59 protein-coding genes, 1 tRNA gene, 1 pseudogene and 1 riboswitch (2 of these 62 cut by a window edge) are annotated in these 54,998 nt (G+C 50.8%); of the genes and pseudogenes, 30 read left to right on the forward strand and 31 right to left on the reverse strand.

The features are described 5' to 3' along the window. The 6 genes from ilvC to ACNA05_RS04355 all read right to left on the reverse strand — a co-directional run. Positions 1-19, reverse strand: partial view of a ketol-acid reductoisomerase gene (ilvC, locus tag ACNA05_RS04330; RefSeq protein ID WP_415810763.1) — the beginning only. The gene continues 1,001 nt to the left of window position 1, outside the view; 19 of the gene's 1,020 nt are visible here — the first part of the coding sequence; the start codon lies at positions 17-19; its stop codon lies beyond the left edge, outside the window. Positions 20-45: 26 nt separating this feature from the next. Further along, complete coding sequence (gene ilvD / locus ACNA05_RS04335; RefSeq protein WP_415810173.1) at positions 46-1,728, reverse strand: dihydroxy-acid dehydratase; 1,683 nt, start codon at positions 1,726-1,728, stop codon at positions 46-48. A gap of 83 nt (positions 1,729-1,811) precedes the next feature. Then, positions 1,812-1,955: a hypothetical protein gene (locus ACNA05_RS04340; protein WP_415810174.1), complete on the reverse strand. Its 144-nt coding sequence runs from the start codon at positions 1,953-1,955 to the stop codon at positions 1,812-1,814. Between the two features lie 124 nt (positions 1,956-2,079). Then, positions 2,080-3,225: a cystathionine gamma-synthase gene (gene metB / locus ACNA05_RS04345; RefSeq protein WP_415810175.1), complete on the reverse strand. Its 1,146-nt coding sequence runs from the start codon at positions 3,223-3,225 to the stop codon at positions 2,080-2,082. 23 nt (positions 3,226-3,248) lie between these two features. Next, entirely contained in the window at positions 3,249-4,220 is a 972-nt protein-coding gene (gene metX / locus ACNA05_RS04350) for a homoserine O-succinyltransferase MetX (protein ID WP_415810176.1), read from the reverse strand. A 73-nt stretch (positions 4,221-4,293) separates the two neighbouring features. Continuing rightward, a riboswitch (SAM riboswitch) is annotated at positions 4,294-4,384 on the reverse strand. A 53-nt stretch (positions 4,385-4,437) separates the two neighbouring features. Continuing rightward, a complete protein-coding gene (locus tag ACNA05_RS04355) occupies positions 4,438-4,824 on the reverse strand; it encodes a DUF983 domain-containing protein (RefSeq protein ID WP_415810177.1) in 387 nt (128 codons plus the stop codon). A gap of 163 nt (positions 4,825-4,987) precedes the next feature. On the opposite strand from ACNA05_RS04355, the gene ACNA05_RS04360 reads away from it, so the two are divergent. The 4 genes from ACNA05_RS04360 to msrA all read left to right on the forward strand — a co-directional run bounded on the left by ACNA05_RS04360 (position 4,988) and on the right by msrA (position 8,416). Next, the gene (locus ACNA05_RS04360; protein WP_415810178.1) at positions 4,988-5,968 is read left to right on the forward strand and encodes a LysR family transcriptional regulator; all 981 of its coding nucleotides are present in this window, start codon (positions 4,988-4,990) and stop codon (positions 5,966-5,968) included. Between the two features lie 59 nt (positions 5,969-6,027). Beyond that, a complete protein-coding gene (gene ubiE / locus ACNA05_RS04365; protein WP_415810179.1) occupies positions 6,028-6,792 on the forward strand; it encodes a bifunctional demethylmenaquinone methyltransferase/2-methoxy-6-polyprenyl-1,4-benzoquinol methylase UbiE in 765 nt (254 codons plus the stop codon). Between the two features lie 84 nt (positions 6,793-6,876). Then, positions 6,877-7,581 (forward strand): YbaY family lipoprotein, encoded by a 705-nt coding sequence (locus ACNA05_RS04370; protein WP_415810180.1) that lies wholly within the window; start codon positions 6,877-6,879, stop codon positions 7,579-7,581. Positions 7,582-7,696: 115 nt separating this feature from the next. Beyond that, on the forward strand, positions 7,697-8,416 hold the full coding sequence (msrA, locus tag ACNA05_RS04375; RefSeq protein ID WP_415810181.1) for a peptide-methionine (S)-S-oxide reductase MsrA: 720 nt from the start codon (positions 7,697-7,699) through the stop codon (positions 8,414-8,416). Here msrA and ACNA05_RS04380 read toward each other — a convergent pair. Then, positions 8,413-9,903, reverse strand: a complete 1,491-nt coding sequence (locus ACNA05_RS04380) for an ArnT family glycosyltransferase (protein ID WP_415810182.1) — start codon at positions 9,901-9,903, stop codon at positions 8,413-8,415. The genes msrA and ACNA05_RS04380 overlap by 4 nt on opposite strands. A 133-nt stretch (positions 9,904-10,036) precedes the next feature. On the opposite strand from ACNA05_RS04380, the gene murI reads away from it, so the two are divergent. Further along, entirely contained in the window at positions 10,037-10,861 is an 825-nt protein-coding gene (murI, locus tag ACNA05_RS04385) for a glutamate racemase (RefSeq protein ID WP_415810183.1), read from the forward strand. Here murI and ACNA05_RS04390 read toward each other — a convergent pair. Then, positions 10,847-11,452 (reverse strand): YqaA family protein, encoded by a 606-nt coding sequence (locus ACNA05_RS04390; protein ID WP_415810184.1) that lies wholly within the window; start codon positions 11,450-11,452, stop codon positions 10,847-10,849. The two genes, murI and ACNA05_RS04390, sit on opposite strands and share 15 nt — an antisense overlap. A gap of 124 nt (positions 11,453-11,576) precedes the next feature. On the opposite strand from ACNA05_RS04390, the gene ACNA05_RS04395 reads away from it, so the two are divergent. From ACNA05_RS04395 to ACNA05_RS04405, 3 genes are all read left to right on the forward strand, one after another. Then, positions 11,577-11,660: transfer RNA gene (locus tag ACNA05_RS04395), tRNA-Leu, on the forward strand. 216 nt (positions 11,661-11,876) lie between these two features. Next, complete coding sequence (locus ACNA05_RS04400; protein WP_415810185.1) at positions 11,877-14,918, forward strand: L-glutamate gamma-semialdehyde dehydrogenase; 3,042 nt, start codon at positions 11,877-11,879, stop codon at positions 14,916-14,918. 98 nt (positions 14,919-15,016) lie between these two features. Next, positions 15,017-15,253, forward strand: a complete 237-nt coding sequence (locus ACNA05_RS04405) for a DUF5710 domain-containing protein (protein ID WP_415810186.1) — start codon at positions 15,017-15,019, stop codon at positions 15,251-15,253. Positions 15,254-15,381: 128 nt separating this feature from the next. On the opposite strand, the gene ACNA05_RS04410 is transcribed toward ACNA05_RS04405, so the two are convergent. Both ACNA05_RS04410 and ACNA05_RS04415 read right to left on the reverse strand, forming a co-directional pair. Further along, on the reverse strand, positions 15,382-15,873 hold the full coding sequence (locus ACNA05_RS04410) for a CreA family protein (protein ID WP_415810187.1): 492 nt from the start codon (positions 15,871-15,873) through the stop codon (positions 15,382-15,384). A gap of 225 nt (positions 15,874-16,098) precedes the next feature. After that, complete coding sequence (locus ACNA05_RS04415; protein WP_415810188.1) at positions 16,099-16,245, reverse strand: hypothetical protein; 147 nt, start codon at positions 16,243-16,245, stop codon at positions 16,099-16,101. A 97-nt stretch (positions 16,246-16,342) separates the two neighbouring features. On the opposite strand from ACNA05_RS04415, the gene ACNA05_RS04420 reads away from it, so the two are divergent. Further along, positions 16,343-16,825 carry a hypothetical protein gene (locus ACNA05_RS04420; RefSeq protein WP_415810189.1) on the forward strand — a complete coding sequence of 161 codons (483 nt, stop codon included), beginning with the start codon at positions 16,343-16,345 and terminating at the stop codon, positions 16,823-16,825. A 98-nt stretch (positions 16,826-16,923) separates the two neighbouring features. Here ACNA05_RS04420 and dapD read toward each other — a convergent pair whose 3' ends face one another. The 3 genes from dapD to ACNA05_RS04435 form a co-directional block, all read right to left on the reverse strand. Beyond that, the gene (gene dapD / locus ACNA05_RS04425; protein WP_415810190.1) at positions 16,924-17,754 is read right to left on the reverse strand and encodes a 2,3,4,5-tetrahydropyridine-2,6-dicarboxylate N-succinyltransferase; all 831 of its coding nucleotides are present in this window, start codon (positions 17,752-17,754) and stop codon (positions 16,924-16,926) included. A 95-nt stretch (positions 17,755-17,849) separates the two neighbouring features. Next, a complete protein-coding gene (locus ACNA05_RS04430) occupies positions 17,850-18,299 on the reverse strand; it encodes a YaiI/YqxD family protein (protein WP_415810191.1) in 450 nt (149 codons plus the stop codon). Between the two features lie 560 nt (positions 18,300-18,859). After that, positions 18,860-19,573 (reverse strand): NAD-dependent deacylase, encoded by a 714-nt coding sequence (locus tag ACNA05_RS04435; RefSeq protein WP_415810192.1) that lies wholly within the window; start codon positions 19,571-19,573, stop codon positions 18,860-18,862. A 9-nt stretch (positions 19,574-19,582) separates the two neighbouring features. Here ACNA05_RS04435 and ACNA05_RS04440 point away from each other — a divergent pair. The 3 genes and pseudogenes from ACNA05_RS04440 to ACNA05_RS04450 all read left to right on the forward strand — a co-directional run bounded on the left by ACNA05_RS04440 (position 19,583) and on the right by ACNA05_RS04450 (position 22,086). Then, positions 19,583-20,048 (forward strand): annotated as a pseudogene (locus tag ACNA05_RS04440) (low molecular weight protein-tyrosine-phosphatase). Between the two features lie 60 nt (positions 20,049-20,108). Continuing rightward, the gene (locus ACNA05_RS04445; RefSeq protein ID WP_415810193.1) at positions 20,109-21,089 is read left to right on the forward strand and encodes a complex I NDUFA9 subunit family protein; all 981 of its coding nucleotides are present in this window, start codon (positions 20,109-20,111) and stop codon (positions 21,087-21,089) included. A 46-nt stretch (positions 21,090-21,135) separates the two neighbouring features. Beyond that, entirely contained in the window at positions 21,136-22,086 is a 951-nt protein-coding gene (locus ACNA05_RS04450; RefSeq protein WP_415810194.1) for a class I SAM-dependent methyltransferase, read from the forward strand. A gap of 15 nt (positions 22,087-22,101) precedes the next feature. Here ACNA05_RS04450 and ACNA05_RS04455 read toward each other — a convergent pair whose 3' ends face one another. The 7 genes from ACNA05_RS04455 to ACNA05_RS04485 form a co-directional block, all read right to left on the reverse strand. Beyond that, positions 22,102-23,880, reverse strand: a complete 1,779-nt coding sequence (locus tag ACNA05_RS04455; RefSeq protein WP_415810195.1) for an ABC transporter ATP-binding protein — start codon at positions 23,878-23,880, stop codon at positions 22,102-22,104. Positions 23,881-23,895: 15 nt separating this feature from the next. Continuing rightward, the gene (locus tag ACNA05_RS04460; RefSeq protein WP_415810196.1) at positions 23,896-24,999 is read right to left on the reverse strand and encodes an inositol monophosphatase family protein; all 1,104 of its coding nucleotides are present in this window, start codon (positions 24,997-24,999) and stop codon (positions 23,896-23,898) included. Further along, positions 24,986-26,371 carry a TldD/PmbA family protein gene (locus ACNA05_RS04465; RefSeq protein WP_415810198.1) on the reverse strand — a complete coding sequence of 462 codons (1,386 nt, stop codon included), beginning with the start codon at positions 26,369-26,371 and terminating at the stop codon, positions 24,986-24,988. Before ACNA05_RS04465 ends, ACNA05_RS04460 begins: the two co-directional genes overlap by 14 nt. Before the next feature lie 76 nt (positions 26,372-26,447). Next, complete coding sequence (locus ACNA05_RS04470) at positions 26,448-26,852, reverse strand: MAPEG family protein (RefSeq protein ID WP_415810199.1); 405 nt, start codon at positions 26,850-26,852, stop codon at positions 26,448-26,450. 9 nt (positions 26,853-26,861) lie between these two features. Continuing rightward, positions 26,862-27,545 (reverse strand): DsbA family oxidoreductase, encoded by a 684-nt coding sequence (locus ACNA05_RS04475; RefSeq protein WP_415810200.1) that lies wholly within the window; start codon positions 27,543-27,545, stop codon positions 26,862-26,864. Between the two features lie 102 nt (positions 27,546-27,647). After that, positions 27,648-28,211 carry a hypothetical protein gene (locus ACNA05_RS04480; protein WP_415810201.1) on the reverse strand — a complete coding sequence of 188 codons (564 nt, stop codon included), beginning with the start codon at positions 28,209-28,211 and terminating at the stop codon, positions 27,648-27,650. Positions 28,212-28,370: 159 nt separating this feature from the next. Beyond that, positions 28,371-28,811 carry a MarR family winged helix-turn-helix transcriptional regulator gene (locus ACNA05_RS04485; RefSeq protein WP_415810202.1) on the reverse strand — a complete coding sequence of 147 codons (441 nt, stop codon included), beginning with the start codon at positions 28,809-28,811 and terminating at the stop codon, positions 28,371-28,373. A 90-nt stretch (positions 28,812-28,901) separates the two neighbouring features. Between ACNA05_RS04485 and ACNA05_RS04490 the strand changes: the two genes are divergently transcribed. After that, positions 28,902-29,624: a ZIP family metal transporter gene (locus ACNA05_RS04490; RefSeq protein ID WP_415810203.1), complete on the forward strand. Its 723-nt coding sequence runs from the start codon at positions 28,902-28,904 to the stop codon at positions 29,622-29,624. A gap of 340 nt (positions 29,625-29,964) precedes the next feature. On the opposite strand, the gene ACNA05_RS04495 is transcribed toward ACNA05_RS04490, so the two are convergent. The 3 genes from ACNA05_RS04495 to ubiA all read right to left on the reverse strand — a co-directional run bounded on the left by ACNA05_RS04495 (position 29,965) and on the right by ubiA (position 32,275). Then, on the reverse strand, positions 29,965-30,543 hold the full coding sequence (locus ACNA05_RS04495) for a hypothetical protein (protein ID WP_415810204.1): 579 nt from the start codon (positions 30,541-30,543) through the stop codon (positions 29,965-29,967). Between the two features lie 70 nt (positions 30,544-30,613). After that, positions 30,614-31,054 carry a peptide-methionine (R)-S-oxide reductase MsrB gene (msrB, locus tag ACNA05_RS04500; protein ID WP_415810765.1) on the reverse strand — a complete coding sequence of 147 codons (441 nt, stop codon included), beginning with the start codon at positions 31,052-31,054 and terminating at the stop codon, positions 30,614-30,616. Between the two features lie 231 nt (positions 31,055-31,285). Next, positions 31,286-32,275 (reverse strand): 4-hydroxybenzoate octaprenyltransferase, encoded by a 990-nt coding sequence (gene ubiA / locus ACNA05_RS04505; protein ID WP_415810205.1) that lies wholly within the window; start codon positions 32,273-32,275, stop codon positions 31,286-31,288. A gap of 40 nt (positions 32,276-32,315) precedes the next feature. On the opposite strand from ubiA, the gene ACNA05_RS04510 reads away from it, so the two are divergent. Next, positions 32,316-33,059 (forward strand): 16S rRNA (uracil(1498)-N(3))-methyltransferase, encoded by a 744-nt coding sequence (locus tag ACNA05_RS04510; RefSeq protein ID WP_415810206.1) that lies wholly within the window; start codon positions 32,316-32,318, stop codon positions 33,057-33,059. Between the two features lie 111 nt (positions 33,060-33,170). After that, the gene (locus tag ACNA05_RS04515; protein WP_415810207.1) at positions 33,171-34,136 is read left to right on the forward strand and encodes a DUF2793 domain-containing protein; all 966 of its coding nucleotides are present in this window, start codon (positions 33,171-33,173) and stop codon (positions 34,134-34,136) included. An 8-nt stretch (positions 34,137-34,144) separates the two neighbouring features. Here the strand turns inward: ACNA05_RS04515 and ACNA05_RS04520 are convergent, their stop codons facing one another. After that, positions 34,145-35,266: a DegT/DnrJ/EryC1/StrS family aminotransferase gene (locus tag ACNA05_RS04520; protein WP_415810208.1), complete on the reverse strand. Its 1,122-nt coding sequence runs from the start codon at positions 35,264-35,266 to the stop codon at positions 34,145-34,147. A 205-nt stretch (positions 35,267-35,471) separates the two neighbouring features. On the opposite strand from ACNA05_RS04520, the gene ACNA05_RS04525 reads away from it, so the two are divergent. After that, positions 35,472-36,839: a glutamate--cysteine ligase gene (locus ACNA05_RS04525; RefSeq protein WP_415810209.1), complete on the forward strand. Its 1,368-nt coding sequence runs from the start codon at positions 35,472-35,474 to the stop codon at positions 36,837-36,839. 30 nt (positions 36,840-36,869) lie between these two features. On the opposite strand, the gene ACNA05_RS04530 is transcribed toward ACNA05_RS04525, so the two are convergent. Continuing rightward, positions 36,870-38,900, reverse strand: a complete 2,031-nt coding sequence (locus ACNA05_RS04530; protein WP_415810210.1) for a TonB-dependent receptor plug domain-containing protein — start codon at positions 38,898-38,900, stop codon at positions 36,870-36,872. A 311-nt stretch (positions 38,901-39,211) separates the two neighbouring features. Between ACNA05_RS04530 and ACNA05_RS04535 the strand changes: the two genes are divergently transcribed. Further along, positions 39,212-40,780: a peptide MFS transporter gene (locus tag ACNA05_RS04535; protein ID WP_415810766.1), complete on the forward strand. Its 1,569-nt coding sequence runs from the start codon at positions 39,212-39,214 to the stop codon at positions 40,778-40,780. A gap of 82 nt (positions 40,781-40,862) precedes the next feature. Here ACNA05_RS04535 and ACNA05_RS04540 read toward each other — a convergent pair whose 3' ends face one another. Further along, on the reverse strand, positions 40,863-41,531 hold the full coding sequence (locus ACNA05_RS04540; protein WP_415810211.1) for a DUF937 domain-containing protein: 669 nt from the start codon (positions 41,529-41,531) through the stop codon (positions 40,863-40,865). A 113-nt stretch (positions 41,532-41,644) separates the two neighbouring features. Here ACNA05_RS04540 and ACNA05_RS04545 point away from each other — a divergent pair, with 113 nt between their 5' ends. Continuing rightward, positions 41,645-42,595 carry a DUF2785 domain-containing protein gene (locus ACNA05_RS04545; protein WP_415810212.1) on the forward strand — a complete coding sequence of 317 codons (951 nt, stop codon included), beginning with the start codon at positions 41,645-41,647 and terminating at the stop codon, positions 42,593-42,595. Here the strand turns inward: ACNA05_RS04545 and ACNA05_RS04550 are convergent, their stop codons facing one another. Together ACNA05_RS04550 and tldD are read right to left on the reverse strand one after the other, a co-directional pair. Further along, a complete protein-coding gene (locus tag ACNA05_RS04550; RefSeq protein WP_415810213.1) occupies positions 42,596-42,769 on the reverse strand; it encodes a hypothetical protein in 174 nt (57 codons plus the stop codon). Between the two features lie 60 nt (positions 42,770-42,829). Continuing rightward, positions 42,830-44,245, reverse strand: coding sequence for a metalloprotease TldD (gene tldD, locus ACNA05_RS04555; RefSeq protein WP_415810214.1), 1,416 nt, complete (start codon positions 44,243-44,245; stop codon positions 42,830-42,832). A 173-nt stretch (positions 44,246-44,418) separates the two neighbouring features. Here tldD and coxB point away from each other — a divergent pair, with 173 nt between their 5' ends. The 9 genes from coxB to ACNA05_RS04600 all read left to right on the forward strand — a co-directional run bounded on the left by coxB (position 44,419) and on the right by ACNA05_RS04600 (position 51,688). After that, on the forward strand, positions 44,419-45,282 hold the full coding sequence (coxB, locus tag ACNA05_RS04560) for a cytochrome c oxidase subunit II (protein ID WP_415810215.1): 864 nt from the start codon (positions 44,419-44,421) through the stop codon (positions 45,280-45,282). A 41-nt stretch (positions 45,283-45,323) separates the two neighbouring features. After that, positions 45,324-46,970, forward strand: a complete 1,647-nt coding sequence (gene ctaD, locus ACNA05_RS04565; RefSeq protein WP_415810216.1) for a cytochrome c oxidase subunit I — start codon at positions 45,324-45,326, stop codon at positions 46,968-46,970. Between the two features lie 140 nt (positions 46,971-47,110). Further along, positions 47,111-48,106: a heme o synthase gene (gene cyoE / locus ACNA05_RS04570; RefSeq protein ID WP_415810217.1), complete on the forward strand. Its 996-nt coding sequence runs from the start codon at positions 47,111-47,113 to the stop codon at positions 48,104-48,106. Then, the gene (locus ACNA05_RS04575; protein ID WP_415810218.1) at positions 48,103-48,255 is read left to right on the forward strand and encodes a hypothetical protein; all 153 of its coding nucleotides are present in this window, start codon (positions 48,103-48,105) and stop codon (positions 48,253-48,255) included. Before cyoE ends, ACNA05_RS04575 begins: the two co-directional genes overlap by 4 nt. 11 nt (positions 48,256-48,266) lie before the next feature. Beyond that, positions 48,267-48,842, forward strand: coding sequence for a cytochrome c oxidase assembly protein (locus tag ACNA05_RS04580; RefSeq protein WP_415810219.1), 576 nt, complete (start codon positions 48,267-48,269; stop codon positions 48,840-48,842). A gap of 129 nt (positions 48,843-48,971) precedes the next feature. After that, positions 48,972-49,928 carry a cytochrome c oxidase subunit 3 gene (locus ACNA05_RS04585; RefSeq protein ID WP_415810220.1) on the forward strand — a complete coding sequence of 319 codons (957 nt, stop codon included), beginning with the start codon at positions 48,972-48,974 and terminating at the stop codon, positions 49,926-49,928. 25 nt (positions 49,929-49,953) lie between these two features. Further along, positions 49,954-50,358, forward strand: coding sequence for a DUF983 domain-containing protein (locus ACNA05_RS04590; protein ID WP_415810221.1), 405 nt, complete (start codon positions 49,954-49,956; stop codon positions 50,356-50,358). Then, on the forward strand, positions 50,358-51,089 hold the full coding sequence (locus ACNA05_RS04595; protein ID WP_415810222.1) for an SURF1 family cytochrome oxidase biogenesis protein: 732 nt from the start codon (positions 50,358-50,360) through the stop codon (positions 51,087-51,089). The genes ACNA05_RS04590 and ACNA05_RS04595 overlap by 1 nt, the downstream gene beginning before the upstream one ends. A 26-nt stretch (positions 51,090-51,115) precedes the next feature. Next, positions 51,116-51,688, forward strand: a complete 573-nt coding sequence (locus tag ACNA05_RS04600; protein ID WP_415810223.1) for a GNAT family N-acetyltransferase — start codon at positions 51,116-51,118, stop codon at positions 51,686-51,688. 15 nt (positions 51,689-51,703) lie between these two features. Here ACNA05_RS04600 and ACNA05_RS04605 read toward each other — a convergent pair whose 3' ends face one another. Next, positions 51,704-52,345 (reverse strand): YqgE/AlgH family protein, encoded by a 642-nt coding sequence (locus tag ACNA05_RS04605; protein WP_415810224.1) that lies wholly within the window; start codon positions 52,343-52,345, stop codon positions 51,704-51,706. A gap of 104 nt (positions 52,346-52,449) precedes the next feature. On the opposite strand from ACNA05_RS04605, the gene ACNA05_RS04610 reads away from it, so the two are divergent. The 3 genes from ACNA05_RS04610 to ACNA05_RS04620 are packed head-to-tail and all read left to right on the forward strand — an operon-like array spanning position 52,450 to position 54,370. Continuing rightward, complete coding sequence (locus ACNA05_RS04610; protein WP_415810225.1) at positions 52,450-52,938, forward strand: peroxiredoxin; 489 nt, start codon at positions 52,450-52,452, stop codon at positions 52,936-52,938. A 35-nt stretch (positions 52,939-52,973) separates the two neighbouring features. Continuing rightward, positions 52,974-53,900 (forward strand): SPFH domain-containing protein, encoded by a 927-nt coding sequence (locus tag ACNA05_RS04615; RefSeq protein ID WP_415810226.1) that lies wholly within the window; start codon positions 52,974-52,976, stop codon positions 53,898-53,900. Next, entirely contained in the window at positions 53,897-54,370 is a 474-nt protein-coding gene (locus ACNA05_RS04620; protein ID WP_415810227.1) for an NfeD family protein, read from the forward strand. The genes ACNA05_RS04615 and ACNA05_RS04620 overlap by 4 nt, the downstream gene beginning before the upstream one ends. Positions 54,371-54,383: 13 nt before the next feature. On the opposite strand, the gene rnhA is transcribed toward ACNA05_RS04620, so the two are convergent. Both rnhA and ispH read right to left on the reverse strand, forming a co-directional pair. After that, entirely contained in the window at positions 54,384-54,857 is a 474-nt protein-coding gene (gene rnhA, locus ACNA05_RS04625; protein ID WP_415810228.1) for a ribonuclease HI, read from the reverse strand. 1 nt (position 54,858) lies between these two features. Further along, positions 54,859-54,998: the 3' portion of a 4-hydroxy-3-methylbut-2-enyl diphosphate reductase gene (gene ispH / locus ACNA05_RS04630; protein ID WP_415810229.1), read on the reverse strand. It continues 877 nt past the right edge of the window; the window shows 140 of its 1,017 coding nt (coding positions 878-1,017); its start codon lies off the right edge, out of view; the stop codon is at positions 54,859-54,861.

The raw sequence follows: 54,998 nt of genomic DNA on the forward strand, positions 1-54,998 counted from the left end.
TGTCGTAAAATATTTCGATACTCATAGTTGATAATCCCGGTTTAATTAATTGGAGAAAGGAAAGGAGGTGACGGCGCCTTTGGAGGCGGAGCCGACAAGCCGCGCGAATTTGGCATAAGCGCCGCTAGGGTATTTCGGGGTCGGCGGAGTCCAGACCTTTGACCGGGCCTGTAAATCCGCCTCGACATTGATGGTTTGTGCCTCGACATCAATCGTGACTTTGTCTCCGTTTTGAACAAAGGCAATAGGCCCGCCATGGGCTGCCTCGGGCGCGACGTGCCCAATCACGAAGCCGTAGCTGGCGCCGGAGAAGCGTCCGTCCGTGATAAGCGCAACATGGTCGGCAAGATCCTGTCCAACGAGGGCGGCGGTCACGCCGAGCATTTCGCGCATTCCCGGTCCGCCTGCAGGGCCTTCATTACGGATAATGATAACGTCGCCCTTTTTGATGCCGTTATTCTGCACGACATCGAAGCATTCTTCTTCGGATTCGAAAACGCGTGCGGTGCCTTCAAAGAAGAGCGCGCCGTGGCCGGCGAGTTTGACCACACAGCCTTCGGGCGCGAGATCGCCATAGAGTATGCCGTAACCGCCGCGGGATTTCACCGGATTGTCAAAAGTGAGAACGACGTCCTGACCTTCGGTTTCCCGGGCATCGACAATCTCTTCAAACAGGCTCCGGCCTGTCACGGTCGGGCTGTCCTCTATGCGTCCGTCTTCGACCAAACGTTGACCAATCAATGCTGAACCGCCGGCTTCGTGCAGGTCAAACGCCATATATTTGCCGCCGGGCTTGAGATCCCCGATGACTGGGGTGGTTCGCGAAATGGTATCAAAGGCGTCGATTTTGAAATCTTTGACTTCGGCTTCCGTCGCGATCGCCAGTAAATGCAAAATCGCATTGGTGGACGCGGCCGTGGCAGAAAGCGCAATTGCCGCATTCATCAGCGACGTATGCGTGATCATGTCTCGCGGCAGGCGGTTTTCTTTAACGCAATCCACAACGATTTGTCCGGCGCGGTAGGCGGCTTTATTCTTTTCTTCGTCCACGGCAGGAATATCGTTTGTTCCCATCGGGGAAAGGCCGAGAAAGGTCATCGCCATAGCCATGGAATTTGCGGTAAATTGTCCGCCGCACGCGCCGGCGCCGGGGCAGGCCGCTTTTTCGATATCCTTTAATTCCTCATCATCAATAAGGCCCGCCGCGCAGGCGCCGACGGCTTCGAAGACGTCTTGAACGGAGAGGTCTTTGCCTTTGTGGTGTCCGGGCATGATGGAGCCGCCGTAAAGCACGACGCCCGGAACGTTCATACGCGCGAGCGCCATGCCGGCGGCCGGAATAGTTTTATCGCACCCCACCAAAATGATAACGCCGTCAAGGCTGTGACCTTTGACGGCGAGTTCGATAGAATCTGCAATGACTTCGCGCGACATTAAACTGGCGCGCATGCCTTCACTACCCATCGTTATCCCGTCAGAAACGGCGATCGAATTGAAATCTACGGGGGTGCCACCGGCCGCGCGAATGCCGGCGCGAACCGGAACGGCGAGCTTGTCGAGATCCATATTGCACGGGCCCATATTGGTCCATGTATTAAAGACGGCGATGATCGGGCCTTCGAAATTTTCATCATCCATGCCGGAGGCCCGGAGCATGGCGCGCGCGGCGGCGCGACTAGGGCCCTTAACAATCGCGTCGCTGCGCTTTGTGTCACCTTGTTTCGTCATAATTTCGTTTTATCTCACCAATTTATACGCAATAAAAAACCCGCTCTGGTCGGAGCGGGTGATATCTAGAATTTATCCTTATTCTAAAACCCGCTCGCAACTCCGCTAATGAGCAGCACCACCACTAAAGATAGGAGAAGCAGACCAACAGACGGCAGATCGTTCACGCTAAGGTCTTGCGTGGCAACTTTGACTTTCGGGTCGTTCTGATTGTGAAAGGCTGTCATAATATCCTGCTTGAATTCGGTATTTTCTTTAGGTTAAAGCGGGGGAAGGCTCAAGGGGAAATTTTGCTTCGGGCTTTGCGAAAATATGGCATGAGGCGCATAATTGTGCTCTATATAAGGTAAATCACGCAAAAGAATTCTTTAGCGCGTTAATTAGGTCCGCTTCCGCCTCCATTCCCACTGATAAACGCAATAATCTATCAGTGATGCCTGCCTTCAGCCGCGCCTCTTCCGCCATACCTCGATGGGTCATGGTGGAGGGTTGGCATATAAGGCTTTCTACTCCGCCAAGGGAGGCGGCAAGCTGGAAAATTTCAATGGAATTAAGGATTTTAGACGCTGTTGCTGTGTCCTGAACTTCAAAAGACAACATCGCGCCGGGACCGGATTGCTGCGCCTTCATAAGTTTGTGGCCGGGGTCAGATCGCAGGCCTGGATAATAGACTTTGGTCACAGCTTTATGTTTTTGCAGGAATTTGGCAATGGCTTGTGCATTGCTCTCTTGAATGTCCATCCGGGCAGAAAGGGTACGAAGGCCGCGTAAGGTCTGCCAGCTATCAAAAGGCGATCCGGTAACGCCAGAACAATTCGCCCACCATTCCAGTATCTCGCCTTGTTCTCCTGTTTTGGCAATCACGGCTCCGCCGACCACATCGCTATGACCATTGAGATATTTGGTGGTGGAATGAACAACGATATCACAGCCAAGTGCCAGAGGCTGCTGCCGCACGGGAGACAGAAACGTATTATCGGCCACAACGATTGCGCCGAAGGCTTTAGAGAGCTTGGCAATTTTGGCGACATCCACCAGGCGCATAAGCGGGTTGGAGGGCGTTTCGATCAAGACCATGGCGGGTTTTTCATCGAGCGCTTCATGCAAGGCGTCAGGGTCGGATTGATCAATAAACAGAACCCGAATACGGCCCTGCTCGGCGCGATGGGTCAAAAGTCGGTGCGTGCCGCCATAACAATCATGCGGCGCGATGATCAGATCGTCCGCTTTTATCAGGTTGAGACAAAGGTCTATCGCCGACATGCCGGAAGAGGTAATCGTTGCCGCCGCCCCGCCTTCCAGCGCCGCCAGCGCTCTGGCCAGACCGTCGCGATTGGGATTATTCGTCCGCCCGTAATCATAAGGCCCTTTTTCTTCCACGCTCGGCCATAGATAGGTGGAGGTGGTATAAAGCGGCGGCACGACCGAGCGGAACGCTGGATCCGCGCCGATCTCGGCCTGAACGATTTGGGTTTGAAGGTCGGGTTTATTTTTCATGATCGATTTTCGCTTTATCTTAATCAAACCAAATTCTTACAAAAGGCCTCAAGCCGCGGGCTCATCGCGTCATATTCTTTCAGGAAGGCATCATGGCCGTAGAGGCTGGTAAAGGTAAAGAGCTCGCTGGGCCCGGCGAGGCGGTCGCGGAGTTCGCGCATATCGGGCAGGGGGGCGAGTTGATCTGAAATCGCTGTCATCAGCAGAGTCGGCGTGGTGATGTTTTCAGGCTCTACCCGGTGGAGATCGACAGATTCAGAAAGCGCCAGAAATCGCCGCGCGTCCATATCCTGCGCAAAGACATCTCCGCGCGACCCGAGATAATCACAAATATCGAAACTAAACGGGTTGCGCCCTGTTTCGCTGAGAGCAAAGCGGTCGGCAAATTCTTCGGGCGTGCGGTAAGTCGTCATGGCGAGCTCGCGGGCGAGCTTCAGTCCGGCTTCGGGCTTTCCTGCGTCCAGTCCCAGTCTGACAACGCGGCGCTGAATGCCGCGCCAGCCCACGCCGATGGGGTAAGGTTTGTGCGCGGCGCCGATAATACAGAGGTTCTCCACCCAATCGGAATGGTTCTGCGCCAAAGCAAGTGAGCACATACCGCCATAAGAGGAGCCGATCATGGCTTTCGCTGGGCCGAGGTTTTTGGCTTTTAGGAGATCGACAATCCGTTTGGCTTGATCACTCGTTGTGATCGTCTCTGGGCAATCCAGCCCACCTTTTCCGGGGGCGAAATCCACACCGAGTACGTGGAGTTTATTTAAATCAATCGCGCCGCCTCTGCGGACGAGCTTGGACCACCACCCGCGGTTTAGCTTTCCACCATCGGCGACAAATCGCGTGGCGGAAATGCCGCCCAAGACGATAAGTAACGGCCCGTCAGGGTTGCCATAAAACCGGCCCTGCACAACATCATTTTTCATATCGCAGCCGCGCTCCAAACTGACCCGGCCGCGTTCAAAGGTTATGTCTTCAATGGGATGCGTCTGCGGTGCCATAAGGCCCAATCCTACTGTTTTCGGGCCAGTCTGCAATCAAAAGGGGAATAAAACGAGGGCGGGGAGCCACTTCGTCTCATCTTCCGACTTTCGCCGCAGGATTTGGCACCTTCTGGGTTGCCCCGACGTCAAAGGGCCTGTCCCTCGGTCGGTCTTGATGAGTAAGGTCGATATGAGGGCCTAGAACGGCGGCGTCAAGAATTATTCAAAGCGAGGTCTAGCCCTGCTGGGCTTCCATCCGGTTCCACCAGACAAGCGCCATGAACAAGCCTTTGAAGGAAGGCAGGCTAAGCAGAGAAATGAGGGCCGCAATTGCGATTAGAGCAGACGTCGTTATCCAGTTTGCGATAGGCGCGTCGAAAAAGAAGAAATGATAGACGACAACAATCACATGCGCCGAAAGGGTCATGGATGCCCAGGCTGGGGCGAGATCTGCGCGAACCGTATCCCACTTTTTATCGCAATTAGAGCAATTATGAACGGGTTTCAGGTAACTCTGGAAAAGGCGTCCTTGGCTACAGCGGGGGCATTTCAACAAAGCACCGCGGCTAAGAGCGGACCAAAGAGTGTTCGGAAAATTATCTTTAAACTTAGAATGCGACATGGGCGTTATATAGGGGGCGGAGACTGTAAGCGCTAAGTTAAAAGGCAGCCTGCGGCGATATGGCCGCGACATGAACGTTAGGTGTAGCTTTTAAAAGCTGCAGCGGGTCATAAAAATCTGCATAGAATTGACTTGCCTCGTTCATATCTGTAAGTTGGTGCCCATGAAAAACTGGTCTGATTACCCTATTTTACTTGCTGTCGCTGAGGTCGGGAGTTTGACTGCTGCGGGGAAGAAACTAGGCATGAGTCAACCGACAGTTGGCCGGCGGATTAGAGCTCTAGAAGATCACTTTAAAACGCCGCTCTTGCGGCGTGAAGACGGCGTATTAGTGCCGACCCGATTTGGTCAATCCATGTTGGACCATATTCGGCGTATGCAGGACGAAGCGTCTGCGATTGACCGTAGCTCGGCGACTTTGGAAGACTCGCTGTCTGGGGTTGTTCGGCTCTCCGCTACGGAAGGGATTGGGACAGCTTGGCTCCCCGGCGTTATCCAAAGGTTTCGAGGCGAACATCCGGATATTTTAATTGATCTAGGAATTGGGTTTAGAGATTTCAACTTGGCTCAGCGAGAGGCGGATATCGCTTTACGTTGGGAAAGTCCGGGCGAGCAAAATTCTTTGATTGGCCGTAAAGTCGCAAAAGTCTCTTTCGGATTTTACGCCTCATCTGATTACATCAAACAGTATGGGCAACCGAAAAACTTGGAAGAGATTGCCGATCATGACGGGATAATGGCCAATATCATGGACGGGAAGCAGCTCTGGCTTCGCGACGGCGATGAAGTTATTTTTCCGCCAAAGCGCGTGACCTTTCAAACGAATTCCATCTGGGCGTTCGGAGAGGCGTTGGAGCACGGCTATGGAATTGGGATGGAATCGTTGTGTGGTCGTGACACGCATCGCCGCAAAGACTTACAACGCGTTTTGCCGGATATTACGCCCACCGAAGATCTATATCTCGTCGCGCATCAGGATTTACGCCGATCTACACGAATTAGGGCTGTTTTCGATTTTCTGGTGAAAGCTTTTAAGCAGGATCAGGAGTATTTTAAAACAGGTGGACGTTCCGCGTTTGATCACGAACCGGGTAAGGGCACTGAACCCTCCAAGGCAGCACGCCTCGTAGATGCGGCAGAATAGCTTAGCCTAAGAGGTATCAAACGCTAGCTTTGCCTAGCGCAGGCTGATAAAACTGCTGCATGAGCGAAAAAACCATAGATTTCGGATTTGAAGAAATTCCTGAGAGTCAGAAGGCCTCGCGGGTGCGCGGCGTTTTTGATTCAGTTGCGGGGAATTATGATCTGATGAATGACGCGATGAGTATGGGGATTCATCGCGTTTGGAAAAATATGACAATTGCCAAGCTTAACCCCCAGCCGGAAGAGGTTTTACTGGACGTCGCCGGCGGGACCGGAGATTTGGCTCGACGCTTCATTCAAGCCGCTGAAATGGTTCGCTCTCGGCGCGGCGGAGCGGCAGCGAGCGCGATTATTTGTGATGTTAATGCACAAATGCTTCTAGCCGGAATAGACCCTAAAAAAGACGCTGGCATGGATTTGTCACGCGTGTGCGGAGACGCCCAAAACCTGCCATTCCCGGACGCTCAATTTGACGCGGTTACAATTGCCTTTGGCATTCGTAACGTAACAGATCGAGATATGGCCCTGCGCGAATTCCTCAGAGTATTGAAACCCGGAGGCCGCTTGGCTGTGCTCGAATTTTCGACCCCACCAACTAAATGGTTGCGGGATTTCTATGACGCTTATTCCTTTTCCGTTATACCGAGACTGGGACAAGCGCTGGCTAAAGATCGAGATAGCTATCAATATTTGGTGGAATCCATTCGTCGTTTCCCCAAACAGGCGCAATTTGCAGAAATGGTGAAACAGGCAGGCTTTAGCCGCGTGTCCTATGAAGATTATAGCGGAGGTATCGCTTCTCTGCATACCGGGTGGAAAATCTGATACACGCTGTCTCGGAATGCGGGAACGTTTTCCCGCGTTACAAGTAAATAAAATTGAATTTATTTGTAACTTTTGGAGTTCTCCATGCACCTCTTAAAATCTGCTTTGCCAGTGCTTATCTTATTTGGCGGCTTAGCTGGGTGTACGGAGGCAACTAACACGCCCTCTGAAGCTTCTGACTCAGTAGAGGCGCAAGCCGAAATGAAAGAGGTTACAGGTCAAATCAGCTATCGCGAACGCATTGCTTTACGTCCCCGCGCCGTTGCAGAAATCGAGTTGCAAGATATCTCCGTAGCCGATCGCGCCGCGCCCGTTTTGGAAAAACAAATCATTGAGCTTGACGGACAACAAGTTCCAGTGAACTTCAAATTAAGTGTGGACCCGAGGGAATTAGAGCCAAGGGGTCGCTATTCAATTCGAGCTGCCATTAATGACGGCAATGATCGTTTATTATTTACAACGGACACAGTCCACCTGGTTGAGCCGGGACCGGAAGATGTAGACTTGGGCCTCCTTATTTTACGCCAAAATGCGACCGCGCCCGAAGGTGAGGAAAGCGAAGGTATGAGAGTCTATAGTTGCGGCGACACAAATGCAGCGATTATGCCCGGGGAAGATATGATCCAGCTGAAAGTCGACGGCGTATCTTATGATCTTCCACGAATTCCTTCGGCGTCGGGTGAGAAATACCAAGCTGATATTGACTCGCAAACCATCATGTTTTGGTCGAAAGGCGAGACAGCCTTGATGAAGATCGGAGAAACGTCTTATCCGGAATGCCGATCATAAACGATAAAGCTTAAATGCTAAGTTAATGGGTTGAGAATGAAACGGCTAAGACCTCGTTATTATCGTAACGCCAGTGTGATTGGTGTGTGAGCCTATTCTATGGGAAAAGCAACATATGAATAAAACAGCCTTATATATTACATCTCTCGCCATTTCTTTAGCTCTGATGGCCTGCTCTGCTGCGGAAAGCCAAGTTGAAACCGAATCGGCTCCGACCGAGGCGACAGCCGAACCCACATCCCAAATGAATGAGTCTGAAGTCATGGCTGATGACACCATGGCCAATGACGCTATGCAGGAAGGCGGGATGAAAACGGCCGTTCTCGCGGGCGGGTGTTTTTGGTGCGTGGAAGCGGACTTTGAAAAACTGGACGGCGTTAGCGAAGTGGTGTCAGGCTATACAGGCGGGACGACGGCCAACCCAACTTATGAGGAAGTGACCTATAACAATACGGGTCATTACGAGGCGGCCGAGATTTACTATGATCCATCCGTCGTCTCATATGACGACTTACTGGATTATTACTGGAAAACGATCGATCCGACAGATGCCAATGGGCAGTTTTGTGACCAGGGCGATAGCTACCGCACGGCGATATTTGCCACACCGGAACAAGAGGCTGCGGCGGAAGCCTCTCTGGCGGATATCAAGCAGACCAAACCGTTTGACGCGCCGATTGTCACTCCCGTGAAAGAGCTTGGCGAGTTTTACAAAGCCGAAGACTATCATCAGGATTATTACAAAAAGAGTAGCCTGAAATATAAATTCTATCGGACTCGATGTGGCCGCGATGGTCGCCTCGAAGACCTTTGGGGCGAAGTCGTCACGGATTAACGCGATCTGACTGTCGATGGCGGGGTATAACCATATCCCGCCCAGACATTGAGCTGCCGACGCTTGCCGCCGCCCAGATCAATATCTATCGGCTCGAGCGGAACGAGCCTTTCAAAATCCTCATAATATAAGTCATCCCGGCCTTTATAATAAGTGATGAGAAGGACAGGCCTTTCTGTGCGCGTTAAAGGGTGTGTCATCTCCGCATGATTGCCGGGCGCGGGCGAGAGTTTCCAAATGGAAAGCGGCGCTGTCTCATTTAGTCCATAATAAAGCGTATCATAGAATATCAGGCGGTTATCGGTTGCGACGCCGCTAAACTCATTTCCCTCATGCCCCTGGGCGTAGATTTTCTCGATGACGCGGACGGTTTCGGGCCAGGCGCGGGATCGCTTGACTGAATTGGCCAATCCAATCGCATTCGCCCAAACCGGAACGGTCAAAGCAATTCCGGCGATAATCATAACCGCGCTTTGTCCGGCCAATCCAATTTTCAAGCCTGTCATAAGCCTGGGCCTCGACGCGGCATATAGCGCCACAATAATTGGCGACGCGATATAGGCGGTGGCGGCCCAATTTGCATTGGCGCGTGATAAGAGAGCCTCAAGAGAGATAACGATAAGCGGCAGGACGGCAAGCCCCGCAATCCAGCGCCCTAAGACCGGAAGTTGTTTCCACTTAAATAAGGCAATGATTAGAACCGGAAAAGCGATGGGGCCGAAGACGCCTAACTGGCTGACCCAAAAGGTCAGCAATTCAAGGGGGTTGAGGAGCGGGCCGGACAGATTTGCATTCTCCGCCGTATGCGCCAGAGTCGCGAAATCATGATTTAAATTCCAGATTATATTGGGAAGAAACAGAGCGGCGGCCAAAGCGCCTGCGGCAAATCCCTTAAATCCCAAAAGCGCCTGGCGCGTTTTACCATCAAACAAAACCGCAAGTCCCAAAACAGGTACAAAAAACAGCATGGCATATTTGGCAAGCAGACCGAACCCGACGGCGAGGCCAAGCTGCAACGCTCTCGACCAGCTCGGTGCGTCCCGCAAATAAACCCAGGCATTCAGAGCCAGAGCCCAGCACAGGAGCAGGGGCACATCCGTGCTGATAAGGGTCGAGGAGAGCCAAACACCCGGCATGAACAGATAAAAACATGCGGCCCAAAATCCCGTTCTGGCGTCAAAGGCTTTGCAAGCCGTAACAAAGATGATCCAGCAGGTTAGGCTGTGCAGCAGGGCGGAAGGCAGTCGGATGGCCCATTCAGCCTGTCCGAAAACAGACGTAAACAGAGCAATAATCCACGCAATGAGAGGCGGTTTGGAAAAATACCCCCAATCCAGATTACGCGACCACGCCCAATATTGCGCCTCATCGCCATGCAGATTAAGCGGAGACGCCACCATCAAGGCCCAGCGCAGGGCCAGCGTTCCGACAATCAGAAGCAAGAGCCATTGCCTGTATGAGGTATTTTTTAAAGGCGAAGCCGACATGAGGGCGCTATGCCTTGGATATTCCGTAAAATAAACTCACTTTCGCTGACATTCCCTTTCACGCTAAGACTTTATTGACTTCGGCAACGCAAAACATAACGCCAAAGGATGAAATGAGGCTCGGAAGGGATGAATGCGCCCAGAACATCAGACATATGAGAGGCACCGGGCCCTGGTATTTGATTCCGGAGTCGGGGGACTTTCTGTCGTGGGCGAAATACGTAACCGTCTGCCCGATCTGGCGCTGGATTATGTGGCCGATGATGCCTTTCGGCCCTACGGCGAAAAATCGGAAGCGGAGCTGACGGGCCGCCTTCCGGGCTTGCTGGCGACGCTTGCCGAAATGACGTCTCCGGACTGTATTGTCATCGCTTGCAACACGGCGTCTGTTACGGCTCTGGAGGTTATAAGAGCCGAGATCGATATACCGGTCATAGGCGTGGTTCCGGCGATAAAGCCGGCCGCGGCCTGGTCGCGCACCGGCACAATTGGCGTGTTAGGAACGCCCGGAACCGTCCGCCGGAAATATGTCGGCGGTCTCATTCAGCACTTTGCTGGGGATTGTCAGGTGGTCTTGCAGGGATCAGTCAATCTTGTGGAGATGGCGGAACGCAAGCTGGCAGGGGAGTCGATAGACTTAAATGATATACGCCGCGAAATCGCGCCGCTCTTTGAAGGCCGCGAAGGGGCCGATATCGACGCCGTGGTTCTGGCCTGCACGCATTTCCCCTTATTGCGCGAAGATCTTCAGCGGGCGGCCCGGCAGACAGTTCGGTGGATTGACAGCGGCGCGGCCATTGCCAAGAGAGTTGATGTCATTCTAAATTCGATCGAAAAACAAAAGCGAACCGTGCGGGCAGATACTGCTTTTCTAATCGGTCCCGTAGCGGAAACAAATCGGAAGGCAGCGTTCCAGTCTTTCGGGTTTGACCAAATAGTTGGACTAGTGCCCGGATAAAGATTTATATCCAAACCACGCGGCCATCAGCAAAATGAACACGCCGATGGTAAAGAGACCAAAATGTTTTTTCATGAGTTCTTCGGCCTTTCCGCCGAAGGCCCGGACAATTCCTGCAACCGCGAAAAACCTTAAAGAGCGGGCCAATACACTGGCCGCCAGAAAGACGCCGAAATTAATCGGAACGGCTCCGCTCATGATCGTAATGACCTTATAGGGGAAAGGGGTCAGCCCGGCCCCAAAAACCCAAAGGGCGCCGTTCTCATTAATATTTTGCCGGAAGTCTTGCATTTGAGTAGTTTTTCCCAAGGCTTCCAAGACAGGTTGAGCAAGCGTTTCAAAAAACATCAGTCCGATCAGATACCCAAAGACACCGCCCAGAATTGAAAAAAAGGCCGCCGTAGCTGCAATTTTCCACCATTTCTTGGGTTCGGCCTGCACCATGGGAATAACCATGACGTCTACAGGAACAGGGAAAAACGAGCTTTCGGCGAAAGAAACTATAGCCAATGCAGGCATTGCCCGGGGATGACGCGCTAGCGCCTTTGTCGCTTCATACCAGCGATCCAGAAATGCAAAATGACCTTTCATCGTGCGCGGCCTATACAGTAGACTTTAATACCATGTATATGGCCAAAATGGTTGACGACTGAAAAAGCGCAGCTATGTTGCGCGCCTTACCAAAGGGCTCCTATCCAAAGGAGCCGAATGAAATGCGGGTGTGGCGGAATTGGTAGACGCGCGGGATTCAAAATCCCGTTCCTTTGGAGTGTCGGTTCGATTCCGACCACCCGTACCATTTTTAAACAATTTAGTCTTTACTGATGTCTGCGTTAGACTGGAGTATGGCGTCCAGCCTAGCTTTAACATAAATTATTCCACTGTTCTAATTTTGGAACAAATTCCCGTTCTCATACTAATTAAGAAACTACCTTGTCTGTAGACTTCGCTTTACAGCTCTCATTTATGCGGCTCTATCTTGATCCGACCACACACATATTATTGGAAACCATATATGACTACATTATTCTCTTATTGGCCTGAAGGACTGGACGCCATAACCGCGGATAAATTTAAATCCGAAGACAAGGTTATAACGGAGCTTTTAGAGAAAATTGACCTCACTGATGCGCAATATGCGGATATTTACAGTGAAGCCGAGGACATGGTTAAGTTGTCCCGAACTCGAAAAAAAGACCGGTCAATGCTCGATGCTTTCATGTCTGAATACGGCCTCGGGAATGAAGAGGGTATTGCGCTTATGTGTTTGGCGGAGGCGCTTTTGCGGGTACCGGATGCGGAAACACGCGACGCGTTAATTGGCGACAAACTTTCGCCTTATGATTGGGGCAAGCATTTGGGTAAGGCCGATACAGTCTGGGTCAATGCCTCGACTTGGGGTCTGCTTTTAACAGGCCGTGTCACAGGACTGTCCGAAGAATTCAGAACGACGCCAACAAACGTTATTTCCAAACTCACCAATCGCCTCGGTGAACCCGTAATCCGAAACGCTGTGATGAACGCTATGCGCATGATGGGCCAGGAATTTGTACAGGGTCAGACAATCAAGCGCGCTATTAAAAATGGGCGAAAAAGATTTGGAGACAAGCAAGGCTACTCCTTTGACATGTTGGGCGAAGCGGCCCGGACACAGGAAGATGCCAAACGCTATCTTGAAGCCTATAAAAACGCGCTGGAAGTCATTGGCGCGGATGTTGCCAAAGGCAAGGCCCGGCAGGGTATTTCGGTCAAGCTCTCCGCTCTTTCTCCTCATTATCACGTCAGTCACTGGAATAGTGCGGTACCTGAAATTGGCGATCTGGTTCTTGATCTGGCCAAGCGGGCGGTTGAATTGGGCGTGGACATAACACTGGACGCCGAAGAGGCAGACCGCCTGGAAATTTCTCTGGCCATATTTGATTATGTGGCCAGAAAGCTCGATTCCGGCGGGAGAGCGCGATTTGGACTGGCTATTCAGGCCTTTGGCCGCCGCGCCCCAAAAGTTATAGATTTCATAGCAGATCTGGGACGGGAACTGGAGAAACGCTTCCATATCCGTCTGGTCAAAGGGGCGTACTGGGATACAGAAATTAAACTGGCACAAGCAGGCAATCATCCGGACTTCCCTGTCTTTACCCGAAAGCCCAATACCGATGTGGCGTATCTGGCGTGCGCGCAGCAAATCATGGAAAATCGCGACGTCTTCTTTGGGCAATTCGCGACGCATAATGCCCATACAATTGCGGCCGTTATGGCGATGGCCGGAGACAATGCGGACAAATTCGAATTTCAGCGTCTCTTCGGCATGGGCGATATCGTCTATAGCTCTGCTAAATCAACCTATGAGAACATGCCGCCGGTCAGAATTTATGCACCAGTTGGAGGGCACAAAGACCTTTTGGCCTATCTGGTAAGGCGACTTTTGGAAAACGGTGCGAACAGCTCCTTTGTCAATAAATACTTAGACCCGGATGTGCCGATTTCAGAGGTTGTTCGCGACCCTGTGGCCCGTGTCAAAGAGTTCGACTCGATTGCGCATACGTCAATTTTACGCCCAAACGATATTTTCCTGCCCGAGCGGGAAAACTCCTCTGGTCTGGATTTGTCTTGGAAACCGCATTTGGAAAAGGTCCAAGAAGCGCTGGATAAAGAGCTTCCGGAAGCGCCGAAAGATGCGACTGAGAAGGATATCGATAAGGCGTTTGAAAAGGCAGATAAGGCTTACTTCGACTGGCAGGCTCGCCCCGTAAAGGATCGGGCCGACATGTTAGTTGTCACAGCGGATTTGCTTGAAAAGCATAAAACAGAATTGATGAATATCCTCATCAAGGAGGCCGGAAAAAGCTGGTCGGACGCGAATGACGAAGTTCGTGAGGCCGTGGACTTCTGCCGCTATTATGCGGCGCAGGCTCGGAAGATGATGAGTGAGCCGATAGACCTTCCGGGACCTGTCGGGGAAACCAATCAGCTTTCCTATGGCTCTCGCGGAACATTCGTCTGCATTAGTCCGTGGAACTTCTCTTTGGCTATTTTCACCGGCCAGATCGCTGCGGCTCTGGTTGTCGGGAATTGCGTCCTCGCCAAACCGGCGGAGCAGACGCCGCGAATTGCCCAAAGAACAACCGAGCTTTTCTATGAGGCCGGCATCCCAAATGAAGTGCTGAGTCTGATTGTCGGAGACGGTAAAATTGGGGGGTATCTGACGGCGCATGATGGTGTGGACGGCGTTGCCTTTACCGGCGGGACAAATACGGCCGGACTAATTAACAAGACGTTGGCAGATAAAGAAGGCGCCATTATCCCGCTCATTGCCGAAACAGGCGGTCAGAACTGTATGATCGTGGACGGAACGGCCTTGCCCGAACAAGTTACGGATGATGTCATTAGTTCAGCCTTTCTCAGCGCCGGTCAGCGTTGCTCGGCAACACGCGTCCTGTATGTTCAGGCCGATATTGCAGACCGGGTCATTAAAATGATCAAGGGCGCCATGGACGACCTGGTGGTTGGAAATACCGAATCTCTGAGTACGGATGTCGGGCCCGTCATTGACGAGAAAGCGCAAAACGCGCTTAATGGCCATATCGAAAAAATGAAGGCTTCGGGCCGCCCGTGGCACGCTTCTCCCTATCCGAAAACTCCGACGGACGGAACCTTCGTTGTCCCGCACATGTTTGAAATCGACTCCATAGACGATCTGGAAAAAGAACATTTTGGCCCCATTCTTCATGTCGTTCGCTTTAAAGCCAAAGAGGTTTCCAAAACGCTCGAAGAGGTCTTCTCAACTGGTTACGGCCTGACTTTCGGTATTCATACGCGAATTGAAAACCGCTGGAAAATGCTCGCGAAACGGGCTTTGGTCGGAAATGTTTATGTGAACCGGAACATGGTAGGCGCTATTGTGGGATCGCAGCCTTTCGGGGGGCAGGGACTGTCAGGGACCGGTTTCAAAGCAGGCGGACCAAACTACCTATTGCGGTTCATGACCGAGAAATCTCTAAGCGTGAATACCACCGCGTCCGGAGGCAATGCCGCCTTGCTGAACCTTGAGAGCATTTGAATTTATGACAATCATACCTACTTATAGCCTGTGAATAAATTCCTTGCTTTAGGGGTTTGTTCTTGATATGTTCTCATTACAGAACGCGAGGTGGTGTTATGACCAAGAAATATTTGAATGTAAGCTACAAGGACCGTGAGTTGGCGAAAAAGCTCGGCGCGCGATGGGATCCGTCTGTGAAACGTTGGTATTGTCCGTCCGGCAGTGCGCTGGCCACAATATTTGATTGGCGCAAAGAGGCCCAGGCAGAGCAGTCTTTGAAAGAGCGTGGCTACGCGGCGCGAGAGGCGAAAGTCGCCCATAATCAGAATTTTGAGCTTCCTCTGGCATCTTAATTTTACCCTTTTGTTTGGGGTAACGAAATAAAATAAAACCCGTCCTCTGGGGCGGGTTTTTTGTATTCTGAATTCCCAAGTGTGATGAGGGACTTTGGAGCGGCTTAGCGAATTGATGCGTCCAGGTTTTACTCCTTCCAGGTCACGTCGCGGCCATAGAGGGGAACCGTGCTGATACTCATTTTCGCCGAGCCGTCGACCACTTCTTTTGAATATATCAAATAGATGAGAGTGTCAGCCTCTCGGTCGTAGACACGCCTTACGCTGAGCGTTTTGAACCAGAGCGCTTGCTTCTGCTTTAATAAGCTTTCTCCGCTTTTACCGCGTTTGATATCCCCAATTAATATGGGGCCCGTTTGTTCGCAGTTGATAGACCCATTAGATGGGTTTTCGAACCATGAGCCTTTTCTGAGCCTATCAATTACGCTACGGTCAAAATGAGCGATGTGACAGGTGATACCGGAGACTTTTTCGTCTTCAAAAGAATCGATTTTGATTTCATTGCCTGTGATATCATTGTTGATTTCACCTACGTCATTTTGGCCGGAATTCCCGCAAGCTGAAAGAATTGCAGCAAAAAACGCGTATCCAATGCCTTTTGCTAAGAGCTCAATAGTCATAAAAATTGTCCTAAAACGAAAAGGCCCGGGGACTGAGAAGGGGAGCAGTCACCGGGCCGAAAGCGCTAATATCAAGGGGAGGGATTATAGCGCGTTGTGTTAATATGTCTGCCTAACTCTCGATCAGGCAAAAGGTTCCCTTAGGGAAAGAATAAACTCATCTAAAGATTCACCTGAATTCAGCAGCGAAGACAAGAAGGCCTCAATAAGGCTCTAAAAACGGGCTTATTCCTCCTCTTCTTCCCCCAAAGCTGCATCGGCCTGATGCTTTATTTCAGGAAACTCGGCGTCTTTGAGCTTACCTTTAAGCTCTTTTTCCGACTTCAGTTCACTCTTGGTCGGGTTTTTGGGGGTCTTGCTCTGATTGGTCATAAAAAGTCCTTATTTCGATAGTAAAGCAACGAGTGAACAAAAATGTAGTTCCACAGCCTTAAGCGGAACGTTTTGTAAGGGTCAGCGTAAAATAGGTATGAAAACGCAAATTATGACTGGCATATTGGCTTCTTTTATCGCTTTTTCAGCGGGAATGGCAGCTCATGCGGACGGCGAAAACAAATTGATCGTTGACGACGGTCAGAAGCGCGTTTGGAAATTTGTAAAAACCGACAGTTCTTCGACTTTTCTGACAAATGAAAATACAGACGCGCTGGAAACAATTGATTTTCAACGCTCTCAACGGAATATCAACATTGAGCCGATTGAAACGCTTAAAGAGCCTTCAATTGTGAAAACTCAAGACGAACGGATCTTTGAACAGGATAAGCCGGTGTTCAAATATGAGATTGCGCCGGATAGTCGGGCTTATTTCGGAATGCCGGATCGGTCAGAGCTAGAAGCCCAAGATATTGAATATAAAAAATACAATAATTATAGATCCGCCACTATGCCTGACGGGCGTTATGTGGAACCCTTATATACGGTCGCCGGAGCCGGCGTTAAAACTGAATTTTAAGCTTTACCGCTAAAGACTTAAAGGCAATGTCTAAATATAAGAAGTTAAGGCCCTAGAGGGGCCTTTTCTGTGTTTCGATCTAGCGCTTTAAATAAGACCTAATCGCGAAGGAGGTCATTCACGCCGGTTTTTGACCGCGTTTTTGCATCAACGGTTTTCACGATAACGGCGCAGTCCAAACTGTGGCTGCCATCCTTGGACGGCAAGGTGCCTGGAACCACGACAGAATAGGCCGGAACTTCTCCGTAAGTAACTTCGCCGGTGTTGCGGTTATATATTTTTGTCGATTGCGAAATAAACACGCCCATGGCCAAGACAGACCCTTCGCGGATAATGACGCCTTCCACCACTTCCGAACGGGCGCCAATAAAACAATTATCTTCTATGATCGTCGGATTGGCTTGGAGGGGTTCCAAAACGCCGCCGATACCCGTCCCGGCGCTTATGTGGCAATCTTTGCCGACCTGAGCGCAGGACCCAACACTGGCCCAAGTATCTACCATCGTGCCTTCACCGACATGGGCGCCGAGATTGACATAAGACGGCATTAAAACTGCGCCCGGGGCGATGTACGCGCCGCGGCGGACCGCGCAGGGAGGCACGGCGCGAAAGCCTGCTTTTTTAAAATCAGCTTCTGTCCAACCGGAAAATTTAGACGGCACTTTATCAAACCAAGCGCCGCTTGCCGGGCCGCCGCCCATTACGACATTCGCTTCTAATCTAAATCCAAGAAGGACAGCTTTCTTTAGCCATTGATGCACCACCCACTCGCCATTATCGCCTGGGGAAGCAACCCGGAATTTTCCGGAATCAAGACCCATAATAGCCGTTTCAATTGCGTCGCGGCGTTCGCCTTTGGTCTCCGGGGACAGGGTCGCTTTTTCATCCCATGCAGCTTCGATGGCAGTTTCGAGATCAGTTGCGGTCATATCATCATCCAATAATGGGTTTTAAATCGCGCGCACAATAGGCAGGCGCGCTTTGAAGTCAATTCCAGCCCGTTATTTGGTCTTAGAAACAAGCCCTAAACGGCCTTGGTAAGCCAGAGGTGAAGTGCCTCGAGAAAACGGGACCTATCTCTATCCTTGAAAGGCGGGGGCCCTCCGATTGTGGGCATATCTGCCCCGGCGCGTAGATCCGCCATGATAGCCCGCGTTGCGAGCTGGCCTCCAATCGTATCCATTGTGAAAGCTTTTCCTGTCGGCGCAAGCACAGAAGCTCCTGACTTAAGGCACCGCTCGGCTAACAGAATGTCGGATGTGACAATTAAGACTCCGGGGTCCGCGCGTTCCGCAATATAATCATCCGCCGCATCAAAAGCGTCAGACACACAAACGAATTGGATGAGAGGTTCGCGAGGAACACGCAGAAAAGAATTGCTGACAACGGTCACGGGCGTCTTGTGACGGCGTGCAACTTTATAGGTCTCTTCCCGCACGGGGCAGGCGTCAGCGTCAATATAGATATGAACCATGAGCGTCTTTCAGATCGAATTATTCTACACCCTGTCAAACTAAAGGCGCGGAAAACAAAAATTGATGTCTAAACGCTTAGAGGCCAGGGGCGGCTAGTTGTAAATCAAACCTGAGAAAATAACGAGGCACACAAACATGAGAAGCTCCCATAAAAATTAACGACGCCCCCTTATGAGAGTAAAAAACGAAACGGAGAGAGTCATTTTAATAAGCTTCAGTGAAATTTGAAGGGCCCGCACAAGGATGCGGCGTGAAGATTGTCGTTATGTCGAGCAAAGTGACACAGGTACAAGCTAGACCTGGTTTGCCCCCGTCGTTATTCACATTACGACAAAAATTTTAATTTTGCTGAGTTTTGACGTTTTGTTTTCCTCAAGCACAAAAACTCAACAAATGTAGAAATTTGTCTCTAATAACGCATCATGACCTGTTATCTCAGTCATTAAACGCGCCAATGATTTGGCTAATCAGGGGCTGAGAGATAGTTAGGTCTCACGCATCTTTTTTCCCCGATGCTACCAACTTCAAGCTCGGCCCCCGTGCCGGGCATTTTTTTTGCTTACTGTGATAAAACCTCTGCGACCCACTTCGGCACTATCTCTCCTGCTTTTCCAAGCCGGCTCTCGTCGAACAAACTTGTGCCCTGACTTTCTTCAAGATTTAATTCGAGCGTCTTAATGCTTCTACGGCGCGCTTCGCTTACCAGCCCGGCGGCTGGGTAAACGGCGCCGCTTGTGCCGATGGAAACGAAGAGGTCAGCTTGGCTCATGACGTAATCTATGCGGTCCAGTTCATAGGGCATTTCGCCAAACCAGACTATGTCGGGGCGGGGGCCGGCTATTCGTTGACAGGCGATGCAGCTATCCTCCGGCGAGGTGTCTTCATGCGATTCCCATCTATGGCCGCAATACTGGCAGAGAAGAGAGGTCAAAACACCGTGCATATGAATGACGTTTTTAGCTCCGCCTTGTTCGTGGAGATTATCGACATTTTGCGTGATGGTTGTGAGTGAACCGCCTCGGGATTCTAATCCTTTTTCCAACTCCGCCAAGGCGAAATGGGCGGCATTGGGAGATACGCTTTTCAGGGCGGCCCGCCGCATATTATAAAATTGATGTACGAGCGCCGGATCAGCGGCAAAGCCTTCTGGGGTGGCGACTTGTTCTACTGGGTATTGTTCCCAGAGCCCGCCTTCCGCTCTGAATGTGTCGATCCCGCTTTCTGCGCTGATTCCTGCGCCCGTGAGGATGACAATGTGGTTTGGCTTTGACATAAGCTCTCCATGCCCTCTGTCTTATTCATTTGTCTCGGGAATATATGCCGCTCTCCTACGGCAGAAGCCGTGTTTCGTCAAAAAGTCCGCGAGGCGGGTCTAAACATCGAAATTGAAAGCGCCGGGACTTCCGGCGCGCATGACGGCGAGGGGCCGGACCCGCGCAGTATCAAAGCGGGCAGGGGGGCGAGGCTATAGTTTTGAGGGGCAAAGGTCGCGCCAAGTGAAAGCCGAAGACTTTAACCGTTTTGACTACCTCCTGGCGATGGACAGTTACAACTTGTCCCACCTGCGCCGTGTCAAACCCCCAGAGGCCCGGACTCCTCCGAGGTTGTTTTTGGAATTTGCTGACGGTGTGATAGACCGTAATGTCCCTGACCCGTATTATGGCGGCGCCAGAGGGTTTGACGATGTATTGGATCTGATTGAACTGGCCAGTGAAGGCTTGCTCGCTGAAATCAGAGCAAATTTATAGACATAGACGGCAAGACAGACTATTCCTCCGGCGAATTTAATAGTGATGTTCAGGTGAGACATGAAAAACGGTTTGGTAACAGTTTTCGGCGGCTCAGGCTTTCTCGGTAAACATGTGGTACGCGCTCTGGTGGCCAAAGGCTACCGCGTTCGCGTGCCTATGCGCCGTCCGCATACTGGTATGGATCTACGGGTTATTGGCAATGTGGGCCAAGTGCAGCTTATGCAGGCAAATCTACGATATGAAAAGTCGGTTCAGCGCGCTGTCGAAGGGTCTGACGCAGTTGTTAATTTGGTTGCTATCTTGCATGAAGCTGGACAACAAAGTTTCGAATCTGTTCATGTCCGCGGCGCAGAGACTCTGGCCAAGGCGGTTGCAGCAGAAGGCATTACTAATTTCGTCCATGTGTCAGCTATTGGCGCCGATAAAGACAGCAAAAGCGATTACGCCCGTACAAAAGGCGAGGGCGAAAACATCGTGCGCGAATACGTGCCGTCCGCTGATATTCTGCGTCCCTCTATTATGTTCGGTAATGAGGACGGGTTTTTCAACCGGTTCGCGTCCATGGCCCAGCTTTCGCCCATCCTCCCCCTGATTGGCGGCGGGAAAACAAAATTCCAGCCCGCCTATGTGGCGGATGTCGCTGACGCTATCGCCCGCCGGGTTGAAGTCGGCGCAAGCGCGCAGACCTATGAGCTAGGCGGACCACGTGTCTATTCCTTTAAAGAGCTGCTAGAATTAATGCTCGATGTGATTGCGAAGAAACGGTTGCTTGTGCCGGTCCCTTGGTTTGCAGCCAATATGATGGGCTTTGGCGGCGAAATGGCCGGGGCGCTGCCCTTTCTGGAGCCGTTCCTGACGCGCGACCAAGTCAAAAATTTAAAGAATGACAATATCGTATCAGAGAGCGCGCAAGGGTTTGACGAGCTGGGTATTACGCCGGAAACAGTTGAGGCAATTATCCCTTCCTATTTGATGAAATACCGCAAATATGGCGAATTCCATCAACCAGGGAAAGATAGTTGGCCGGAAGAAGCCTAATATTTGATCTGAGGACAATTCATTATTTCACTTAGGGGAGTCTCAAATGCGTAAATGTTCATTCTTAATGACGGGGGTCGCAGCGGCGCTTTTAAGTGCTTGCGGCGAGAATACGGCGGACGGAACGCCAATGGAAACGCCTCAGACAGAAGCCATTCAGGCGGAAATGTCTGAAACAGAAATTGCAGCTACGGATAGGCAAAGGGCCAATCCTGCAGAGAAGCTGGACACGGTTTTGGCAGCTCAAGACGACGCGGCTAAGGCGCGCTATACTTACCGCCACCCCAAAGAGACGCTCCAGTTTTTCGGGGTTGAGCCAGGGATGATGGTAGCAGAAATTCTGCCTGGCGGAGGGTGGTATACCAAAATCCTCCTCCCTTATCTTGGCGAGGGCGGGAAGGTCATCGGCGTAGATTATTCTCTAGCCATGTGGCCAGAGTTTGGCGGGTTTGCCGATGAGGCCTTTCTAGAGAACAAGAAAACCTGGCCTACGACCTGGACGGAAACGGCAAATGGCTGGCGCGGGGACGAAGGGGCAACTGTCGAGGCATTTGCTTTTGGGAATAGAAATACCGCGCTCGACGGCACTGTCGATACGGTTCTTTTTATTCGCGCGCTTCATAATCTCGCCCGTTTCGAGGATGAAGGCGATTATCTCACTCAAGCGATTACTGACGCTCATGCCTTGCTTAAACCCGGCGGCATTCTGGGCGTTGTTCAGCACCAAGCCCGTGAGGATATGCCAGACGACTGGGCAGATGGGAGCAATGGATATCTTAAGAAGTCAGATATTATAGCGAAGATGGAAGCCGGTGGCTTTGAATTGGTCGATGAAAGCAGCATCAATGAAAACGCTGATGACGTCCCTACAGCAGAAGACGGCGTCTGGCGCCTCCCTCCGACACTTGGCACATCGGCCGAGAATCCAGAGCTTCGCTCCGAGATGGAAGCAGTCGGCGAATCCAACCGCATGACGTTGAAATTCAAAAAGGTATAGAGCGTGAAGTCTTAATTAGGCTCTTAACTGCAAGGCGAGAAGGCGGGCGTAAGTCCCGTCTTTTTTTGTGCTCAGCGTTTTGTGCGTCCCGCTTTCTAGAATGCGTCCATTCTCCAGAACGTAGATAAGGTCGGCCTTTTGAACAGTCGACAGGCGGTGCGCGATCACAATCGTTGTGCGTCCGACTTCGAGCCGTTCCAAGGCAGCCTGAACCTTGGCTTCGGATTCCGCGTCCAGAGCTGAGGTCGCCTCGTCTAACAAAAAAATTGGCGCGTCTCGTAATATGGCGCGCGCAATTGAGAGGCGTTGTCTCTGTCCGCCGGACAGGCTTAAACCGTCCTCGCCCAGTCGGGTGTCATAACCGTCGGGAAGAGTTGAAATAAAATCATGCGCGTCGGCGTGTTTTGCGGCGTTTATGATTGCCTCAAGATTCGCCTCTTGATCTCCCAAACCAATATTGGCCGCGACAGTATCATCAAAAAGAGTTACATTCTGGCTGACCAGCGCCATATTGCGGCGGAGTGAGGCAAGCGTGACTTCTCGAATGTCATGACCATCAATTTCAACGGATCCTTTGCTCGCTTCATAAAGGCGGGGAATTAGGTTGATAATCGTAGATTTACCACCGCCGGACGCACCCACGAGCGCGACCGTTTGCCCGGGCTTGGCTTCAATGGAGACATCGCGGAGGGCCTGCGTGCCGTCCTCATAAGCAAAGCTTACAGCATTTAGTTTTACGTGCCCGTCTGACTTTTGGAGGGTTTTGGCGTGAGGAGCTTCCATAATTGTCGGGCGTGTATCAATCACACCGTAAATACGGGAGACGGAAGACAGGCCTTCTTGGAGGACATTATTTAACGTTCCGAGCGCGCGAAGGCGAGGGGAGAGAATAACAAGGCCTGTGAGCACCGCGCCAATAGAGCCGGCTGTGGCGAGCTCTGCATTGACTTGATACATGCCGAAAACAACGACGCCCGCAATGGCCATGCCGCCCAAAACTTCTAGAATTGGATCAACGCGAGCCTGTTGCGTCACGAGCCGAAGAAATAATCGGATCCGTTCATCAAATGACCGGCCAAGCCGCTCCGCCTCGGAGGCTTCCAGTCCATAAGCTTTGACCATACGCGCCCCGCCAAAGCTTTCTTTTAGCTCTGAGGTAATTAGTCCGACATGTTCTTGTACGTCGCGGGCATTGCCCCGCATCTTTTTTGAAATGGCTATAATGGGCCAGAAGGCCAGGAGGAATACCGTCATCACCAAAGAGAGTTGCCAATTATGCCAGAGCATGGCGCCGATGGTGAAGGCAACGGTCAACACGTCTTTAATGACATTACCTAATCCCCGAATTGTCGCATTGGACACCACGGTCACATCATTCGTAAATTTTGAGATCAAATTCCCGGTTGGTTCTCGGGAAAAGGCGGCGTAATCTGCGCTATGGGCGCTGGCGAACATTTGCTTCTGCATTTTGCCAACCGCGTTGAGCGCGATCGCGTTGGTTAGAATACGCTGGAGATAATTGGCGAGACCCGAAACAAAAGGCACAATAATAAGAACAGGTAAAATTATAAGGGCGTAACGCTTTGCCGCCTCATAAGCATCTGGACTCTCGTCCATTTGGCCAGCTTGATCAATAATCAGGCTAATGACCCAAGTATAGGCCGCAGTCGCGGCGGCCAGAAGCGCCATAAAAAACATGGCCGCAAAGAGCTTCCCCTTTTGCGGCCAAATATAGTCCCGCCAAAAACGGGACAGACGCTGCCTATCCGTCAATTGTTCGGGCGTAGAGGTCATATAGCGCTAATGCGCTTACCCAATGATTCCGTCACCATCTGGGTCAAGCAGGTCGTGAGCGTGGAGAATGAAATAACGTGTATGGGCGCTATCGACCGTTCTCTGAGCGGCGGCTTTCCACGCTTTCTGGGCGTCCTCAAAGCTTGCAAAAGCGCCAACAAAATCGACCTTTTTCAAATCCTTGAATTCAGTGCGCATTGGGTCAACTAATTCACCGCCCATGACGATATGTAAAAGCTGAATAGATTTCATTTCACGATCAGACATTTTCGTTCCCACTTCCTTGAAGTCGCGCTGCTTATCTTTGCTTGTATCAAATTTCGCAAGCAAAGGTTTCACCCTCTCTAATAACAAAGCGTGCAGTTTGGGGCCAGCACAAATAATTCCGAATCCCGAAGTGCTATCCTTATCAAATTTTGGAATATCCCCGCGAAGGTTCGTGGTGATGGCTCCAGCCTCAGAAGCAATCAAAGTGGCCGCCGCTATGTCCCAATCAGATTTTGGCGTGAAAGCAACAGTGCAATCTGCATTGCCGCTGGCCACCATGACCATTCTATAGGCCATGGAATTAGATATTCTGACGCGCATTGCCGGAAATCCTAGGCGCCGGAACTTGCGCGGATAGCCGACCATCTCAGCGCCTTCGAGGTTTTCGCGTTTAGAACATTGGATGGGCTCTCCATTTAATGTAACGCCGCCGCCCTTTTGCGCAGAATAAAATTCGTCTTTCAAAGGGTTGAAAACCACTCCAACAATGGGCTCTCCATTTTCGACAATTGCGACCGAGACAGCGAAGTTTGGCGTGCGTTCTATAAAGGCGCGAGTGCCGTCAATCGGGTCGACGACAAATGTCCGCTGACAGGCGTGACGAGATAAATCGTCTTTCGTTTCTTCGGAGAGCCACCCATATCCGGGCCGGGCATCGCTCAGATGTTTCTCTAGATAATTATTTACAGCAATATCGGCGTCCGTGACCGGGTGACCTTGCACCTTGTCCCAGACGACAGCCTCATTGGCTTCAAATGCGTCTTTTGCAATTTTCCCTGCCTCGCGTACAACGCGCTCTAATAGGGCGCGCTCTTCAGCGAGCGGAAAACATATATCATCATGCGCCGGCAACCGTCAGTCCTTCTACCAAGAGGCTTGGCGCATTTGTGGCGCCGTCAAATTTAATATCATTTGCAGGAATCATCGTGCGGAAGACATCGTTCAGGTTTCCGGCAATGGTGATTTCTGAGACCGGATAAGCGCGCTGGCCATTTTCAATTTTGATTCCGGCGACACCAACTGAATAATCCCCTGTATTGGAATTGAGTGAAGGGCCGAACATTTCAGTGACTAAAAGACCTTCTCCCATGTCCTGCATTAAATTTTCCGGTGTTTTTTTGCCGGGCACAAGGTAGCTATTTGTTGCACTGATACCAGGAGGAGACCCGATGCCGCGCGTTGCGTGGGCGGTCGTTTCCAGTCCTAATTGCTGCGCCGCCGAAAGGTTTAAAAGCCAAGTCTGCAAGACACCATTTTCAATTAAGGTGCGCTTTTGAACAGAGAGACCTTCACCGTCCCATGGCCGTGAGCCTTGTCCCCGGGCGATTAACGGATCATCTATGATTTGAATTCCGTCGCCGAAAACGCTTTCCCCCATGCGCCCTTTAAGGAAGGAAACGCCGCGTGCAATAGCATTGCCATTGATAGCGCCAAGAAAAGCAGAGATGAGGGAGCCCGCGAGCCGTTCTTCAAATATCACCGGGAACTGTCCGGATTTTATTTTACGGCTGCCGAGGCGCGCAATGACCCGCTCGCCTGCGCCCCTCCCTATTTCTGCCGGGGAGCGAAGGTCTTCGAGCCAGCGCGTGCCATCATAATCGAAATCCCGTTCCATTGAGCCGTTCTTTCCAGCAATCGCGCTGACGGACAGGCCATGACGGGAGGATTGCCACCCGGCACTAAAGCCTTCGGATGTGGCGAAGTAAATAGCTGAGCTTGCCCAGCTCGCATTCGCGCCTTCAGCCTGAGTGACGCCCTGGACAGACAGAGCTGCATCTTCAACTTCCAGGGCCCGGGTTTTTAGTACCTCAGGGGTGCGTAGGGTCGGATCAAATAGTTCCAGATCGGGCAAATCATTGGGATTAGAAAGTAAGTCTTTCCCGGCCAGCCCGCAATATGGATCGCGCGGCGCGAGTTTCGCCATGGCGACCGCGCGTTCAGCGAGCATTTTAAGTGACATATCCGACATATCGGAACTGGATACACAGGCCTGACGGCCATCTACGATGACGCGCAATCCGACGTCGCGGCCTTCACTGCTGTCTATGTCTTCAAGTTCTCTTTCGCGCACGGCGACGGATATGGACCGCCCATGCGTGGCAACGGCATCGCATTGCTCCGCGCCGGCTGATTTGGCGTATGAAAGGAGAGCGTCCAGCGTAGGAGAAAGGCCTTCTACGCTGATGGGGGCTTCGGAAACGGTTTCGGGGGACGGGGTTTTCATCCAAGTCTATTATCAGGTCTTCTTGGGAGTGACACCCGATAAGTGCAAAGGATGACAGTGCGGCGCCTTGTATGCCTTAAATGTAATCAGATGTAAAAATCAGATAGAGTAAGGAAAGGGCCATTCCCAGATATGTCAGAAGCGTCAAAATTGATCCGATAGGTCTGCCGCGGCCTATCGCATGTTTTTTCGACATGCCGTGTGCATGCATCAAACGGGCAATCAAAAAAGTTACCCCGAAAAGATGGAGCAGAAAAGCCGGAGCGCTTAACATCGCCAAGGCAATCAATCCAATGAGGGCCAAGGGCGCGGTTTCTATATAATTCCCATGGGCCCTAACCCTCGCGTTCAATAAGGCGTTCCCACCGTCGCCCAAACTAACTTTCTCATTCAACCGGATTCGCACCACACGAAATATCAATATCGGAGCCAGGATAAGATTCAGGGCCACGTAAAACGCTACAATTTCTAAAAGTGTCATAAAATCCCCTTAATCCTCGACGCCTAATTCGGCAGCTTTTTTCATTGCGTCAAGATGAGCCTCGGGATCTTGTGCGCCCTGTACGGCAAATTGTCCATTATAGATAAACGTTGGCACCCCAGAAATGCCGAGCCCGCGAAAAAACATGATTTCTTCTTGCACGGCTTTGGAATCTTGATCACCTTCAAGTAAGGATTGGGTCAATTCGGTATCAAGCCCGACTTCTCCGGCGATTCGGGTTAGAACGGAGGTGTCGCCAATATCTTCACCTTCCGTGAAAAAGGCCTTAAATAATTTTTCAGCCGTTTCTGTCCCGGCGTCTTCATTGTTTTGGGCCCATTTAATCAGTCTGTGGGCGTTGAGGGTGTTCGGGCGGCGGGAAACATCTTTGAACCTAAAATCAATTCCAACGTCAGGGCCTTTTTCTAAAAGCATGTCCCGCATAGCTGAGAATTTATCGTTCGGGCCGTCCCCGAACTTGTTCTTCATATAAGCCTTATAGTCCATACCTTCTGCGGGCACGGTCGGATCAAGCATATAGGGCCGCCAGCTTAATTGGACGGGGCGGTTATATTGTTTCCGGGCTTTGTCAAACAGACGGTAGCCAAGCCAACACCAAGGACAGACCACGTCAGAGACGATGTCGACTTGCACAATTTGGTTCGAAGGTTTTTTGGATTTTTTCTTTGCCATAAACAGGGCTTAGCCTGTCAAGGGTCTAAGGTCTATCCACCCGAAGGCACAATATTTTTGAGAAATGTGTTCTTGCCGCCAAAGGAAGGAGAAACAGCTAGGCTATCCTTCAGCCGGAGGGGAGAAGTATGCTGAAGCCTCGTGACACCGCCGCGCAAAATCCGAGGCGTCCATCAGCGAGCGGTTCATACGATCTAAGTCCGCCAACTCTGTTTCCGAAAAACCCTTTTTGTAAAGTTCGGCTCTGGCCTCTTCGCGGTTTAAGCTTTCATCAGTTGAATCAGGGTCCGACTCAAGCGCGAAAATGAGCGCTGCCGCATCATATTCGCGTAAAGGGAGTTCATATTTTAAAATTTGTGTTGCACAGAGGCATTCTTCTTTTTCATAACCGCCTTCGACGCAATTATTGGTCAGAGTCCGATCACTGTCCTGGGTGGAGAGATTCCGAGCGGGAGGAATGGCAGTCGCGGCTAAGACAGCCTCGGGGGCTTCTTTGGGAAGAGCAAAAACTTTAGACTCAACTTGAGCTTCGTCCATATTTGCCGATGCCGGACCTTGTTGGGCCTTGGCTCCGCTTGCTAACGTGCTACCAATAGAGACAATACCTAGAGAGAAAAGAGAGGCCAACCCAACTTTTGCAAACAGGCTATGAGATGAAAATGTCACTTTATGGCTCCTCTCTCTGAATTAACGTTTGTTCAGAAAAGAAACGACTGAATGAGTCATCCGGTTCCCTCCAACTGTCAATATAGCGTTTAAGCAGCAGATTGTGGCGTGAGTAAGGGCTTGTTAAGCCTGTAATGAGTTAAAAAGGGTCAACTTAATTTAGCTCTGTTTAAATTGGGTGGGAGCGAGGCGTAAAAATTTAAAAACAGCTTCTATTTCAGTGTCGTTCAGGCCTTTCGTCAATTGTGTGTTGAAATCCCGAAAGTCATTCATCACGTCCTCGCGTTTTGCCCACCCTTGAGCGGTCAAGGCAACTGTTTTTACGCGTCGATCTCCGTATGACGGTTGACGTTCCACCAAGCCGGCTTCCTCCATTCGTTCGACAAGACCAGAGATAGCCGCATTGTTCCGCCCTGTGCCTTCGGCTAGATCGCTCATCCGGCAATTATCGTTATATCCGAGAAAAACCAGGACAAGCGCTTGGGAGCGGCCAAGGGCCGAGCCTTTCGATAAGATGGCATCAGCTTGTTGCGACAGGCGCGTGTGCACTCGATCCAGAACAAAGAACAATCGACGGTCAACGGTACGGGCAATAGCCATATTGTGAATATCCTTGATTCGAATAGTCTGTAAGGTCTGACTGACTAAGAAAGTCAGGTAAGAATAAATGACTGACGTATGAGGGTCAAAATGGAAACAGATTTTATACTCAGTGCAATTTTACTCTCCGGTCTCTCCGGTTTAGCTGCAACACTGGGCGCCATAATTGGCTGGTTCAATAAAGAGCGAATCGAATTTATCGGAGCGCCCCTGCGTCACGGCATCATAGCTTTTGGCGGCGGGGCCTTAATCGGGGCGATCGGGTTGGTGCTAGTCCCCCACGGAGTAGACTCTCAGCCGCTTTGGTTGGCCGCCGGGACTTTTCTAATCGGAGGGCTCGTTTTTATGGCGCTCTCTTGGTGGTTGAAAAAACGAAAAACACCGATCGGTCAGTTACTGGCGTTGATGTTGGATTTTGTTCCGGAGGCGATCGTGCTTGGCGCGGTCATTTCAATGGAGTTCGGGCAAGCGGTATTCCTAGCGGTAATTATTGCGGCGCAAAACTTACCGGAAGGATTTAATGCGTTTCGTGAAATGCAAATGGGAGGGAGAAAGACTGGCCGTCTCGCTGTTCCTCTAATGACTATTGCTCCGTTTGTCGGCATGGCCGCCGCGATGATGGGGCTCTTTGTCTATGAATCTAATGACCTTTCGCTCGGTATGATAACGACTTTTTGTGCGGGTGGAATTCTCTATCTCGTGTTCGAAGATATCATTCCTGAAAGCCATGATGAAGATTGCGGGCTTTTCCCAGCTTATGGAGGGTTGCTTGGATTTACTGTCGGGCTCATTGGTTACGGCCTTGTGGGGTAAATAGAAGAAAACCCTTTCCACAGTATGGAAAGGGTTCCTTTTGAAGTTTGGGTCTCACCGGACGTCATGCCGGTTTCATTAATAGATAGCTTAATTACCCAGATTTCGCTTTTACGAAAGGGCTGATCTAACAGCTTCGGGCAGACCCCTCAAAATAGATAAACAAATCACACCTCCTTTCATAAACGCGGCTCCACCATGGAGCGGCAATTGATAACTTATACCTACGCACGAAAAGTGATTTGGCAAGTATGAAATTTTATGAAATTCGAAAAGGCGTTAAAGCAATGTTAACCATAATATTGTAGCTGACGGCTCCGGTTTGGACTTAGCATTATTACTACTTCGCATGAGGTCCTATTCCGCAATCTCCTCCAAAGTTTACGAACTCCTCATTTGGCTCTGGAAGGCTTAGCTCGACTTTAGATATGCCGCTGACCTTCAGAGCGACATTATCCCCCCGTACGGCTGCATTATAAAGCCGTAAAGAATCTGACTTTTTGGAAGATAAGATAACTTTCAGTTTAGGAACATAAGTCCATTTTCCATCGGCCACTTTTTTATCATTTACGTAAAAATCCACCTCGCGAGCATTTGCGCGCCGAGAGGTCTTAGAACCCGTAATTATGCCTTCGAAATCAGTAGGCTTTACCTCTACTGTGGCTCGAAATTTATTCATTATACAGGTTAATGCGGTATCGCCGACTTTTTCCGATGCGACGTAAATCGACTCGCCAGGATAGGCTTTATTCTGCATGTCCGTTCTAACCGGAAAACCACTGAACGTCATCGTAAAAAAATAGCTCTTCCAGCTTAGCGGGGTGGAGGGGCTTGTGTCAGCTTCTTTAGCTATAGCTGACGACGATAGTGAGCCTATCAGAAGCGATGCGGCAAATAATTTTGTCAGACGGTAAAACATAAATTCTCCTATATGTTTTCACATATAGGAGAAAGGAAAGAACGCAACTATAAATTAAGTATTTAGAGTCTTAGGCCTTTTCAACATAATCCAAAGCAATGCCGTTATTGCAATACCGCAGGCCTGTCGGCTCCGGGCCATCTTTGAAGACGTGGCCTTGATGACCGCCGCAGCGGGCGCAGTGATACTCGGTGCGCGGAAAGACTAATTTAAAGTCTCTCTTTGTTTCAACAGCGCCGTCTATAAAGGTATAAAAGCTCGGCCAGCCAGTCCCGGAGTCAAATTTTGTTTCGTATTTAAAGAGCGGCAAGGCGCAACCCGCGCAGACGAACGTGCCGCCTGGGGCAACATCATTGAATTCGTGGGAAAAAGATCTTTCCGTTCCTTCTTTGCGAAGAATCTCAAATTCCTGAGCGGTTAAGCGGTCTTTCCATTCTGATTCAGAGAGGTTGGCCCATTTTTCATTACTCATATTTGTCTCCATAGAATTGTCTGCGGCGCCTTGTGGCATATCGTTTTTATCCGGCATCGGCCCGGTTGGCACTTCAGTGGCTTTGGAGTTGCCTGTGCAAGCAGAAAGCGCAAATGCGGCTCCGGCAAGACCTAATGTGCGGCGATTTAATTTATTGTCTAACATAGAAACCTCCTTAACCGTGTGTTCCTTGCATAAGATTATACGCGTAGAGCGGGGGTGAAGTTTCCATCACGCTTTAGTGAGGGTGGTATTGATCCATTTACTAAGTCAAATGCCAAGTGAAAGGGTCAAAACAAACGCGGGAAGCATAAGAACCAGCATGCAGGCAGCGAAAATATTAGACTTAAAAAGGGCAAGACAAGTCTTGCCGTTATTCGGATTCAATCTGAATAATTGCCACGCTAGATGCATAGCTAATGGCAACAAAATTATTATTACTCCAGAAAACGTGATCCCAAGGGGAAATAGGGGTTCACCAAAGTTTTCTACATCAACTGGAAAAAAACCTGATTTATTTATAGCGTAACCGATGAGCAAAACCATTATTCCATAATTAACTCCTACACCTAATTTTATCCGTTGGCCAAATCGTCTTGCCGTACTTTTCACCCCTATCATCGCGTCGTCTTCAATATCCTGACAGGCATAAATAGTGTCATAGCCAATCGTCCAAAAAATCAGTCCGGCATAAAGGAGAAGCAGGGGCGGGCTGACCTCGCCAGTTTTGGCCGCATAGGCGACCAGAACGGCCCAATTAAATGTCAGGCCGAGCCAGACTTGCGGCCACCAAGTTATGCGTTTCATAAACGGATAAGCCGCGACGAGCGGGATAGAGCAAAGCGCAATTATTTGGGCCAGCCGTGGCAGGCAGAACAAGACGATAAGTCCAACAAAACACTGCGCAAACACCCAAATCCACGCCTGCTTTGTCGTGATTGTTCCGGCGGGCAGCGGCCGAAGCGCGGTGCGTTCAACCTTCGCGTCAAGATCCTGATCGACAATATCATTATAGGTGCAGCCAGCGCCGCGCATGGCAATTGCGCCAATCAAGATCAGCGTCGCCCAAAGTAGATCAGTTAAATCAAACCCGTATGAAAGCGACCCGAAAGAAAGGCCTATCCAGCCGGGCAGTGTCAGGAGCCAATAGCCAATTGGGCGATCAAGACGCGAGAGTTGGAGATAGGGACGCAAGGAAAGTGGCGCGCGGTTGACCCAATGGGTCTTGGACGAGTCAGCAATATGATTGGGCTGTGACATTCTCCGTGCTTACAGCCCCATCATCCGTTATGACAATCCCATGCGCGAAAATTATACCTTGAAACGATTATTTTTTGTCGGACGCTTAAATGCAATCACATCTCTCTCCTTGCCAAAGGATCAGGTGCATTACCTCGCGACCGTGCTGCGCATGAAGGAAGGCGATGAAGTCAGATTGTTTAATGGCCGTGACGGAGAATGGTTAGGGAAATTAAAGGCTTTGTCGAAACGGAAAGCCGAAATCGCACTACAAGAACGGCTTCGCGAGCCTGTGCCGATGCCGGATGTAACTTTGGCCTTTGCGCCAGTGAAGCGGCACAGAACCGCTTTTATCTTTGAAAAGGCGACAGAATTGGGCGTGGCCCGGTTTGAACCTATTATGACGGCACGCACTCAGTTTCCGAAGCTGAATCTGGACAAGGCGCGAACTCAAATCATTGAGGCGTCTGAACAGACCGAACGTTTGAATATTCCGGAGCTTTCCAAACCAGAAAAGCTCCTCGACTGGCTAGGAACGCAGGCCGGGCGCCATATTATTTTTGCAGATGAAGCGGGATCGGCGTCGCCTGCCTTGGATGCAATGGAAAAACTTCCTGCCCCCGTGACAATCCTCATCGGCCCAGAGGGCGGATTTACCGAAGAAGAGCGCGCCGCGCTTCGAGGAGATAAAAATGTTACCCCTATTAGCCTCGGCCCGAGAATATTACGCGCCGATACAGCGGCGCTCTCTTTATTGGGTCTTTGGCAGGCTGTGCAGGGCGACTGGAATGTGCACTTGGAATAAATAGATCCGCACTTATTTTAGGCCAACTCTCTGAAAGATACGAGCACTTGGGATTCGCATTTGCCCTTACGGAAACGGGCTTAATCTCTCCTGAAATAAACGGAGACATTTATGCCGACTCAGAATCTTAACCTACCTTTTATCGTCCCGGCTCAGGCACAGAAACATATTACGGTCAATACTGCCTTCCAGAAGCTCGATATTGCCGTGAATATTTCGGTGAGGGATGTGAAATTGACGGCGCCTCCAACAGATGCGCTGGAAGGAGAACGATTTGCGCTCTCTGAATTGCCGGAAGGCGCTTGGACTGGACATGGCGGAGAGATAGCCGCTTGGCAAAACGGAGTTTGGGAATTTTACGCGCCGGAAATCGGAACGCTTATCTGGAGCAATGCGTCTGAGACGATATATGTGAAACAAGCAACGGAATGGCAGAGCATAGAGTCGAAAATTTCATTTCAGAATCTACCTGCGATCGGCGTTCAGGCAGTGGCGGATGACATAAATCGTTTGATGGTTTCTTCCCCGGGCAGTTTGTTCACCCATACCGGTAGTCACCATCAGATGAAACTCAACCGCCACGCAGCAACAGACACAGCCAGTCTGACGTTTCAGACAGATTTCACAGGAAATGCCGAAATAGGATTGGCGGGAAATGACGCTTTATCTTTTAAAATGCGGCAGTCCGGTGGGACGTGGGTTGAGTCATTACGGTGTGAGCCGGATCAACCCGGTGTCTTCACCCCTCTTTTACGCAGTGGGGTTGTCTCAATAAGTAATGATAGCGTCGCGGTGATCCCCACGCCCAATGCCGGCGGCCTTGTTGCGATTATGATGACTAGCCAATCCGGCTTTCCGCAGACAGATCATAGCGGAATATTTGCTTATGATTCTGGGCCTTCGATGGGAATTACGGTTTTGGCTAGCGGAACAGGCATTGTCTCGCGCGGCTCCGAGATCCTCACGGGCGTAACAGGCGACGTCGGCCAAACGTCCATGAGTATAAAGGAAAATGCAATCCAGATTGAAAACAGATTCGGGAGCCCCCGCGAATTTACCTATAGTTTTTTACTATAGGCCAAGTTTTAAAGAGTGGATTTGGCGGTCTCGATAATCATATCCTGTGTGTCTTCATCAAGGTAGGGGTGCATGGGCAGGGCAATGACTTTGGTCATGGCGTCTTCCGTATTGGCCAAACCGCCCGCGCCGATAGGGTGATCCTGATAAGCAGTTTGTTTGTGAACCGGCTTTGGATAATAACGAGCGGTTGGAATGCCTTTCTCGCGCATAGCTGCGCCAAAGCTATCAGGGTCGGGAACCTCAATTGTGAATTGGGCCCAAGTGGAAATGACACCTTTCAAAACAGAAGGAACACGAAGCGTATTGCTTTTCAGTCCGTCTATATAGCGTTGGGCAATTTTGTTGCGAAGCGTGATTTCTTCCTCAAAAATTGAGAGCTTTTGCAGCAGGATTGCGGCTTGAATCGAATCTAGGCGCGAATTCAATCCGACCCGGACATTGTCATATTTGTCGCGACCCGATCCGTGCATGTGGACGCTGCGCATGATGCGCAAATGCTCAGCGTTATTTGTCAAAACGGCGCCGCCGTCTCCGTAACACCCCAAAGGTTTCGCCGGAAAAAAGCTTGTGGTTGCCACATCCGCGTAATCAAGGGGCTGCTTACCGTTGAGCGTCGTGCCAAAGGCTTGCGCGCTGTCAGCGATGAGTTTTAGGCCATGCTCGCGAGCAATAGGAGCCAAACGATCATAATCGGCGGATTGGCCGAACAAATCGACCGTAATAACGCCCCACGGTGTATACTTTCCCTCAGCCTTCACTCCTTCAATCGCTTTGGATAGGCCGTCAGGACACATATTATAGGTGTCGCGGTCAATATCGACATAAATTGGTACGCCGCCGAGAAGCGCAATAACTTCAACCGTAGCGCAATAGGTGAAGCTCGGACAAAAAACAGCAGCGCCGCGTGGCATTTCCCACGCCATCATAGGCAGAAGCAGCGCGTCCGTCCCATTGGCGCAGCCCAGAACGTGTTCGGCCTGGCCGAAACGCGCCAGTTCGGACTCAAACTGTTTGACCTCGGGCCCCAAAATATACTGGCCATGATCCAGCACAGCCGCAATCGCACTGTCTATTTGCGGGCGAAGGCGGGCTTGTTGCGCCTTCAAGTCAATAAAATCGATGGCCATTTCCGGGCTCCTTTTCTGTAATGGTCATAAGGAAAAGACCCCTCAGCGGCAAAGCCATTCTTCCGTTGTTCCTCATCACAAAGTTTTACAGTTTAAGGCGGCTCTTCAAATTAAAGTGAGGTCAGGGCCCCTCAGTAGCCTTGTTCCAGAGAGGGTGAGGCGGTAAGGGAACAGGATATTTTGGCTGATTTCCTCAGGACTTCTCATGACCGCTTCCAGTTCCGGTAAAAATGCAGTGCCATTGCGCGATAAAGCGCAAATGATCGACTATCTTGCCGCCGGAGAAAAACCGAAGCAGGATTGGCGTATCGGAACCGAGCATGAAAAGATTGGTTTTTGCAAGGCGAAGCTCCTGCCCCTGCCTTATGACGGACCCTGCTCCATCAAAGCCATGCTCGAAGGCTTGCAAAGATTTGATTGGCAGCCGGTAGAAGAAAACGGCAAACTGATTGCTCTAAAACGCGAAGGGGCCTCTGTGTCTCTAGAGCCCGGCGGACAGTTTGAGCTTTCCGGAGCGCCGCTGGAGCACGTTCATCAAACTTGCGCCGAAGTGACTCGCCACCTACGTGAAGTCAAAGAAGTCGCAGATGAAATTGACGCAGGGTTTCTCTCTCTCGGTTTCCGGCCAGACACAAAACTCGCTGACGTCCCGATAATGCCCAAGGGGCGCTATCAGATCATGCGCGATTATATGCAAAAAGTTGATACGCATGGGCGGGAAATGATGTTCCGCACCTGTACGGTTCAGACCAATCTCGATTTTTCCTCTGAATCTGACATGGTCAAAAAATTCCGCGTCAGCCTGGCGCTCCAGCCTTTAGCGACGGCGCTCTTTGCCAACTCACCGTTTAAGGAAGGAGATATTAACGGCTACAAATCTTACCGCTCACGCGTCTGGCTCAACACGGATAATGACCGCACGGGTATGTTGCCTTTCGTTTTTGATGAAGGTTTTGGGTATGAGCAATATGTCGATTACGCTCTCGATGTGCCGATGTATTTTGTCTACCGAAACGGCGAATATTTAAACGCAGCGGGGAAATCATTCCGTGATTTTCTGGATGGAAATTTGAATGTCGTCCCGGGCGAAATTGCAACTCTCTCTGATTTCGAAGATCACCTCTCGACCATTTTCCCAGAGGTCCGCCTTAAACAATTTCTGGAAATGCGCGGTGCGGATACTGGGCCGTGGGACGAGCTCTGCGCCCTGCCAGCTTTCTGGGTCGGGCTTTTATATGATTCCTCTTCGCTGGATGCAGCGTGGGATTATGTCAAAGATTGGACTGCGGATGAGCGTCAGAAATTGCGGGTCGATGTTCCGAAGTATGGATTTCAGACTGAATTCCGGAGCAAGACTGTACAGGATATGGCCAAAGACATTCTCGAAATTTCCCGAGCGGGTCTAAATGCGCGTGGAAAAATGAATTCTCACGGCGAAAACGAAACGGTATTTTTACAAGAATTGGACCGTATGGCTATGATAGGGGAGAGCAATGCCGACCGCCTCATCCGACTATATAAGGGCGCCTGGGATGGCGATATAACTCGGACCTATAAAGAGTGCATTTTTTAAAGGCGGCTGGGTAGTCTTTTACAAGGACCTTTAAAAAGTGTCTGTCACAGAGATTGAAACTCGTTGGCCGCGCTGGCGACTGAAAAATCGGCTTTGCACGACGTCGCCGTTGCGGTTCGGAAAGAATATCAAACGTTCCTGCTGGGTTTTGAAGTCAAATATATTGGTAAGATCGAGCGTCCATTGCATACCAAAAAGGTCTTTATGAATAAAAGATAGGCGGGATTCAGGACGAATAAAGCGGGTGTCGAAACTGTCAGACAACCGAAAGACCGGACTTTGCCGCCCTTGCTCAATCGCGGCTTCCCACGCAAAAGGCGAGTTTGGGATGTCCTGACGCAACTCTAGAGAATATTGCCAGAGGATAGTGGAGTTGATGGCGCGATCTTCTCCGGTCAAAGGGTCATCAATTTCACTCTCAGAAACAGACCCAAATCCCTCCAGCCTCATCCCGTCCAAGCCATAGTCATCCAGAAGCCAAGTCAAATTGGCACTGGCCCCATATACGAGGGCTGAGTCTAGATTTCCGGGCCCATCAAGGACAGCCCCATCTACCGCGCGGGTGATGATGACCCGGTCAACTGGATCATCGACAAAATCAACATAGCCTCGAACCGTGCCGGACAGATTCTTATTGTCCTTGCGTTCGAGAGCGAGTTCCGCCCGCCATTTTTGTTCCGGGACAATATTGTCATTGCCCTCATTTTCCAGGTTCTCAACCAGGTTAACCGTAGAAATAAACGTATTGAAATTTAATTGTCCGACAGACCGCTCAACTTTGGCTCGCCAAGTATAGCGGGGCGACGCTGTGTAGGACGCACTTATAAACCCTTTGGGCCGAAAAAACGTTCGCGCCGGCGGGGCTTCGCTGACAACATGTATTTCGGAATACTCCGCTCCGAGCGAAGTTTGCAGGTTTATTTTTTCATTCAACGCCCAGCTTTGGGTAACATTGGCTTGAACCCGCTTTTCTTCGACCTGCACATCATCCGGAATGGCGTTGCCGTCATTAATGAACAGGGCGGTCTCACTATCCAACTTGTTAAACGCTCCCTCCAGAGAGGCTGTCCAGTCACGCCTACCGCCTGTCTTCCAAGTATATTCTCCGCGTGCAATATATTCAGTTGTGACATCGTCTCGAAGAAACCTCTGGGTCTGGAGCGGGGCGCCAAAGACCTGAAATTCAAACACGTTGCTGATGTCTGAATTGTCGAGATTATGCAGACCGATAAGTTTCAGACGGCCATCAGCTCCGAATAAAGATAGGTCGGTCGAATAATCGCCGCCGATTTCATATTTATATTCGTCTTCCCCCGTATTGCTACGCGATTCACCCGAAAGCCCTTGCGGCGTCACAGCTTCAAAAAATTCATTGAGCCCGCTATTAGTGTTTTGGAGAGATCCTGCGAGGTTCAGATTGGCGACGTCACCATTTAAACGGTTATAGGTCAAATTTAGACCTAATTCCGGCTCTTGATTCTGATAGGCCCCGTCTTCAATTCGGTTTTCAATTAAAGTCCCATTGCCGTTGAAATATTGCTCAGGACCGTTTTCCGTAAAAGTAAATTGCTCAACCGATAAGCCGAGGACATATTCTAGCTGACCCTTTTTACCTGAAAGGTTTAGCGCGCCTTCATAGAGCTGCGGTTCTGTTCCTTCTTCAAATCTTGCAGAATAGCGCCAGCTCCCTTCCAATGTGCCAGAGGTGGCGATAATATTCGCGACCTGTCCCGAGAGGCCAGGAATGTCCAAAGAGGCCCCGTCAACTATTTCGATCCGCGTGACGGTGACGGCAGGAATACGCCGTAAAATTTCGCTGGCATCTGAGGATTTGGATGAGGGCCGCCGGCCGTTAATGAGGATATTGAGTGACGCTTGACCGAATCCCCGCTCTGTTCCTTCGCCGCCTTGCAGCGTAAATCCAGGAAGGCGGGCGACCATATCTCGTGCCGTATTAGGATTGAACCTTTCAAAATAGTCCGGGTTGTATATCTCTGGCGGTCTCACCTCAGTCGTATTGTTACTTTGCGCCGAAGCACTTAAAGACGTTACCCATACCACTGCGCTTGATAGTAAAAAACATGCGATGCGTCGCAAAATAAAGTCCCCACTTTTATTGTTTCATCGCCTTAAGCGCGTATTCTCTAAGCCTCAACCCCAAAAAAATGCCTCATCCGGTAAATTTTACCCTTAACGGGCTGAATTCCGCAAAACAGAGGTTTGCGCGCCCAGTAGCTTTGTGTCAAAGCAAAGATTAGATTTGCTTTCTTTAAGGGGGCGAGCAACACAAATAAGCTCGAAAGGGGAGTTTTATGTTTTATTTGGTTCTAGCAGCCATTGCGTTGTTGGGTGTGAGTGTTTCTCTCTATCAGATGAGAACCCATCCTAAAGGGCTCTACATTCTGTTTTTTGCAGAAATGTGGGAGCGTTTTTCTTATTACGGCATGAGAGCGTTGCTTGTTCTGTACCTCACGAAACATTTTCTCTTCACCGATGGACAGGCTTACGGAATTTACGGTGCCTACACCACGCTCGTCTATGTGACCCCGGTTATCGGAGGCGTTTTGGCTGACCGTTATCTTGGTCAGCGTAAGGCCGTCCTTTTTGGGGCTATTTTGTTGGTTCTGGGTCATTTGGGTATGGCGGTCGAAGGCGAACCGGTCACAAATGCCGCCGATCGTGACGGTACGGTGATGAATATCTTCTATATGTCTCTGGCTCTCATCATTGCCGGCGTTGGCTTCCTGAAAGCAAATATTTCTGCAATTGTGGGTGAGCTTTATCCCAAGACGGATGAGCGCCGCGACGGGGCATTTACGCTCTTTTACGTCGGGATTAACCTCGGCGCTTTTGCGGGTGCCTTAATTTCGGGGTATCTCGGGGAGACCTTCGGTTGGAAATATGGCTTTGGAGCCGCCGGTATCGGTATGCTCGCTGGCCTGATTGTTTTCGTCTGGGGTAAGCCGCTTCTGTTAGGCGCCGGCGAGAGCCCAAATCCTGCCCGCCTCAGAAAGAAAATCTTTGCGGGTCTATCTCTTGAGTGGATGATTTACCTCGCAACCCTCGTCGGTGTTGTCGTTATCTGGCTCTTCATTCAAGACGTAAATATCGTCAAATGGACGCTCTATATAACGTTCCCGCTCGTCTACCTCTATATCATAGGCACGTCGGTGATGACCCTTGAGCCGCACGCACGGAATAGAATATTTGCGGCTTTGTTCCTGATCTCGATACAAGTCCTGTTCTGGGCCTTGTTCGAACAGGCTGGCTCATCTCTGAATATATATACAGACCGTCAGGTTGACCGAACCATCTTCGGGCAAGAAGTCGTCGCCTCCGTGTTCCAGTCACTCAACGCTATGTATATCATTGTCCTTGGCCCGCTCTTTGCGGCGCTCTGGGTCTGGTTGGGCAAAAAAGGCATGGACCCAAGTGCGCCGGCCAAATTCGGTCTGGGTGTTATTCAACTTGGCTTGGGTTTCCTAGTCCTTGTCTGGGGCGCAAAAGCCGCAGGTGTTAATTTGACTCCTGTCATCTTTATTTTCCTGATTTATCTTTTGCATACGACCGGCGAACTTTGTCTCTCTCCGGTTGGTTTGTCTGCTATGACCCGTTTGTCCGTTCCAAAAATGGTAGGGCTGGTTATGGGAGCTTGGTTCCTAGCGTCAGGTGCGGGTAACTTTGCAGCCGCGCAAATTGCCAGATTGACTGCTGCCGATGGTGGCGGTGAGGAACAAGTGCTTAGCGTTTACTCCAATGTAGGTTGGCTCGCTGTGGGTGTAGGCGTCGTTCTCATTATCATTTCTCCATTCGTTAAGAAAATGATGCATCTCGACACGTTAGCAGAAGATACGCGTCGGTATAATTCTAAAGCTGACACCACAATGGACAATGAAGAAATGGTTGGAGAACGTATGTCTCCTACGGGTAAGCCCAAATAAACTTACTTCGGTTTATTAAAAAAGCCCGCTCAATTGAGCGGGCTTTTTACTAGCTTCGAAAGGTGTATCGAAAAAGCCGGGCTTATTTCCGGTTCATCATCATGCCAAGAACGTCGTCCATCGTATTTCCGTCGCCATCCGCGTCGAGCATTTTGCCTAACATCCCCAGGCCGTCTTGGTGGACTTGCTGGCTGGAGGCCTGCTTGCGGGCGCCGCCGCCCAATATTCCGCCAATCATGGATCCCAACCCTGATTTCTTGCCGCCCATGAGTTGTTGAGAGGCTAACTGGCCGAGCATGGACTGAAGTCCGCCGTTCTGTTGCTGACCGCGTGTTTGCTTGTTCAAACTACCCATCGCCATCATGGCCACCATAGGCAGCATTTTTCTCAATATGTCAGAGCTGACGCCGGATTGTTCGGACGCTTTGCCCGCAACGGCGCGGCTGACTTCTTTCGAGCCGAATAAATGGCCTAAAATACCGTTTCCTTCTTCCACAACACCCGGACGGGAGAGATTAGACGGGTTGTCCAAATACTGATCATGAGAGCCATCTTGCAATGCGCCGAGCAATCCAGCGAGCCCTTGTGGAGAGGATGCATTTTGTTTCAAGCCGGACGAAATGGCAGGTAAAAGCGCGGCTATCGCGTTTTGGCTCTGTCCGGCGTCCAGCCCAAATTGTTTTCCAATTTCCTGCGGAGCGTTCCCTCCGGCAGCAGACATAATCATGTCCATCATATTTAAACCACTCATGGCATTCTCCTTTAAACCTGTTTAAACTATAGGGATGGGGCTCCGATAAAGCGAGAAAAAGCTTCATTTGTTTCGTCCACTCCCGGAGTCTAATTTACAAGGGCCACATTCTGATGCCTCTAACTAACCGTATATTTATTGCTAGCGCTTCGCTTCTAATTGCCCTCTTCTTTGTCGGCGTTGATTTGGCAGCAAAGCCGTCTCCGGAATCATGCGCTATTGATGGATATGACAAAGACGGACTGATGGCGCTACGACAGGCGGGGTATGAAATCAGTGACCCTGCAAAGCTTGATAAGCTGGCTTTGGATATGATGCCTTGTCTATCCGATCCGGATCCGCTTTTGCGAGATAAATTTGCGTATGAAGGTTATGTGGAATTCTTACGAAACGGACAAATATCTGATGCAGCAGTTAAAACATTGAGGGTCAGCTTGATAGAGATACTAGCGTCTGAGACGATAGATCAGCATGGAGTTAAAAAACCATTCGCCGCTCTGGTTCTGGCCGAAGTGGCTCGTCAGGAGCGGCTGGAGAAAAGTTTCACGCCTGAAGAACGTCAAGGACTTCTCGACGCGGCTACAGACTATATGCGGAGCATTAAGGATTATCGCGGTTATGATGCTCGCGTTGGCTGGCGACATGGCGTTGCTCATGCGGCGGACCTCCTTATGCAGCTCTCTCTGAATGAGGCTTTAGAGCCGTCGCAACAAGAACAAATAAGGGACGCGGTGCTGACGAAAATTAATCCCGAGACAGCGGAGTCAGAGGCGCCGCATTTTTATATTTACGGCGAACCCGATCGTTTGGCCCGGCCGATTCTGTATCTTGCTCTGAGGGGCGCATTCGACGAAAACGATTGGACAGAGTGGATGCAGCAACTCTCTGATCCGGCGCCTTTTAAAGATTGGAGCGAGGTCTTTCAGTCCCAAGAAGGCTTAGCCAAGCTACACAACACCAAAGCTTTTGCCGCCGCAATCTACATTAATGCAGTAAATAGCGGAAATGAAAAAGTTGAGGTTCTCGCCGCTCCGGCTTTGGACGTGTTGAAAGCGCTGCCTTAATTAGTTTTTATCGCGGCGCCGGGTTTTGCCGACGCCAGAGAAAATACCAATACCTATTAAAATTAAAGCCCCGACAGCGATCCAGACAGGCGGCACGCCCAATAGAAAAGCGCCAATCGCCAAACCGCCAATAAACACGACGAAGCCATTGAGATAAATTGCAAAAGTTGACATGAAGCCCCCCAAATTATTTCTGGTGTAACGTTGGTGACTTCCAAAAGGTTGCAACTTGCCTCAAGCCGCGCTGCCCCCCACCGTCAGATTTTCGACATAGAGGCTTGGCTGACCCACGCCTACAGGGACGCCCTGTCCGGCTTTGCCGCAGACGCCGATACCCGGATCCAGCGCCATATCATTGCCGACATGACGGATTTGTTTGAGGACGCTTGGACCATCGCCGATGAGGGTGACGCCTTTAAGCGCGTCTCCGATTTCTCCGTTTTTCACGCGGTAAGCTTCGGTGCATTGGAAAACGAATTTGCCGCTTGTAATATCAACCTGTCCACCGCCGAAATTGGTGGCGTAAATCCCGTCTTTCAATTCAGAGAGCATTTCGTCTGGGTTCTTTTCGCCGCCAAGCATGTAAGTGTTGGTCATACGGGGCATGGGAGAATGAGCGAAACTTTCGCGGCGGCCATTCCCGGTCGCCTCAACGCCCATGAGGCGCGCGTTCATGCGGTCTTGCATGAAGCCTTTTAGTATCCCGTCTTCGATAAGGACCGTGCGGGATGTTGGCGTGCCTTCGTCGTCAATTGTTAAAGACCCGCGTCGGCCTTCGATTGTCCCGTCATCAACAATTGTGACGCCCGGCGCTGCGACGCGTTCGCCCAGCATTCCGGCAAAAGCACTCGTGCCCTTCCGGATAAAGTCTCCCTCCAGGCCATGGCCCATCGCCTCGTGCAGTAAAATGCCTGGCCAGCCCGGTCCCAAGACGACGTCCATTTGTCCGGCAGGCGCCGGGACAGAGCCTAGATTGACTTTGGCCTGACGCAGCGCTTCTTTGGCCAGTGGTTTCCAAAATTCAGGTTTGACGTATCCGTCATAGGCTTCGCGGCCCCCGGCCCCGGCATAGCCGCTCTCCCGCCGACCGTCTTTCTCGGCGACGATAGAGATGTTTAACCTGACGAGGGGACGAATATCGTCATAACGTTCGCCGCCCGAACGTAAAATCGCGATGGCGCGTCGATTGCCAGAGAGGGTCGCGGTGACTTGCACAACGGAAGGGTCTAAAGCCCGACAATAGGTGTCAATTTCTTCAAGCAAGCTGACCTTTACGCCGAAGCCAGGGTCAGCAACCGGGTCGATATCGGGATAAAGCCGATTGTTTGTGCGTTTCGGCGGCTTTGATAAAGTGCCGTCATAGCCTTGCTTGGCCATGATGACGGCTTTGGCGGCGCGGGCCAGCGCTCCGGGGCTCATTTCTGTGCCTTGGGCAAACCCTGACGTGTCTCCCGCGACACATCGCAGGCCAAAGCCCCGAGACGTGTCGAAACTGGCGTTTTTCAGGCGGCCATCGTCGAAGGTCAGCGACTCTGACGCCGATCGTTCAACAAATAATTCTCCATCATCGGCCCCGCGTAACGCGTCATTTAGTTGCGAGTGGGCTGTTTCGGCGTTCAATTCACTGTCTTCGAAGACAAAATCTGACATTACGGCGCTTTCTGTGGCTATTCCCTCTTTATCTAAGCGCTCTCTCGGGATAGACAACCGCCCAAATGCGACAATTGGTGCCGAAGTCTGTTCAGGACTTTTCGCGTCATTGTCTTTATGAATTGTAATGTCGAGCGGGATTTTAATCCTGATACAATGTTAAAGAGGACCAAATGCGGTTTTTAAAAGCAATCTTAGGCGGTTCTGCCATAGCGGGTCTGAGCGCATTCGCGGCTCATGCACAAGATGTCGCGGGACGGCCAAGCGAAGGCGGGCTGTGGTTCCAGAAATCCGCGACGCCGGTCATGGAGCAACTGCAAGACGTCCATAATCTGGTATTCGTCATTATTTGCGGGATCGTCGTTTTGGTTGTTGCCTTGATGCTCTACATCATGATTCGCTTTCGCGAAAAGGCGAACCCGGTTCCGTCCAAAACCTCTCACAATACAATGATCGAAATTATCTGGACGATCGCTCCGGTCATCTTGCTTTTGATAATGGTCGTTCCAAGTATGCAGCTGCTCTATTATCAAGATCGTCTGCCTGAAACAGAAATGACCGTCAAAGTCGTCGGAAACACTTGGAACTGGCAATACAGCTACCCTGATTACGAAGACATTGACGAAATTATTTCAAATCCGCTTGATGAAACACAGGCGCAGGAAAATGGCGTGCCTTATCTTCTCGCAACAGATGCCCCTCTGGTCGTGCCCGTTGGAACAAAAGTGAAGGTTTTGGTGACGTCCGTCAGCAATATGCACAGCTGGGCCGTGCCAAGCTTTGGCGTGAAAATGGACGCGGTTCCTGGGCTGGTCAACGAGACATGGTTCGAGGTTTATGAAGAAGGCACTTATTACGGCCAATGCTCCGAAATATGCGGTATCCTTCACTATAAGATGCCCGTTGAAGTGCGCGCTGTAAGTCAAGCTGACTTTAATCAGTGGGTCGCCAATGGCGGAAGCTTCACAGAGGCTGTTGCAGAAAATACAACACAACAAAATACATCAGGTGCGGCAGTTCTCGCCGCGCGCGATTAATCAGCTGACGCAAAAGACGTCAGGAATAAAGGAAAGACATCATGGTTGCGATTAGTGGCAATGACACCGGGTCTTACGGCGACGATAAGCCGAGCTTTTTTGCGCGTTGGTTTTATTCAACCAACCATAAGGATATCGGAACGCTCTATTTGATCTTCGGGATTATCTCCGGTCTCATTGGGGGGTTCTTGTCCTTTATGATGCGTATGGAGTTGGGCGAGCCCGGCATTCAATTCTTTACGAATGAGCATCAATATCTCGTTTTTGTCTCCATGCACGGACTCATCATGATCTTCTTCATGGTTATGCCAGCATTGATTGGTGGTTTCGGCAACTGGTTCGTCCCGATTATGATTGGTGCTCCGGATATGGCTTTCCCGCGTATGAATAATTTGTCTTTCTGGCTACTTCCGACGGCGCTTATCTGTCTTTTGGTGAGTTTTGTTGTTCCCGGCTCGGCGAGCGGTGATGGATTTGGCGGGGGCTGGGTCATGTATCCGCCGCTCTCGACCAGCGGCTCTCCGGGGCCGGCCTTCGACTTTATTATTATCGGCCTTTTGGCGGCGGGTTTCTCGTCAATCTTTGGCGCGATTAACTTTATCACGACCATTCTGAACATGCGTGCGCCAGGCATGACTATGCACAAAATGCCATTGTTTGCATGGTCTGTTCTTGTGACGGCCTTCTTGCTTCTTCTGGCTTTGCCGGTTCTGGCCGCAGCGCTCTTTATGTTGTTCACTGACCGGATTGACGGCGGTACAGGATTCTTTGATCCGGCCCGCGGCGGTGACCCGCAAATGTTCCAGCATTTGTTCTGGTTCTTTGGTCACCCCGAAGTGTATATCATGATCCTGCCGGCTTTCGGTATTATCTCTCACATCGTTTCGACTTTCTCAAAAAAGCCGATCTTCGGTTATCTGGGCATGGCCTATGCGATGGTCGCGATTGGCGTTGTCGGCTTCGTTGTGTGGGCTCACCACATGTACACAGTCGGTATGGACGTGAATTTGAAAGCTTACTTTTTGGCGGCCACCCTTGTAATCGCGGTGCCAACTGGCGTGAAAATCTTCTCATGGCTTGCGACAATGTGGGGCGGTTCTATTCGCTACACGATCCCGATGCAGTGGGCTCTTGCCTTCATCTTCCTCTTCGTTATCGGCGGCGTGACAGGCGTCGTCCTAGCAAACGCAGGTGTGGATACGGCTTTGCATGATACTTATTATGTTGTGGCCCATTTCCATTACGTTCTGTCTATGGGCGCTGTGTTCGGTATCTTTGCTGGCTTCTATTACTGGTTCGGCAAAATGTTTGGCATCATGTACGACAAGTTCTTGGCTGCCGCTCATTTCTGGCTCTTCTTTATTGGCGTGAATGTGATTTTCTTCCCGCAGCATTTCCTCGGTATGAACGGTATGCCGCGCCGCTATGTGGATTATCCTGCTGACTTTGAGCTATGGAACCACGTTTCAACAATCGGTGCGATGATTACCCTTTTAGGTGTTGTCTTCTTCTTCTTGATGTTGATTGAAGCCTTTATTGTCCGCCGCAAGGTTGGGGATAATTACTGGGGTGAAGGCGCAACAACGCTAGAGTGGACCTTGTCTTCTCCGCCGCCTTATCACCAATTCAACACGCTTCCGCGCATCGAAGATACGCCAAGCGAGCATGATACGGATAAAATGCACTAATCTTTAAAGGTGCAAAAAAAATCAAAAGCCGCGGTTCCTGACTGCGGCTTTTTTTCATGTTATGAGAGTAGAGCTTGTCGGGCGCGGCCCGATAAGGGATATGAGGCACGGTAAAGGCGTATAAAGGTACAAGGGCAATAATGACTGAGGCCAGTACAATATCAACAGAAGCGGAAGACTATCTCCCTGTGGCGCAGTCCACAGGTATGAGTCTGGCTGAACCGCGTGATTATTTCGCCTTGATGAAGCCGCGGGTCATGAGCCTCGTTGTGTTTACGGCCTGGGCCGGACTTGTCTGCGCCCCCGGGGTCATGCCGATCTGGAAAGCTATTGCATCTATTATTTGTATTGCCGCCGGCGCCGGTGCGTCAGGCGCGCTGAATATGTGGTATGATGCAGATATCGACGCGCAAATGTCACGAACTAAGAAACGGCCAATCCCCCAAGGCAAAATGAGTCCGACGGCGGCTCTGACATTTGGAATTATGATTTCGGCCGCTTCGGTCTGGACGCTCTCCATAGCCGCGAACTGGCTGGCGGCCTCTTTACTCGCTTTCACCATATTCTTTTACCTCGTTATATATACCATGTGGCTGAAACGCACGACGCCGCAAAACATCGTTATTGGCGGCGCGGCAGGGGCATTCCCGCCCATGATCGGATATGCGGCCGTAACCGGAAGCGTTACGCTCGACAGCGTCATTCTCTTTTTGATCATCTTTATGTGGACACCGCCCCATTTCTGGGCGCTAGCGCTATACAAAACCGGGGATTATGGCCGCGTTGGGATTCCGATGATGCCCAATATTGCAGGTGCAAAAAGCACGCGTCTTCAGATATTCGTCTACGCGCTTATACTTTTTGCTGTGTGTTTGGTGCCACTCTTTACGGGGTTGGGCGGGGCGTTTTACGCCGTAGCGGCAATCGGTTTGAACGCCGGCTTCCTCGCTTTGTCTTTTAAAGTTTGGAAGTCTCGCGCCGGGGAGCGGGAGGAAGCCTCTGATGAAGCGTCTCTCTACGAAGTTCAAAAAGGCGATCGCGCCGCACGAAACCTATTTGCCTATTCTATAATCTACCTCTTTGCCATTTTCGGGGTTCTGGCCGCCGAAGGCTTAATGAAAGGCTTTGCCTCATGAAAGAATACCGAGATAAACCAAAAAACTTCGTGGAACCAAATGCCGCAGAGCTAAAGGCGCGTGGACGCCGTAATATCGGTATCGCGGTCGCTTTAGCAGCCTTTATGATTTTCGTCTTTGTGACGATGGTAACACGTGGATCAGCTTAAGAGGGCGACCAATGAACGCCAATACTCGCACATTATTGATTCTAATTGTTGTCGGCTTTGGCATGCTTGGGCTGGGAATGTCTTCTGCCAAGATTTACGATACGTTCTGTAAAATTACGGGATATGGCGGGACGACACAACAGGCCGAAGAGAACCTGTCCGAAGTGATTGACCGCAAAGTGACCGTGAAGTTCGATTCGAATGTGGCTGATAATATGCCGTGGGTCTTTAAACCCCAGCAAAAGGAGATGGAAGTTCAACTCGGACAATCTGGACTGGCTTATTACACGGTAAAAAATGAAAGCGACCATCCGATCATCGGCGTCGCAAACTTTAACGTGACCCCTATCAAGGCTGGGCCGTTTTTTGTGAAGACAGATTGCTTTTGCTTCACCGAGCAACGTGTCGAGCCGGGCGAGGAGTTGCCTCTGCCGGTTTTGTTCTTTGTCGACGCCCAAATGGATGAAGACAAACGGATGGACGAAGTGAAAGAGATTACTTTAAGCTACACTTTCTTTGAATCTGATAATCAGGCGCAGCAAGCTACTGAAACCAGCGGATCGAATGCAGAAAAAACACTGAATTAAAGCCTCGCCACAGCCAAACTGCGACAGGATAGATATTGTTTTGTCTCACGGGCTTGGCTATAGGCTTAAAACTGAACATCGGGCTTGCCTTTAGGGCAGCCAACAGACTGACCCAAAAGGGAAAATACAATGGCCGGACACGCCGTCGAACACGACTATCACCTCATTCCTCCTAGCCCATGGCCGTTTCTGTCAGGACTGGCCGCTCTTGTTTGGGGCACCGGAATGGTTGTTTTCTTTGCCGGACTGGTGCAGCGCACCGGCGACAACAATATGATGGAGTTTTTCTTCGCGAAGGGGCTAGACACTTGGACATCAACCTTGACCGGAGACGGTTCCGTTTCCGGCGGTTGGATTATTCTGCTTATCGGTTGTTTGTTTGCTACATTTGTTATGTATGGATGGTGGCGTGATGTCGCGCGCGAATCTGCTGCTGGCGATCACACACCGGTTGTTGATATCGGCCTGCGCTACGGTATGATCATGTTCATCATGCAAGAAGCCATGTTCTTCGTGGGATGGTTCTGGATGTTCTTTGAAACAAGCCTTTTTCATAAGTTCCGCGCGGGTTGGAATACAGATGTCCTTCCGAACGCTGCGGAATACGCCACGAATATGGCGCCAGGCGTGACTTCAGTAAATGCATGGCATCTGCCGCTGATGAACACGTTGATTCTTTTATTGTCCGGCACGACTGTTACCTGGGCTCACCACGCATTAATCCACGGCGACCGCAAAGGAGCGAAATGGGGTCTTTTCCTGACATGTCTCTTAGGCTTCATTTTTATCGGTGTTCAAGGATTGGAATATGCTGAATTATTCCATGAGCGCGGCGAAGGTGTTGCGCCTTGGCTTGGAAATACCGCTTATGGCTCTGCTTTCTTCCTTGCGACAGGTTTCCACGGTCTGCACGTTCTTATCGGCGCCATCTTCCTGCTCGTTTGCTGGGCGCGTCTGATGAAGGGCGGTTTGCGCTCTGACAAGCATTTCGGATTGGAAGCTGCTGCTTGGTATTGGCACTTTGTTGACGTCGTTTGGCTCTTCCTCTTTGCCTTTGTTTACATCGTCTTTGCGACGGGCCCATAAAGCCCGTCCTTTGACGGCTCCCTGAATGGCTCGACGCCCCCCTCCTGTAGCCTCCGGTCTGAAAGGCCGGTGTCCGGAATGCGGGGAAGGCCATCTCTTTTCAGGTCTTTTAAAGTTCGCTCGCGGGTGTGAGGCTTGCGGCGCAGACTTTACCGACGAAGATGCGGGCGACGGGCCGACCGTATTCGTGATTTTTATCGTCGGAATTTTCATTATTCCTATGGCCCTGGCGTTCCAGCTCATAACAAAAGCGCCTATGTGGCTGACAATGACGATATGGATTCCTATTATTATCTTGGTGTGTCTGTATCTTTTACGGTTGCTGCGGGGGATTATGTTTAACTTAGCCTGGGTAAATAAGGCCCGGGAGTTTCGGAATGCCCAAATGCGTCAAAAACAAAACATTCCTGATCAAAACATACCGCGTTAATGGCTAAACTTCACTTCAGACCTATGCCAGCATTGACGGTCATTCTGGCCCTTAGCGTGGCTTTGCTGATCGCGCTCGGCGTATGGCAGTATCAACGCCTGCAATGGAAAACGGCCCTGTTGGAAGATATTGAGGCGTCCGTAACCGCGCCGCCTTTGACGTCACTTTCTGACCTGACAGATGCTATTGCCGCTGATGAGTCAGTTGATTTCCGACGCATCGGATTTACCGCCGCCCCGATTGCAGGCGCGCCGGAATACCACCTTTATAAATCCCAACTGGGCGGAATTTATTGGCGAGTGGTGCAGCCCCTTTCAGATGGCCGCCTGACTGTTTTAGCGAAAACCGAAACACTCGAATCAGCAGTAAAAGAAGACCAAGCGGTTACGCCTCAAGAGACTGAGAGCGCGCAGTATACCGGCTATGTTCGCAAAACATACGAAATGGCACGTGTCGAGGGCTGGGTGAAATCCAAAGCCAACCCGGAAGCCAACCGTTATTTTCACTTTAACCAGACCGGGGATTGGTACGACGGCTTACCCGCGAATGTAATTGAAGGTTATTATATAGACACGCAGTCCGCCCAAAGTGCTGATGACCTGGCTGTGCGGCGTCCTGAAATTGCCAATAATCATTTTGACTATATGCTCACTTGGTGGTCATTTGCGCTTATTTTTATTATCATTTATCTCCTGCTGCATAAGAGAGCAGGTCGGCTTGCATTTCATTAACTGGGCGCGGTGAGGGAGTTCGGGGAATGGCGAATGCCACAATCCACACTGTATTGAGGGCGCACGCTGTCGGCGGGCTATTGACTTTACGCCACCCGCGCTGGGCCGACTTCGAAACATGGTCCATGTTGCGCCGCGACAATAAAGATTGGCTAAGCCCTTGGGAGCCAGGTTGGACAGACGCCGCGCTAAGCCGGGTTACTTATAGAACTCAGCTCTCCCGGTTCAAGAAACTCGTTCAAAATGGGCAGGCTTATCCCTTTCATCTTTATCACGGGGCGCAGGAAACCTTAATCGGCGCCTGCAATATCACCCATATTGAAAGGGGGAGCTCGCAGTCGGCCCGTCTGGGATATTGGGTTGGACAACGTTTTACGAGACAAGGCTTTGCCCGCGCGGCGGTCAGCGCGGTAACGCAATTCGGGTTTGAGACCTTGGGGCTACACCGAATAGAAGCAGCCGTTCAGCCGTCAAATACTGCTTCAATCACAGTTCTGGAATCACAAAATTTCACGAGAGAAGGCACCGCGCGGGGCTATTTGAAAACAGATAAGCAATGGCGCGACCATGTTATTTTTGCCAAGCTTAGCTCGGACTGAAATAAGAGGTTTAAGTTATGCGGTGCCGCCCAGGAAAGAGAGTGCTTCTGGGGAAATACCGATCGCATCAAAAGCGCGCTGGCGCTTAACGTCCAGGTCCTCGCCAAAAATCATAGCTTCGTCGGCATCCACAATGAGCCAGCCATTCTGCATAATTTCAGATTCCAACTGCCCTTCGCCCCATCCGCAATAGCCTATGGAAAGCATGGCTTTTCTAGGAGCCTCATCACTTACGAGCGCCTCCAAAACATCTTTGGTAGAGGTGAGGGTAAGCGTATCCGAAAGTTTTAAACTGGTGTCGTCTTTATAATAATCTGAGGAATGAAGGACAAAGCCTCGATCAATATCAACGGGGCCGCCATTGAGAACCGGCGTGTCGGCGACGCGGACATCTCCTTCCACACCAATTTGCTCCAACAGATCAGAAATTAACAAACCGCCTTTGGATTTGTTGACGATAATGCCCATCGCGCCGTGCTCGTCGTGAGAACAGACGTAAATCAGTGTATTTTTAAAGCGGGGGTCGCCCATAGCCGGGGTCGCCAAAAGGAACCGACCCGACATATAGGCAACATTTTCTTTACCGGTCTTCTTATCTTTGCTGATGCCGATTTTGGTCTCAGTCGTTCTTGGGGAGTGTTTTTTTGCTTCGCTCATAAAGAATAAATGGGCAGGACGGCTTTTCGTTTCAACCTGTCTTGTCAAAACAATGTGAGCGCCCCATATCAGAGGAATAGATATTCAACATTGAGAGAGATGAAATGACAATCAAATCAGGTGAAAAACTCCCACAAGCCAGCTTTATGACATTTGGAGACGAAGGGCCTGCGCCGAAAACGACAGACGAGGTTTTCGGCGGTAAACGCGTCGCGCTCTTTGCTGTGCCTGGCGCATTCACCCCGACTTGTTCTGCTAAGCATCTGCCTGGTTTCGTTGATAAAGCTGATGAACTCAAAGCCGCAGGCATTGACACAATTGCTTGTACCTCCGTCAATGATGTCTTCGTTATGGGCGCCTGGGGTGAGCAACAGGAAGTCGGAGAAAATGTAGAGATGCTTGCAGATGGCAATGGCGACTTTGCGAAGGATATTGGATTGACAATGGACGGCACCGGGTTTGGCATGGGCCTTCGGTCGCAACGTTACGCCATGGTCGTCAAAGACGGTGTGGTCGAACACCTCTTCGTGGAAGGTCCGGGGGAATTCAAAGTTAGCTCCGCAGAACACATGCTTGAGGCTTTAAAGGGATAGGCCTAAAGCCATAGATACAATCTGAGGGGGAATACATGACAGCCGGACAAATTTTTCTGATCGCCTTGGTGGCTTTTATTGTCTTTATCACAATAAAAGCGGTGAAGGCCGTGCCCCAAGGAATGCAATACACAGTGGAGCGATTCGGGCGATATACCCGTACGCTTCAACCCGGGCTGACCTTTATTATACCCTTCGTAGACCGGGTTGGGTATCAGATGAATATGCGCGAACGGGTGATTGACATCCCGTCGCAAGACGTGATTACCAAAGATAACGCCATGGTCACGGCAGATGCTGTTGTCTTTATTCAAGTGATCGACGCGCGTCAGGCGGCGTATGAGGTCAATAATCTTGATAACGCGATTAAGAACCTTTGTTTGACCAATGTTCGGACGGTGGTCGGGTCAATGGATCTTGATGAGGTTCTGTCTCGCCGTGACGACATTAATGCAAAGCTATTAACAGTCATCGACAGCGCCACAGACTCTTGGGGCACGAAAGTCACGCGGATCGAGATAAAAGATCTTTCGCCCCCGGCTGATATTACCGAAGCGATGAATAAACAGATGAAAGCCGAGCGGGAAAAGCGCGCCGACATCCTGATGGCCGAAGGGCAAAAGCAAAGTCAGATCCTGCGCGCTGAAGGTGAAAAAGAAGCCGCTGTCCGAAAGGCCGAAGGTCAACGTGATGCGGCGTTCCTTGACGCCGAAGGCCGCGAACGCGAAGCCGAGGCCGAAGCCCGCGCGACGGAAATGGTCAGCGTCGCAATTGCTAAGGGTGATGTGAACGCCGTGAATTATTTTGTGGCGCAAGAATATGTGAAAGCCTTTAGCGAGCTCGCCAATTCACCCAACCAGAAAACGGTTATTGTCCCAGCAGAACTCTCGAGCCTTGCAGCGACAGTCGGGGGTATTGGCGCGCTGCTTGAAGCTGGCAATACTAAGACCGCTAAGAAATGAACGGCGACGGCAATGTCTTCCTCCAGCTCTTGGAGGGAATGAACGGTACGAAATGGCTAATTTTCGGTGTCATACTTCTGACGCTCGAGGTCATTACTGGAACAACCTATATTCTCTGGCCGGCTGTAGCCGCCTTGATCGTCGGGGTCTTAGTGTTTGTTTTGCCTCTGGCATGGGAAATGCAATTTCTCTTGTTTTTTCTCATAAGTGCGGGGCTGCTCTTTGCAGGGCACAAATACTTTCAGCCACTGATGAAGGGAGGAGAGCCTTCTGACCTCAATGACCGCGCCCGTTCAATGCTGGGCCGCCGCGTCAAAGCCGTTACGGCTTTCGAAACAGGGCGCGGGCGTGTGCAAGTCGGCGATACGCAGTGGCAAGCGATGATGGATGAAGGAAACGCCGCGATTGGCGACGAGTTAAAAATCGTTTCCGTCGAGGGGACGATCTTGAAAGTGGAGCCAGTTAGCTAAGACGCAATGCTCCCTATTTCGGAATTCCGCGCCGGGCTAATTCATCTGCCATTTCATTTCCTATGTCCCCGGCATGGCCTTTAACCCATTCCCATCTGACTTCGCGGGCGGCGTTGAGCTCGTCGAGTCTTTGCCATAGATCTTTGTTTACGACCGGTTTTTTATCGCCCTTCTTCCAACCGCGTTTTTTCCATCCATGGATCCATTCCGTAATGCCCTTAAGAACGTAGGTGGAATCGGTGAACAATATGACGGGGCCTTTAAAACCGGGTCTGACCGCTTCGAGCGCCTTGATAGCGCCCATAAGTTCCATCCGGTTGTTGGTAGTTTCTTTTTCGCCGCCAAATAATTCCTTGGAGCGTTTGCCGTGATACATTACCGCGCCCCAACCGCCCGGGCCGGGATTGCCGGAACAGGCGCCGTCTGTATAAATGACGAGAGCGCCGTCTAGCGCTCCGGCTTCTAACTTTGAGTTCTTACGCGGCATTTTAGGCGCTCAAGAGTTGGCGGGGCAGGCGAAAGACCACCTTTTCCTTCACGACTTCGACTTCCTCAACAGTGACGTCATAGCGTGAGCGCAGCGCGGCTAGGACGCCGTTTGTGAGATATTCCGGAGCGCTGGCTCCGG

Origin of the sequence: Litorimonas haliclonae, assembly GCF_965138505.1 — a bacterium.
GTDB classification, from domain to species: domain Bacteria; phylum Pseudomonadota; class Alphaproteobacteria; order Caulobacterales; family Maricaulaceae; genus Litorimonas; species Litorimonas haliclonae.

Excerpts from the sequence above, each read along its gene's own strand:
- ACNA05_RS04450 (WP_415810194.1), top strand. The coding sequence starts at position 21,136 with ATGCGTAAATGTTCATTCTTAATGACGGGGGTCGCAGCGGCGCTTTTA.
- ACNA05_RS04620 (WP_415810227.1), top strand. The coding sequence starts at position 53,897 with ATGAACGGCGACGGCAATGTCTTCCTCCAGCTCTTGGAGGGAATGAAC.
- ACNA05_RS04420 (WP_415810189.1), top strand. The coding sequence starts at position 16,343 with ATGAAAACGCAAATTATGACTGGCATATTGGCTTCTTTTATCGCTTTT.
- ubiE (WP_415810179.1), top strand. The coding sequence starts at position 6,028 with ATGAGCGAAAAAACCATAGATTTCGGATTTGAAGAAATTCCTGAGAGT.
- ACNA05_RS04410 (WP_415810187.1), bottom strand. The coding sequence starts at position 15,873 with ATGACTATTGAGCTCTTAGCAAAAGGCATTGGATACGCGTTTTTTGCT.
- ACNA05_RS04550 (WP_415810213.1), bottom strand. The coding sequence starts at position 42,769 with ATGTCAACTTTTGCAATTTATCTCAATGGCTTCGTCGTGTTTATTGGC.
- ACNA05_RS04380 (WP_415810182.1), bottom strand. The coding sequence starts at position 9,903 with ATGTCGGCTTCGCCTTTAAAAAATACCTCATACAGGCAATGGCTCTTG.
- msrB (WP_415810765.1), bottom strand. The coding sequence starts at position 31,054 with ATGCCACAAGGCGCCGCAGACAATTCTATGGAGACAAATATGAGTAAT.
- ilvD (WP_415810173.1), bottom strand. The coding sequence starts at position 1,728 with ATGACGAAACAAGGTGACACAAAGCGCAGCGACGCGATTGTTAAGGGC.
- ACNA05_RS04515 (WP_415810207.1), top strand. The coding sequence starts at position 33,171 with ATGCCGACTCAGAATCTTAACCTACCTTTTATCGTCCCGGCTCAGGCA.
- ubiA (WP_415810205.1), bottom strand. The coding sequence starts at position 32,275 with ATGTCACAGCCCAATCATATTGCTGACTCGTCCAAGACCCATTGGGTC.
- ACNA05_RS04590 (WP_415810221.1), top strand. The coding sequence starts at position 49,954 with ATGGCTCGACGCCCCCCTCCTGTAGCCTCCGGTCTGAAAGGCCGGTGT.
- coxB (WP_415810215.1), top strand. The coding sequence starts at position 44,419 with ATGCGGTTTTTAAAAGCAATCTTAGGCGGTTCTGCCATAGCGGGTCTG.
- ACNA05_RS04475 (WP_415810200.1), bottom strand. The coding sequence starts at position 27,545 with ATGGCAAAGAAAAAATCCAAAAAACCTTCGAACCAAATTGTGCAAGTC.
- ACNA05_RS04615 (WP_415810226.1), top strand. The coding sequence starts at position 52,974 with ATGACAGCCGGACAAATTTTTCTGATCGCCTTGGTGGCTTTTATTGTC.
- ACNA05_RS04340 (WP_415810174.1), bottom strand. The coding sequence starts at position 1,955 with ATGACAGCCTTTCACAATCAGAACGACCCGAAAGTCAAAGTTGCCACG.
- murI (WP_415810183.1), top strand. The coding sequence starts at position 10,037 with ATGCGCCCAGAACATCAGACATATGAGAGGCACCGGGCCCTGGTATTT.
- ACNA05_RS04370 (WP_415810180.1), top strand. The coding sequence starts at position 6,877 with ATGCACCTCTTAAAATCTGCTTTGCCAGTGCTTATCTTATTTGGCGGC.
- msrA (WP_415810181.1), top strand. The coding sequence starts at position 7,697 with ATGAATAAAACAGCCTTATATATTACATCTCTCGCCATTTCTTTAGCT.
- ACNA05_RS04455 (WP_415810195.1), bottom strand. The coding sequence starts at position 23,880 with ATGACCTCTACGCCCGAACAATTGACGGATAGGCAGCGTCTGTCCCGT.
- ACNA05_RS04540 (WP_415810211.1), bottom strand. The coding sequence starts at position 41,531 with ATGAGTGGTTTAAATATGATGGACATGATTATGTCTGCTGCCGGAGGG.
- ACNA05_RS04355 (WP_415810177.1), bottom strand. The coding sequence starts at position 4,824 with ATGTCGCATTCTAAGTTTAAAGATAATTTTCCGAACACTCTTTGGTCC.
- ctaD (WP_415810216.1), top strand. The coding sequence starts at position 45,324 with ATGGTTGCGATTAGTGGCAATGACACCGGGTCTTACGGCGACGATAAG.
- metB (WP_415810175.1), bottom strand. The coding sequence starts at position 3,225 with ATGAAAAATAAACCCGACCTTCAAACCCAAATCGTTCAGGCCGAGATC.
- ACNA05_RS04435 (WP_415810192.1), bottom strand. The coding sequence starts at position 19,573 with ATGTCAAAGCCAAACCACATTGTCATCCTCACGGGCGCAGGAATCAGC.
- ACNA05_RS04535 (WP_415810766.1), top strand. The coding sequence starts at position 39,212 with ATGAGAACCCATCCTAAAGGGCTCTACATTCTGTTTTTTGCAGAAATG.
- ACNA05_RS04545 (WP_415810212.1), top strand. The coding sequence starts at position 41,645 with ATGCCTCTAACTAACCGTATATTTATTGCTAGCGCTTCGCTTCTAATT.
- ACNA05_RS04510 (WP_415810206.1), top strand. The coding sequence starts at position 32,316 with ATGCGCGAAAATTATACCTTGAAACGATTATTTTTTGTCGGACGCTTA.
- ACNA05_RS04495 (WP_415810204.1), bottom strand. The coding sequence starts at position 30,543 with ATGTTTTACCGTCTGACAAAATTATTTGCCGCATCGCTTCTGATAGGC.
- ACNA05_RS04605 (WP_415810224.1), bottom strand. The coding sequence starts at position 52,345 with ATGAGCGAAGCAAAAAAACACTCCCCAAGAACGACTGAGACCAAAATC.
- ACNA05_RS04595 (WP_415810222.1), top strand. The coding sequence starts at position 50,358 with ATGGCTAAACTTCACTTCAGACCTATGCCAGCATTGACGGTCATTCTG.
- ACNA05_RS04490 (WP_415810203.1), top strand. The coding sequence starts at position 28,902 with ATGGAAACAGATTTTATACTCAGTGCAATTTTACTCTCCGGTCTCTCC.
- ACNA05_RS04465 (WP_415810198.1), bottom strand. The coding sequence starts at position 26,371 with ATGAAAACCCCGTCCCCCGAAACCGTTTCCGAAGCCCCCATCAGCGTA.
- ACNA05_RS04600 (WP_415810223.1), top strand. The coding sequence starts at position 51,116 with ATGGCGAATGCCACAATCCACACTGTATTGAGGGCGCACGCTGTCGGC.
- dapD (WP_415810190.1), bottom strand. The coding sequence starts at position 17,754 with ATGACCGCAACTGATCTCGAAACTGCCATCGAAGCTGCATGGGATGAA.
- ACNA05_RS04610 (WP_415810225.1), top strand. The coding sequence starts at position 52,450 with ATGACAATCAAATCAGGTGAAAAACTCCCACAAGCCAGCTTTATGACA.
- metX (WP_415810176.1), bottom strand. The coding sequence starts at position 4,220 with ATGGCACCGCAGACGCATCCCATTGAAGACATAACCTTTGAACGCGGC.
- tldD (WP_415810214.1), bottom strand. The coding sequence starts at position 44,245 with ATGTCAGATTTTGTCTTCGAAGACAGTGAATTGAACGCCGAAACAGCC.
- cyoE (WP_415810217.1), top strand. The coding sequence starts at position 47,111 with ATGACTGAGGCCAGTACAATATCAACAGAAGCGGAAGACTATCTCCCT.
- rnhA (WP_415810228.1), bottom strand. The coding sequence starts at position 54,857 with ATGCCGCGTAAGAACTCAAAGTTAGAAGCCGGAGCGCTAGACGGCGCT.
- ACNA05_RS04580 (WP_415810219.1), top strand. The coding sequence starts at position 48,267 with ATGAACGCCAATACTCGCACATTATTGATTCTAATTGTTGTCGGCTTT.
- ACNA05_RS04445 (WP_415810193.1), top strand. The coding sequence starts at position 20,109 with ATGAAAAACGGTTTGGTAACAGTTTTCGGCGGCTCAGGCTTTCTCGGT.
- ACNA05_RS04360 (WP_415810178.1), top strand. The coding sequence starts at position 4,988 with ATGAAAAACTGGTCTGATTACCCTATTTTACTTGCTGTCGCTGAGGTC.
- ACNA05_RS04520 (WP_415810208.1), bottom strand. The coding sequence starts at position 35,266 with ATGGCCATCGATTTTATTGACTTGAAGGCGCAACAAGCCCGCCTTCGC.
- ACNA05_RS04525 (WP_415810209.1), top strand. The coding sequence starts at position 35,472 with ATGACCGCTTCCAGTTCCGGTAAAAATGCAGTGCCATTGCGCGATAAA.
- ACNA05_RS04485 (WP_415810202.1), bottom strand. The coding sequence starts at position 28,811 with ATGGCTATTGCCCGTACCGTTGACCGTCGATTGTTCTTTGTTCTGGAT.
- ACNA05_RS04415 (WP_415810188.1), bottom strand. The coding sequence starts at position 16,245 with ATGACCAATCAGAGCAAGACCCCCAAAAACCCGACCAAGAGTGAACTG.
- ACNA05_RS04390 (WP_415810184.1), bottom strand. The coding sequence starts at position 11,452 with ATGAAAGGTCATTTTGCATTTCTGGATCGCTGGTATGAAGCGACAAAG.
- ACNA05_RS04585 (WP_415810220.1), top strand. The coding sequence starts at position 48,972 with ATGGCCGGACACGCCGTCGAACACGACTATCACCTCATTCCTCCTAGC.
- ACNA05_RS04575 (WP_415810218.1), top strand. The coding sequence starts at position 48,103 with ATGAAAGAATACCGAGATAAACCAAAAAACTTCGTGGAACCAAATGCC.
- ACNA05_RS04470 (WP_415810199.1), bottom strand. The coding sequence starts at position 26,852 with ATGACACTTTTAGAAATTGTAGCGTTTTACGTGGCCCTGAATCTTATC.
- ACNA05_RS04405 (WP_415810186.1), top strand. The coding sequence starts at position 15,017 with ATGACCAAGAAATATTTGAATGTAAGCTACAAGGACCGTGAGTTGGCG.
- ACNA05_RS04400 (WP_415810185.1), top strand. The coding sequence starts at position 11,877 with ATGACTACATTATTCTCTTATTGGCCTGAAGGACTGGACGCCATAACC.
- ACNA05_RS04430 (WP_415810191.1), bottom strand. The coding sequence starts at position 18,299 with ATGGTTCATATCTATATTGACGCTGACGCCTGCCCCGTGCGGGAAGAG.